Source organism: Kitasatospora sp. NPDC086791 (assembly GCF_040685975.1).
Classification (GTDB): domain Bacteria; phylum Actinomycetota; class Actinomycetes; order Streptomycetales; family Streptomycetaceae; genus Kitasatospora.
In genome coordinates this window covers 1-42,872 of record NZ_JBFBOC010000047.1, presented here as the reverse complement: position 1 = coordinate 42,872, position 42,872 = coordinate 1, and the positions used below count along the sequence as shown (strand labels likewise).

Here is a 42,872-nt window from a genome sequence, read left to right as displayed (position 1 = left end):
GCGGGCGCCCGGGGGGGGGGGGGGGGGGGGGGGGGGCCCCCCCCCCCCCCCGGGGGGCGGGGGGGGGGGGGGGGCCCGCCCCCCCCCCCCCCGCACCCGGGCCGGCTACTCCGCGAGGTAGCCCTTGTACTGCGCGGCCGTGAGCAGCTCGTTCAGCTCCGCAGGCCTGGTGAGCGTGAGCTCGATGATCCAGCCGTCCCCGTAGGGATCCGAGTTGACCAGTTCGGCTTCGCTGTCCAGCTCCTCGTTCACGGCGGTGACCGTCCCGGAGACCGGCACGTAGAGCTCGCTCACCGACTTGACCGACTCGACCGTGCCGAACGCCTTGCCCATCTCGAATGTCGCTCCCACCGAAGGGCGTTCGACGAAGACGATGTCGCCGAGCTGCTTCTGCGCGTAGTCGGTGATGCCGATGCGGGCCCGGTCCTTTCCGGTGGTCTCCACCCACTCGTGGTCCCTGGTGTACGTGAGGTTCGTCGGGATCGCGGACATGGCGGCCTCCAGCGGCTCGGCATCGGAACCGACTGATCGTCAGTCTTGCCGAGGGGCCTCCCGCGGCCCTCCGCTCCCCGCCGCGACGTTCACCCGCACGAGTGAATTTCAGACTCCGACGGGCCGGGATCACCCCGGATGTCAGTCGAGCGACAGGCGGTCGCCGACTCGGAGGCGGCCCGGGGCGGCGACTTCGGCGAGGGCGTCGAGGCGGCCGTCGTGGGCGTGGACGAGGGCCTTGAGGATCTCCGGGGCGTGCGGGAGTCCCGGCTGTGGGGCGCCGGTCATCGCGCAGCGTTCGCTGGAGGTGACGAAGGCCAGGCGGGCGCTGTCCGGGGCCTCGCCGCGGGCCCGGCGGCCGAACCAGGCGTCCTCGACGAACGGCGGGGTGCCGGGCGGGGTGCGCAGCACGATGTTCGGCCGGAACCGGCGCTCGTCGACCAGCGCGAAGGGGACGGTCTCGCGGACCCAGTCGAGGGTGGCGGTGGTGAGCAGGCTGACCGGCAGCCGGTCGAAGTGCGGGACGGCGTCCTCGCGGGCGAGTTCGACGTCCTCGCGCTGGAGGTAGGCGCGCAGGAAGGCGGTCGGCCGGTCGACCGGGCGGCCGAGCGGGTCGAGCAGCTCGGGGCCGTCGATCCGGTGGCCGAGGCGGGCGGAGAGGCGGAGCAGGCCGTCCATCCGGCGGAAGCGGCGGGTGTTCTTGCCGGAGCCGAGCTTCCCGGCCGCGTCGCGGACGGCGTAGAGGCGGTCGCCGGCCAGGCCGCGACCGTCCACCTCGACGGAGTCGAGCCGCTCGCCGCCGGTGGACTTCACGGGGTAGCGCCAGAGTCGCTCGATCACTCCGATGATCTCAGCCATGGGCGGACAGCGTACTGGCGCCACCGAGGATGGTCTAGACCAAGTGTCCGGATCAAGTGGCTTACCGGCGGCGGCGATCGGCGTGGGTTCAGCCCAGCCGGGCCACCGCCCGCACCGGGGCGCCGTCCGCCGCGACCAGCCGCAGCGGGAAGAGCGAGACCTCCACCGGCCGGCCGGCCTCCTGCGCCGCCAGCAGCGCCCGCAGGTCGGTCAGGTTCTCGGCGATCACCCCGCCGCCCGGCGCCCCCAGCAGCACCCGGTGCGCGGCGAGCGACGGCTCGGCGGCGGTGCCGTGGTCGTGCTCGTCGGTGAGGTCGGCGAGCAGCGCGGCCACCGCGGGGTCGCCCGGGCCCGGGTCGGGCGTCGGGTCGACGCTGAGCGCGTCCACCCCGACCGTCCGCACGCCGGAGGCCACGATCGCCTCGGCGGCGTCCGGGGTCAGGCTGGGGTGGGCGAGGTAGGTGTCGGTGCCCCAGTGCCGGGTCCAGCCGGTGGCCAGCAGCAGGACGGTGCCCTCGCCGGAGTCCGCGACCCGCGCCAGCGCGGGCGCCAGCGACTCCGGGGTGACGGCCGCCCGGGGCTCCAGCCCGCGCAGGTCGGCGAGCACGGCCGGCCCGGTGAACCGCTCCAGCGGCAGCCCGTCCAGGGTCGGCCAGGTGACGTCCACGTGGTACGGCGCGTCCACGTGCGTCCCGGACTGCGAGCCGAGGTGCAGGGCCAGCACGTTCACCCCGGCGGTCGCGGTGGTGAGCGCGGGCTCCAGCAGGACGGCCGGATCGCCGGGGTAGACCGGCATCGCGGTGGTCACCTGATGGGTGAGGTCGACGAGGGTCGCTGCCATGCGTCCATCCTTCCAGGGGCGACCGCCGATGGGGCTCCGCCCGGTGAAGCCGGATAGAAATGGCCCATGGGAAATGCGAAGCGTCAGCCGTGGGTGGTCGGGGTCTCGGGTGCGTCGGGGACGCCGTACGCGGCCTCGGTGATCCGGGGGCTGCTGGCGGCCGGTGAGGCGGTGGACCTGATCGTCAGCCGGGCCGCCCGGCTGACCATCCTGGACGAGACCGGCATCGCCTTCCGGGACGCCCACTGGCGCGCCGACCTGGCCGCCTGGCTGGGCGTGGAGGGCCCCGCGGACGGCCTGGACGACGTCCGCTACTGGCCCGCCGGGGACTTCGCGGCCGGCCCGTCCAGCGGCTCCTACCCCGCCAAGGGCATGCTGGTGGTGCCCGCGACCACCGGCGCGGTGGCCGGGATCGCGCTGGGCCTGAGCAAGGACCTGCTGCAGCGGGTCGCCAGTGTCACCCTGAAGGAGCGCCGCCCGCTGGTCGTGTGCGTGCGCGAGACGCCACTCAACGGGGTGACGTTGAAGCACCTGGTGGAACTCGACGCGCAGGGCGCGGTCGTCCTGCCCGCTTCGCCCGGTTTCTACGCCGGCGGCTCCACCGTGCGCGAACTCGTGGATTTCGTGGCCGGGCGGGTCCTCGACGCCGCAGGCGTACCGCATTCCCTGTACCTGCGCTGGGAAGGGGAGTTGGGAGCGGCCGCCCGCCGAGCCGACCGGAACGGCGGCGCTCCGGCTGAGGGGGAGTAAGGAGACCGAGGGCGGGAGAGTATCTTCTCTGCGATATCCGGGTCGGTTGGCGCACAGCGCCTTTGAATCCGGATAATGATCTGTGGGTCTGGAGAGGTTCGGAAGGACGCGGACGGTATATGGACACGGTGGACAGACAGCTCATCCAGGCGCTCCGGGAGAACGGCCGTGCGTCCTACGCCGAGCTGGGCCGGCTGGTCGGACTCTCCGGCCCGAGCGTCACGGACCGCATCAACCGCCTGGAGCAGGCCGGCGTGATCACGGGGTACCGCGCGACGGTCAACCCGGCCTCGCTCGGTTTCGGCGTCACGGCCCTGATCGGCCTCCAGCTCACGGACGCGGCGGACCACGAGGACGTCGCGTTCCGGCTCAAGGACCTCAACGAGGTCGAGGACTGCTGGTTCATCGCGGGTGACGACTCCTACATGCTCAAGGTCCGGGTGGCCGACGTGGCCGGCCTGGAGTCGGTGGTGAAACGGATCTCGGGCACCAAGGGCGTGGCCCGGACCCGCACCACCGTCGTACTCTCCACGAAGTGGGAGAACCGGGTGAGTGAGCTTCCTCCTGTAGGAGAGTGACGCATGGCGCTGGTCGGTCTGGAGGAGCTGCGCTCCGCTCGGCAGCGGATCGCGGGGGTCGCCGTGCGCACCCCGCTGGTTCCCGCCCCCTGGGCGGCCGAGGGGGAGCGCAGGCTCTGGCTGAAGCCCGAGAACCTCCAGCCGACCGGGGCCTTCAAGACCCGCGGCGCCTACAACCGGCTGGCCGCGCTCACCGCGGACGAGCGGGCGCGCGGCGTGGTCGCCCAGTCCAGCGGCAACCACGCGCAGGCGGTGGCGTACGCGGCCGGGCTGCTCGGCATCAAGGCCGTGATCGTGATGCCGGACACCTCGCCGGCGGTGAAGGTGGAGGCCACCCGGGCGTTCGGCGCCGAGGTGGTCCTGGTGCCGCCGGAGGAGCGGGACACCCTGCCGGGCGAGCTGGCCGAGCGGCACGGCTACGTCTGGGTGCCGCCGTACGACGACCCGTTCATCATCGCGGGCCAGGGCACGGTCGGCCTGGAGATCGCCGAGGACGCCCCGGCCGGGCTGGACACCGTCCTGGTGCCGGTCAGCGGCGGCGGCCTGATCGGCGGCACGGCGGCCGCGCTCAAGCTCACCCGCCCGGGCATCCGGGTGGTCGGCGTGGAGCCCGAGCTGGCCGCCGACGCGCGGGCCAGCCTGCGGGCCGGCCGCCGGCTCGCCTGGCCGGTCGCCGACACCTACCGCACCATCGCGGACGGTCTGCGCACCCCGTCGGTCGGCGTGCTGCCGTACGAGCACATCACCGCCTACGTGGACGACATCGTCACCGTCACCGAGGACGAGATCCGCGCCACCGTGGCCCTGCTGGCCCGCCGCGGCCGGCTGGTCGCCGAGCCGTCCGGGGCGGTCGCACCGGCCGCGTACTTCCACCGGGCCGCCGAGACCGGGGGCCAGTCGGTGGCGGCCGTGGTCAGCGGCGGGAACATCGAACCCGCACTGCTCGCCGAGCTGCTCTCGGCATAGGCGTACGCTCGTTCCGGCAACGAATCGAATGTCGGAGGAGGCGGGGCACCGCATGGACGCAGGGCTCAAGCGCGAGCTGGAGGCGAAGGTCTACGCGGGTGAGCGGCTGACCCGCGAGGACGGGATCGCGCTCTACGAGAGCGACGACCTGGCCTGGCTGGGCGGGCTGGCCCACCACGTGCGGACGAGGAAGAACGGCGACGTCGTCCACTTCAACGTCAACCGCCACCTCAACATGACCAACGTGTGCAGCGCCTCCTGCGCGTACTGCTCGTTCCAGCGCAAGCCGGGCGAGAAGGACGCCTACACGATGCGCATCGAGGAGGCCGTCCGGCTGGCCAAGGCGATGGAGGTCGAGTCCCTCACCGAGCTGCACATCGTCAACGGTCTGCACCCGACCCTGCCGTGGCGCTACTACCCGCGCTCGCTGCGGGAGCTGAAGGCGGCGCTGCCCAACGTCTCGCTGAAGGCCTTCACCGCCACCGAGATCCACTGGTTCGAGAAGATCAGCGGCCTGCCCGCCGACGAGATCCTGGACGAGCTGATCGACGCCGGCCTGGAGTCGCTGACCGGCGGCGGCGCGGAGATCTTCGACTGGGAGGTCCGCCAGCACATCGTCGACCACGACACCCACTGGGAGGACTGGTCGCGGATCCACCGCCTGGCGCACCGGAAGGGCCTCAAGACGCCGGCCACCATGCTGTACGGCCACATCGAGGAGCCCCGCCACCGGGTGGACCACGTGCTGCGGCTGCGCGAGCTGCAGGACGAGACCGGCGGCTTCCAGGTCTTCATCCCGCTGCGCTACCAGCACGACTTCCACGACTCCAAGGACGGCGTCGTGCGCAACAAGCTGATGGCCCGTACCGAGATGGCCACCGGCGCCGAGGCGCTGAAGACCTTCGCGGTCTCCCGGCTGCTCTTCGACAACGTCCCGCACGTCAAGGTCTTCTGGGTGATGCACGGCGTCGCCACCGCCCAGCTGGCGCTCAGCCACGGCGCGGACGACATGGACGGCTCGGTGGTCGAGTACAAGATCACCCACGACGCGGACAACTTCGGCACCCCGAACAAGCTCGGCCGCGACGACCTGCTCGGCCTGATCCGCGACGCCGGCTTCCGGCCGGTCGAGCGCAACACCCGCTACGAGGTCATCCGCGAGTACGAGGGCCCGGACCCGATGCGCCGTGAGTCCCCGCAGGCGATGCGCCTCTGACCTGCCCTCCGACCTGCGCACTTCCCCGCCGCCCGGGCCGCACCGCGGTCCGGGCGGCGGTGTCTTCACGGCCTCCGCACGCCACCCGGGTTTACCAACGGGTATGGCGTTTGGCAGGATCGACGGCATGTCCGGTTCTCATCGCGCCACCGAGTACCCGCCGTACGAGCCGACGCAGGAACCGGTGTACGGGGTGCCGCAGCAGCCGCACGAGGCGCCGTACGGCACGTACGAGCCGTACCGGGAGCCCGCCGGGCAGGAGTACGGCGACGGGGTGTACCAGCCGTACGAGCAGTCGTACGAACAGCCGTACGCCGAGCCGCAGGAGCAGCTGTACACCGGGCAGCCGTACGCCGAGCAGTCGTACACCGAGTCGTTCGAGCAGCCCTACGAGCAGCTTCCTGACGGCTACTCCGAGGCCTACGGCTACCAGCCCGCCGCCCACGAACCGGCCGCCCAGGACCAGGCCGGCTACGCGCCGGCCCCCGAGCCGTTCGCGCCGCTCGCCCCCGTCGTGCCCGCCGCTCCCGTCGAGGGCGGCCGGGCGGCTGCCCGGGGTCGGCGGCGCAAGGTGAAGCAGAAACGTCACGGCAAGGCCGTGATGGCCGGCACCGCCCTGCTGGTCGCGGCCACCGCCGGCTGGTACACCGTCGGCCAGGACGAGGCCAAGCCCGGCCTCACGGCTGCCGACGGCCCCGGCCCGGACGGCGTCAGCAAGCCCGACCAGCCCGCCCCGGCCCCCGCGGCCGTCCAGGCCGCCGCCGACCGGCAGGCCGCCGCCCCGGCCGCCGCCCGCGGCGAGGCCCGCCAGGACGCCTCGGTGGCCGCGATACCCGGCCTCGGTGCCTCCTTCACCGCGAAGATCCCCGCCGAGACCACCCAGGTCGTGGTCGCCTCCGGCGCGGACAAGAACACCGACAAGAACACCGTCGTGCTCTGGACCCGCACGCCCGAGGGCCGCTGGCTGGCCGGCGAGACCTGGCAGGGCCACAACGGCAAGAACGGCTGGACCGCCGACCACAACGAGGGCGACCTGCGCAGCCCGATCGGCGTCTTCGGCCTCACCGACGCGGGCGGCCGGCTGGCCGACCCGGGCAGCAAGCTCCCGTACGACAAGGACCCCAGCTTCGTGGTCTCCGGCACGGGCTTCTTCGGCGACCAGCTGGCCGGCTCCTTCGACTACGTGGTCGCGGTCAACTACAACCGCGTCGCCGGCAACTCCCCGCTCGACGCGCGCCGCCCGATGGGCGCCAAGAAGGGCGGCGGCATCTGGCTCCACGTGGACCACGACGGGCCCACCCACGGCTGCGTGTCGATCCCCGAGGACAAGATGGCCCTGCTGATCCGCACCCTGGACCCGGCCGCCCACCCGGTCATCGTGATGGGCGACACAGCCACGCTGGCCACCTGACCTCGGCATACACGCGACCCAGGCCCCCCAACGGCCGTTGTCGATCCCCTACAGATCATGAGGGCGGATCCTGTCACCGGTCATGCCCGGCTGACCAGTGGGTAACCCGGTTCCATGGCAGTATGAGCGGTTCGCGCATTGTGGCACTCGGGCACTACCAGCCCCCCAAGGTCCTCAGCAACGACGACCTGGCGGCGCTCGTCGACACCGACGACGAATGGATCCGCAGCCGGGTGGGCATCCGTACCCGGCACATCGCCGAGGGCGAGACCCTGGTCGACCTCGCCACCGAGGCCGCGCAGAAGGCGCTCGCCAACAGCGGCCGGACGGCGGAGGAGATCGACCTCGTCGTGGTCGCCACCTGCACCGCGATCGAGCGCAGCCCCAACACCGCCGCCGCGGTGGCCGCCCGGCTGGGCGTGCGCTCGCCCGCCGCGTACGACATCAACACGGTCTGCTCCGGCTTCTCGTACGCCCTGGCCACCGCCGACCACGCGATCCGGGCCGGCGCGGCCCGCCGTGCGCTGGTGATCGGCGCCGAGCGGATGTCCGACACCCTCGACTGGACCGACCGCTCCACCTGCGTGATCTTCGGCGACGGCGCGGGCGCCGCGGTGGTCGAGGCCCAGGAGGAGGGCGCCGAGCCCGGCATCGGGCCGGTGGTCTGGGGCTCCGAGCCGGAGAAGGGCGACGCCGTGGTGATCACCGGCTGGGACCCGGTGATCAGCCAGCAGGGCCAGTCGGTGTTCCGCTGGGCCACCACCCAGCTCGCCCCGCTCGCCCGGCAGGCCTGCGAGCGGGCCGGCATCGACCCGGCCGAGCTGAAGGGCTTCGTCCCGCACCAGGCCAACCTGCGGATCATCGACGCGATCGCCCGCAAGCTCGGCCTGGGCGACGCGGTGGTGGCCCGGGACGTGGTCGACTCCGGCAACACCTCGGCCGCCTCCATCCCGCTCGCCTTCTCCAAGCTGGTCGAGCGCGGCGAGCTCTCGCCCGGCGACCCGGTGCTGCTCTTCGGCTTCGGCGGCGGCCTGGCGTACGCCGGCCAGGTCGTGCGCTGCCCGTAGCCCAGCCCCGGCCCGGGCCCGGAAGGCTCCGCGAACGACGAATGCCGGTGGGCGGGCGCCCCTATGAGGGGTGCCCGCCCACCGGCATGTCTGGCGCGCTTGCGGTACGTCGGCGGACCTCCCCCGAGGACACGGCCGCCGTCCGTCGGTCCCCGGACAGGAGGCCGGGGCGGCGCGCGGAGCGGATGGTGGGATGGGGTCGGTCTACTTGGGCGGCTTCTTGCCGGTGACGCCCAGGTACACCAGGGGAGCGAGGTTGGGCTTGAGGTCCTTGACCTTGACGCCCCAGGAAGTGAAGGCCTTCTGGTGCTCGGCCGCCGAAGCGAGCAGCGAGACCAGGGCCCCGGCCACGGCGTTCGGGTCGAGCGACTTGTCGGCCTGACCCTTCGCCTGGAGTTCCTTGACGGCCTCCGCGAGTGGTTTGGCGACCGCGTTGAGGACCGTCATGCGGATCTTGAAGAACCGCTTGTCCCCTTCGGCGGCACCGAGCGTGACCACTCGGAGAATGGCGTCGTTCTTGCGCCAGAAGGCAAGGAATCCGTCGACCAGTTCTTCCGAAGTGGTCGGTCCGGACTTCCCTGCCCAGGACTTTCCGGCCACCAGCTCTTTGAGGGTGTCGGCGTCCTTGGCCATTTCCTCGGCGATTTCGAGGACTGCGCCCTCGACATCCGGGAAGTACTGGTAGAAGGTCGCGGGGGAGGTACCCGCCATACGGGCGACGTCGATGACCTTGACGTCCCGATAGGGCGACGTGCTGAGCATCTCGCGGAGGCAGTCGAGCAGCTTCTGCCGCGTCTCCTGTCCGCGTCGCCCGGCGACGCGACCGTCGACGGTGCGAACTTGTCCTGTCATGCCGTCAGCTTACCGTGGCACGATCTTGGCGCGATTCGGTGATGCGACTATTACTCCGCACGGGGGTTGGTATAGCGGCATCAACCGCTTCGGACGGATATTCACCCGGCCCCGAAGCCCCCTGTTGAAGCCCCCCCGTGTGCTTTTGACCTCACAGCGTGACGGCGAGTCCGCTGAGGGGTGATCGGGTGACAGAGCGTGACGACTTGCGGCGGGTTCGGAACCATCCCGAAGTGGACGGTTCGGGGGCGCGGGCGCAAGCCGGAGCCGGAGCCGACGTCAGAATCCGGCCGTTCCGTTCCCGCTGACCTGGGAGCGGTCCGGTGGTGGCCTCCGGGCGGCCCGCGGCGTTCTCCGGGCGGGGGAGGTTGGAGATGCGCCGGGCGGCATTGGAGAATCGGGTCCGGCACCACGCGGCGGGTGCGGACAACGGGGAGGTGGCAGCGGAGTGGACCAGCTGACGGCGCACGATCCGAGGCGGATCGGGCCCTTCGAGGTGCTGGGGCGGCTCGGCGCGGGTGGGATGGGGCTGGTCTACCTGGCGCGGTCCGCGTCCGGGCGACGGGTGGCCATCAAGACCGTCCGGGGGGAGCTGGCCGAGGACGAGCTGTTCCGGGTCCGCTTCGCGCGGGAGATCGCGGCCGCCAAGACGGTCGGCGGCTTCTACACGGCGGCGGTGGTGGACGCCGACGCGGACGCCCGGGTGCCCTGGCTGGCCACGGCGTACATCCCGGCGCCCTCGCTGGAGGACCTGGTCGAGGACTGCGGCCCGCTGCCGGTGGACGCCACCCGCTGGCTGGTCGCCGGCATTGCGGAGGCCCTGCAGTCGATCCACGCGGCCGGGCTGATCCACCGCGACCTCAAGCCCTCCAACGTCCTGGTGGTCGAGGACGGCCCGAAGGTGATCGACTTCGGCATCGCGGCCGGGGTGTCCAGCACCCGGCTCACCATGACCAACGTCGCGGTCGGCACCCCTGCCTACATGTCCCCCGAGCAGGCCCGGGACAGCCGGACCGTCCGGGGCGCCAGCGACGTCTTCTCGCTCGGCTCGCTGATGGTCTTCTGCGCCACGGGGCACCCGCCCTACCGCGGCTCCAACCCGGTCGAGACGGTGTTCCAGCTGCTGCGCGAGGAGCCGGACCTGACCGGCATGCCGCCCGAGCTGATGGACCTGGTCCGGGCCTGCATGCAGCAGGCGGCCGAACGCCGGCCCACCCCGGCGCAGATCCAGGCCGAGCTGGCCCCGCACCTGTTCTCCCGGGACGACGCCTCCGGCGAGGTCGGGGACTGGCTGCCGGCCAACGCGCTGGAGCTGATCGAGCGCAAGCGCGGCCGCCGCCAGCCGGCCCCGCCGCGCCCGCCCCAGGGCCCGGCCGCCCCGCCGCAGCAGCCCTCGTACCCGCCCCCGCCGCAGCCCCACGGGCCCGCCGACCCGCGCACCGACGCCGGTCGGCACGGGCAGCCGCCGGCCGGGCCGGTGCACGCCGTGCCGCCGCCCGGCCGGGCCTCCGAGGGCGAGATCCCGACCGCGAAGATCGCCTCCCCGAACAAGCACCGCGCGCCCACCGGCGGCGGCGCCGTCGAGGTGCAGCTGTCCGGCGCCTCGGTGCGGATAGGCCCGGGGCCGCGGGCCGAGCACGAGCAGCCCGGCCCGAGCACCGCCCCGGCCACGACCGACTGGGTCCGCCGGACGAACCCCACCCCGCTGCCGCAGCCGGCCCCGGCGGCCCGCTGGCGCCCCTGGCGGTTCCGGATGTCCAACGACGTCTGGGGCACCCCGGTGGTCGCCGACGGCACCCTCTTCATCTCCAGCTTCGAGGTGCACGCCCTGGACATCGGCTCCGGCGAGCGCCGCTACAAGACCCGGGACGTCGCCTGGGCGCTCGCGGTGGACGCCGGCCGGGTGCACGCCGCGGACGGCCCGCACCTGTACACCGTGGACGCCGCCGACGGCACCGAGCGCTGGCGCACCTCGCTGGACGGCTGGGTCTACTCGCTCTCCGCCGCCGACGGCGTGCTCTGCTCCGGCATCCGGGGCGGCGGCGTCCAGCTGCGCTCGGCAGCCAACGGCGCCGAGCTGTGGCGAGCCGACGACGCCCAGCAGGACTACGAGAACCCGCAGTCCGGCCCGGTCCTGGTGGGCGGCGCCGCCTACTACTACGGCGCCGGGCGGCTGCGCTGCGTGGATCCGCGCGGCGCGGGCCTGCGCTGGTCCTTCCCGGTCGGCGAGGACGTGCCCTCGCACCCGGTCGAGCGCGGCGGCGTGCTGTACGTCACGGCCGGCACCCGGGTGTACGCGCTGGACGCGGCCAGCGGGGTCGAGCGCTGGCGCTTCGAGGCCCCGGTGGTGCTGTTCACCCCGCCCGCCCTGGACGCCGACGCGGTCTACGTGGCCGACTACCTGGGCACGGTCTACGCACTGGACGCGGCCACCGGCCGGGACCGCTGGCGCGGGGTCACCGGCAGCCGCCAGGGCGCCGAGCCGGTGGTGGTCGCGGACGGCATGGTGCTGGTCGGCAGCGGCGAGGTGCTGTACGCCTTCGAGGCGGCGACCGGCCGGGAGCGCTGGCGCTACACGGCGCGCGGCGAGATCGTCGGCTCCCCGGCGGTGGCCGACGGGCTGGTGCACCTGGGCAGCCGGGACCACTCGCTGCACACCCTGGACCTGGCGAGCGGTCAGCTGCGCTGGGAACTCGGCACCAAGGGCGAGCTCACCGGCTCGCCGGTGGCGGTCGGCGGGCGGGTCTTCGTCGGCTCCAAGGACCGCTGCGTGTACGCGCTGGACGCCTTCTACGGCACCGCGGTGCCCGCCCGCTGAGCCGGGCCGGCGGCGGGGCCTGCGTCCCGCCGCCGCACCGGGCGGTCAGGCCTTGCGGGCGCCCGGGTGGCGGGCGCACCAGCCCTCCCACGCGGAGGCGACCATCTCGGTCACGCCGTGGCGCGCGCTCCAGTCCAGCTCGCGGTGGATCAGATCGGCGGATGCCACCACCCGGGCCGGGTCGCCGGGGCGGCGCGGCGTGACCTCGGCGGTGGTGTCGTAGCCGGTGACCTCGCCGATCACCTTCAGCATCTCCTGGACGCTGACGCCCTCGCCGCGGCCGATGTTGAGCACCAGCGCGGTGGCCCCGGCCGGGTCGGCGGCCAGCCGCGCGGCAGCGGCCACGTGCGCCGAGGCGATGTCGGAGACGTGGATGAAGTCGCGCACGCAGGTGCCGTCCGGCGTGGGGTAGTCGCCGCCGAAGATCCGCGGGGCCTGGCCGGCGGTGAGCCGCTCGAAGACCATCGGGACGAGGTTGAACACCCCGGCGTCGGAGAGCTCGGGGGAGGCGGCGCCGGCCACGTTGAAGTAGCGCAGGGCCACGGTGGACATGCCGTGGGCCTTCCCGGCCGCGGCGACCAGCCACTCGCCGGCCAGCTTGGTCTCGCCGTACGGGCTCATCGGGGCGCAGGGGGTGGACTCGGTGACCAGGTCGACGTCCGGCATGCCGTAGACGGCGGCGGAGGAGGAGAACAGGAAGCGCTTGACCCAGCCGTCGGCGGCGGCCTCCAGGACGGTCTGCAGGCCGATCATGTTCTCGCGGTAGTACCGGAACGGCTGCTCGACCGACTCACCGACCTGCTTCTTGGCGGCGAAGTGCAGGACACCCCGGACGTCGTGCTCGCGGATCGCGGCGTCCAGGACGGCGCGGTCCAGGGTCGAGCCCTCGACCAGGGGAACGCCGTCCGGGAGGCGGGCGGCGTCGCCGGTGCTCAGGTCGTCCAGGACGACGACCCGCTCACCGGCGTCGAGCAGCTGGCGGACGACGTGCCCGCCGATGTATCCGGCACCGCCGGTGATCAACCAAGTCATGCGCCGATCCTAGGTCGTCGGCTTCGGCCGGTGGTGCGGGCGAGTCCGGTCGGCGAACCGGACAAAACGGTGAAATGCTGACAAAGATTTCCGTGCTCTCATGCCCGCGCCCCCGCGGCGTGGTGACGAATCGGAGGCAGCCAGGTGAGCCGTCAGAAGGAACACACCCGCCCCCGGCCGACCGGGCCCGGGGCGGCGCTCCCGCGGCTGCTCGCGCCTGTCCCGCTGGCCGCCGCGCTGGCCCTGGCCGGCTCCGGGTGCAGCAGCGGCTCGTCCTCCTCCGCCTCCTCGCCGTCCGCGCACGCCTCCGGCACCTCCGCCGCCCGTTCCGGTACGTCCGCCGCCACCTCCAAGCCGGCCGCCTCGGCCCCGGGGCAGAGCGGGAACCAGCTCCAGGACGCGTACCAGAAGGTGATCGCCGACGTGCTGCCCTCGGTGGTGCAGATCATCACCGGCGACAGCCTCGGCTCCGGGATCGTCTACGACAACAAGGGCGACATCGTCACCAACGCCCACGTCGTCGGCACCGCGACCACGTTCACCGTCACCCTCGCCAACAGCACCAAGGCGCTGGACGCCAGCCTGGTCGGCAGCTACCCCGAATCCGACCTCGCGGTGATCAGGCTGAACAGCCCGCCGAGCGCCGTCAAGCCCGCGACCTTCGGCGACTCCGGCAAGGTCGAGCTCGGTCAGATCACCCTCGCCATGGGCAGCCCGCTCGGGCTCGCCGGCAGCGTCACCCAGGGCATCGTCTCGGCCACCGGGCGGACCGTCACCGAGCCCCAGGTCGCCGGCTCCCCGGGCGCCACCATCGGCAACATGGTGCAGACCTCGGCCGCGATCAACCCGGGCAACAGCGGCGGCGCGCTGGTCAACCTGGACAGCCAGGTGATCGGCATCAACACGCTCGCCGCCACCGAGCCGCAGGCCAACGGCGCGGCCGCCCCCGGCATCGGCTTCGCCATCCCGGCGTCCACCATCACCAGCATCGCCGACCAGCTGATCCAGCAGGGCAAGGTCACCAACTCCGGCCGGGCCGCGCTCGGCATCACCGCCCGGACCAGCTTCGACCAGCAGTTCCAGCCGGCCGGCGCGGTGATCGTGGAGGTCAGCCCGGGCGGCCCGGCCGCCACGGCGGGGCTGCAGCCCGGCGACGTCATCACCAAGATCGACGACACCCCGGTCGACTCGCTGAACGCGCTCACCACCGCGCTCGCCTCGCTCACCCCCGGCAGCAAGACCACCGTCACCTACACCCGGGACGGCAACACCCGGACCGCCGAGGTCACCCTCGGCACCCTGCAGTCCCCGTAGCCCCGGTACGGCGCCGCCGGGCCGCACGCCGTGCAAGGGTTCCGCGGACCGGACGCCGCACCGGACCGGCGCCCGGCCCCCGTCACTGCCTCGACGGGGGCCCGGCGCCTTCGTGCGCGTCCGGGGGTCAGCGGCGGGCGGCGCGGGTGCGCCAGGGCAGTTCGACGGTGACGGTGGTCGGGCCGCCCTCCGGGCTGTCGACCAGGAAGACCCCGTCCACCGCGCGGATCCGTTCCGCCAGCCCGGCCAGGCCGCTGCCCGGGTAGGGCGCCGCGCCGCCCTTGCCGTCGTCCTGGACCAGCACCATCAGCTGGTCGTCCGAGCGCCAGACGTCGACCGCGGCGGTGCGGGCGCCGGCGTGCTTGGAGACGTTGGTCAGCAGCTCGCTGACGGTGAAGTAGGCGATGCCCTCGACCGCCGAGTCCGGACGCTCGGGCTCGCCGTCCCGGCCGGCCAGGTCGACGTTCACCCTGACCCCGCCGGGGACGGTGCAGCGGGCCGCGACCGCGGACAGCGCGGCGTCCAGGCCGCGGTCGGTGAGCACCGCGGGGTGGATGCCGCGGGCCAGGTCGCGCAGCTCCTGCAGGGCCAGCTTCACCTCGCCGTGCGCGTTGTCGACCATCTTCGCGGCGGCCGCCATGTCCGCCTCGGTCTCCACCTCGCGCAGCCGCTCCTTCGCCATGCCGAGGTCCATCGCCAGCGCGACCAGCCGGGCCTGGGCGCCGTCGTGCAGGTCGCGCTCGATCCGGCGCAGGTCCGCGGCGGCGGTGTCGACCACGGTGCCGCGGTCGTCCTCCAGCTCGCGCACCCGCTCGGCCAGGGCGCCCGGGAAGAGCAGCGCCTCGACCAGGATCCGGTCGATCGCGGCCATCCCGCGGATCATCCACGGCAGCACCGGCCACAGCACCAGGACCGAGACCACGGTCAGGGTGAAGCTGAGGATGCCCCAGGGCAGCATCAGCACGTTGTAGAGCGTCGTGCGCCAGTTCAGCAGGTCGGTGAGGTGCGCGATGGTGTAGCCGACCACGCCCGGGCGGCGCGGGCGCACCGGCTCCGGCTCGTCGATCGTCGAGTCGTAGGCCGACCGCGCCCGGCGGCGGCCCTGGGTGCCCAGGGCGCGCTGGGCGGCCAGCCCGGCGGCCAGCAGCGGCAGGCCGACCACGGTGACGGACAGCCCCAGGCCGACCGAGAGCGTGACGACCGCGAGGACGAAACCGGCGATGCCGAGCGGCAGGTTCAGCAGCAGGTGCCCGGCCTGGCGCCACATCCGCGCGCCGTACAGCGGCGGGCGCCCGATCCGGGCGTCCTGCTCCTTGATGGCGTCCACGGCGCGGTGGTGCAGCGGCTTCATCCGGATCTACCGTCCCTCTTGATCGTGCGGCTGGACCAAGCTTCCCGAACCGGGGGCGGCGGGTGCCATGGGGGTGATACATCTTCCGGGCCGGGGGTTATCCCCACCCCGTCCCGGCCGCCGTCCCGGCCGCCGTCCCGCCCTCGTCCCGCCCGGCGTCCCGGCCGTCGGGCGTCCACCGGGGTGTCCACGGGGCGTCTTGCGGAGCGGGCAGGGTTCGGGGGGAGCGGAGCCGTCCCCTTAGACTCACGCATTGGCCATGGTTGCGACCATGGTTGTGACCATGCGAGGAAACGTCGTAGAACTGCCTTGAGGGGCGGGTTCACGGCCGAGGTGGAGGCGAAGGCATGGAGGGGCAGCACGCGGCTGCCGTCGCGGCCGACCCGGCGGTCGGCGGCGGCTACTTCGACGCGTACGCCGCGATGGGCCTGCTGGCCGTCGTCGGGGTGCTCTTCGTCACCGTGGCGTTCACCGCCAACCGACTGCTGCGGCCGGTGGTCCACTCGCCCGAGAAGCTCCTCGCCTACGAGTGCGGCGTGGACCCGGTGGGCGAGGACTGGGCGCACACCCAGGTCCGGTACTACGTGTACGCCTTCCTGTACGTGATCTTCGCGGTCGACGCGATCTACCTGTTCCCGTGGGCGACCGTCTTCGCCACCGCCGGGTACGGCGCCGGAACGCTGATCGAGATGTTCCTCTTCATCGGCTTCCTCGCGGTCGGGCTGCTCTACGCCTGGAAGAAGGGCGTTCTGGAATGGACGTGACGCACTCCCACTCGCACGGCGCCCAGGGCGGTCCCGTCCCGCTCGGCCTGCCGGACCCGGCCCGCCCCGGCGCCGTCGAACACCGCGGCATCGGGCCGCTGGCCCGGCTCGCGCCGGACCCGGTCAAGGTGGTGCTCAACTGGGGCCGCCGCTACAGCCTCTGGTGCTTCAACTTCGGCCTGGCCTGCTGCGCGATCGAGTTCATCGCCGCCTCCATGGCCAAACACGACTTCATCCGGATGGGCGTCATCCCGTTCGCCCCCGGTCCCCGTCAGGCGGACCTGATGATCGTCTCGGGGACGGTCACCGACAAGATGGCGCCCGCCGTCAAGCGCCTCTACGAGCAGATGCCCGAGCCGAAGTACGTCATCTCCTTCGGCGCCTGCTCCAACTCCGGCGGCCCCTACTGGGACTCGTACTCGGTCACCAAGGGCGTGGACCAGATCATCCCGGTCGACGTCTACGTGCCCGGCTGCCCGCCCCGGCCCGAGGCGCTGCTCCAGGGCATCCTCAAGCTGCAGGAGAAGATCGCCGAGGAGTCCCTGCCCGGCCGCTACACCGCGCCGGCGGCGGCGCTGCGCCGTCCGCTGGTGGCGGGGCCCCGGGCGGGTTCCGCAGCGGGGTCCGGGGCCGGTTCCGCGGCCGGGGCTTCGCGTGAGGGAGGGGTCTCGTGACCACGGCCGAGCAGTGCGCGGCGTCGGTCGGGGAGTGGGCGACCGGCGCCGAGGCTTACGGGCTGATCACCGTCGACGTCCCGGCCGAGAACTGGATCGAGGCGCTCACCAACGCCCGGGACGTCCTGGGCCTGGGCTTCTTCGACTGGCTGAGCGCCGTCGACGAGCTCGCCGACGGCTTCTCCGTGGTCGCCCACCTGGCCGCCGTCGAGGCGCCGGGCGTCCGGCACCTCGCGCTGCGCACCCGGGTGCCGCGCGACCAGGCGGCGCTGCCGACCGCCGTCTCCGTCTACGCCGGTGCCGCCTGGCACGAGCGCGAGACGCACGAGATGTTCGGCATCGACTTCCCCGGGCACCCCTACCTGGCCACCCTGCTGCTGCCGGACGGCTTCGAGGGGCACCCGCTGCGCAAGGAGTTCGTGCTCGCGGCCCGGGTCGCCAAGGACTGGCCGGGCGCCAAGGAGCCGGGCGAGTCGGACCACGGCGGCGGGCCGGCCCGGCGCAAGATGCAGCCGGCCGGTGTGCCGGACCCGAACGAGTGGGGGCCGCTCAAGGGCACCCTGCCGCCGGTCGCCGAGCGGCCCGCGCGTGGTGCGCGGGCGGCGGGCGCGGCTGCGCGCACGCCCCGGGCGGCCGCTGGTACCGGCGCTGCTGGTGCCGCCGGTGGTGCCGCCGCCGAGGGCGCGCCGGTGCGGGCCGACCGGCCGCGGCGGACCCGCTCGGTGTCGGAGGGCTCGGCGAGCCAGGCGGCTCCCGGCCCGGCTCCTGCCGAGGGTGCCCCCGTCGAGACTGCTCCCGTCGAGGCCGCTCCCGCTGCCGGGGGTGCTCCCGCCGTCGGGGAGGCGCCCGCGGTGCGGGCGGATCGGCCGCGGCGGACCAGGTCGGTCTCCGCAGGGTCGGTCAGCCAGACCGGCGACGAGCCCAAGCCGGAGCGTCCCGCTCCCGCCCGGCCCGCGTCCTCCGACGCGCCCTGGCACAACCCGGTGCCGGCCCACGACGAGAAGCCGGCCGACGACCGGCCCGCGGAGCCGGCGGGCGAGCCGGAGCAGAAGGACGACACGGCGGCTGCCCCGGCCGACCGGGACGGAGACGGCGCGTGAACCTGCTCGACACGGTGCTGCGCTGCGTCGCCACCCTCGTCGTCTTCCTGGTGTTCCCGCTGGTCATCGGGCAGACCGAGCACAAGGTCATGGCGCACATGCAGGGCCGGCTCGGCCCGATGTACGCGGGTGGCTTCCACGGCTGGGCGCAGCTCGTCGCGGACGGCGTGAAGTTCGCGCAGAAGGAGGACATCGTCCCGGCCGGGGCGGACCGCCGGATCTTCCAGCTGGCGCCCGCCGTCTCGCTGCTGCCGTACCTCTTCGTGCTGCTGGCGATCCCGGTCGGCCCGAACGGCTTCGTCGGCCAGGCGATCGACGCCGGGCTGTTCTTCGTGCTGGCCGTGCTGGGCGTCGGCGTGATCGGCAAGCTGATGGCCGGCTGGGCCTCGGCGAACAAGTTCTCGCTGCTCGGCGGTCTGCGCACGGCCGCGCAGCTGATGTCGTACGAGCTGCCGATGGTGCTCGCGGCGGCCTCGGTGGCGATGGCCGCCGGCACGCTCTCGCTGCCCGGGATCGTGGACTCCTGGCAGTGGTACTGGCTGCCCTGGCAGGTCATCGGCGCGTTCGTGTTCTTCACGGCCGGCCTGGCCGAGCTGCAGCGCCCGCCGTTCGACATGCCGGTCGCCGACTCGGAGATCATCTTCGGCGCGTACACCGAGTACACCGGTCTGCGGTTCGCGCTGTTCCTGCTGTCCGAGTACGTGGGCATCCTGGTGGTGTCCGCGCTGACCGCCGTGCTCTTCCTGGGCGGCTGGCACGGGCCGATGGCGGACCAGCTCGGCTGGCTCTGGATGATCCTCAAGACCTTCGCGCTGGCCTTCGTGGTCATCTGGTTGCGGGTCACCTACCCGCGGCTGCGCGAGGACCAGCTGATGCGCTTCGCGTGGACGGCGCTGATCCCGCTCGCCCTGGTCCAGCTGGCCCTCACCGGCATCATCAAGGTGGCGATCTCATGAGTTTTCTCGGTGCCGGCCTGGCCAAGGGCCTGGCCGTGACGCTGCGGACGATGACGAGGAAGACCGTCACCGCGCAGTACCCCGACGTGCAGCCGGTGCTGCCGCCGCGTTCGCGCGGCGTCATCGCGCTGCTGGAGGAGAACTGCACGGTGTGCATGCTCTGCGCGCGCGAGTGCCCGGACTGGTGCATCTACATCGACTCCCACAAGGAGACGCTGCCGGCCGCCGAGCCGAACGCCCGGGCCCGCACCCGCAACGTGCTGGACCGGTTCGCCATCGACTTCTCGCTCTGCATGTACTGCGGGATCTGCATCGAGGTCTGCCCCTTCGACGCGCTGTTCTGGTCGCCGGAGTTCGAGTACGCCGAGACGGACATCCACGAGCTGACCCACGAGCGGGACCGGCTCCGCGAGTGGATGTGGACCGTCCCGGCGCCGCCGGCGCTGGACCCGGCGGCCGAGGACCCCAAGGAGATCGCCACCGCGCGCAAGGCCGCGGACAAGCTGGCGGCGGCCGCGGAAGCCGCTGCTGCGGCGGAAGCCGCCGCCTCCGCCGCGGCCCCGGAAGGACCGGACGTTCCCGAAGGGAAGGGTGACGACGCATGAGTACCGCCGCCACGCTTCTCGCGGCGACCGGCTCGCTGGAGCCGGCCGCCCGTTCGTTCCTGTCCCCGACCGGCCAGGAGGTCGTCTTCCTGCTGGTCGGCATCGCCGTGTTCGGCTCGGCCCTGGTCTCCGTCACCACCAAGCAGCTGGTGCACGCCGCGCTCTGGCTGGTGGTCGCGCTCGGCGGGCTGGCGGTGGAGTTCCTGCTGCTGACGGCCGAGTTCATCGCCTGGGTGCAGGTGCTGATCTACCTCGGCTCGGTGGTCGTCCTCGTGCTGTTCGGGCTGATGCTCACCAAGGCGCCGATCGGGCGCTCGCCGGACGCCGACTCGAAGAACCGCTGGGTGGCCCTGGTCGTGGCGCTGGCCTCGGCCGGGACGCTGGTCACGCTGGTGGTCGACGCCTTCCGGACCTCCTGGATCGACCTCGGCGCGGGCGGCGGATCAGCCGCCGTCACCGGGGCGAGCCTGTTCCGGCACTGGGTGCTGCCCTTCGAGGCGCTGTCCGTCCTGCTGCTGGCGGCACTGGTCGGCGCGATCGTGCTGTCGCGCGGGGACAAGCGGCGGGTGCCGCCGCCCCGGGCGGCCAAGCTGCGCGCCGGTCGGCCGGTCGGCTCCAACGGGACCGTCGCCGCGACCGCGCCCCGCACGGCTCCGGACGCCGCGGCCTCGCCGGCAGCAGCCCCGGGCACGGCTGCCGCGGACGCCGCCGCTCCGGACGCCGCGACCGCGCCTTCCGCGTCGGAGGAGAGCTGATGCACCTCGCCTACCCCGTCGTCCTCGCCGCGCTGCTGTTCAGCGTCGGCGTGTACGGCGTCCTCGTCCGGCGCAACGCCGTCCTGGTGCTGATGTCGGTCGAGCTGATGCTCAACGCCGTCAACCTCGACCTGGTCGCCTTCGACGTCTGGCTGCGCGACTCGCTGCACGCCGGGCAGGCGCTCACCCTGTTCACCATCACCATCGCCGCCGCCGAGATCGGCTTGGGGCTCGCCATCGTCCTGCTGCTGTTCCGGGCCCGGGGCACCGCGGACATCGACCGGGCCACCGCGCTCGGCGACCCGGCCGAGTCGCTCGCCGTCGAGGAGGCGCCGACCGGAGCCGAGGCGCTGAAGGGCCAGACCGCCGCATGAACCTCGCCCTGCCCGCACTCGTCCCCGCGCTGCCCGCGCTCGGCGCGGCCGCGACCCTGGCCGCCGGGAAGAAGGCGCCCGGGCTGGCCCGGCCGCTGGCGATCGTCCCGGTCGCCGTCTCGGCCGTGCTCGCCCTGGTGGTCGCCCTCCAGCTCGGCACCGGACAGACCCTCGACGCGGCCACCCGGCTCACCCCGACCGGCGGCCCGGACATCGCGCTCTCCTTCTACCTGGACGGCTACAGCTCGCTGATCTCGGTGCTGGTCGGCGTGGTCGCCACCTGCGTCCAGGTCTACTCGACCGCGTACCTGAAGAAGGACCCGCGCTACCCCTCGTACGCGGCGCTGGTCTCGCTGTTCACCGCGGCGATGTTCCTGGTGGTCTACTCGGGCGACCTGATCGTGCTGCTGGTCGGCTGGGAGGTCATGGGCATCTGCTCGTACTTCCTGATCGGCCACCACTGGGAGAGCGCGGACGCCCGCTCGGCCTCGCTCAAGGCCTTCCTGGTCACCAAGCTCGGCGACGTGCCGTTCCTGTTCGGGATCTTCGTGCTGGGCGCGGACGCCGGCAGCTTCCGGATCCCCGACGTCCTGGCCGCCGCGACCGAGGGCAGGCTCGGCCACCCGACGCTGATCGCGCTGCTGCTGCTCGCCGGGGTCGCCGGCAAGAGCGCGCAGTTCCCGCTGCACACCTGGCTCCCGGACGCGATGGCCGGCCCGACGCCGGTCTCCGCGCTGATCCACGCCGCCACCATGGTCGCGGCCGGTATCTACCTGGTCGCCCGGCTGATGCCGGTGTTCCTCCTGTCCGGCGCGGCGCTGGTCGTGCTCGCGGTGATGGCCGCCGTGACGATGATCGGCTCGGCGCTGTGCGCCCTCGCCCAGGACGACCTCAAGCGGGTGCTCGCCTACTCCACCGTCGGCCAGCTCGGCTACATGGCCGGCGCGCTGGCCAGCGGTGACCGCGAGGCCTCCGTCTTCCACCTGGTCAGCCACGGCTTCTTCAAGGCCCTGCTGTTCCTCGCCGCCGGTGTGGTGATCCACGCCGCGCACACCAACTCGATCTCCGCGATGTCCCGGATCCCGGGGCTGCGCAAGCGCGTCCCGGACGCCTACTGGGCGACGGGCATCGGCCTGGCCGCCCTGATCGGGCTGCCGCCGCTGTCCGGCTTCTTCAGCAAGGAGGCGGTGCTGACCGCCGCCGAGCACGCCGCCAACGGCGACGCGCTCACCAACGGCCTCGGCCCCTCCTCGGCGGTGCCGGAGGCGGCCGGGTGGATCGTGCTGATCTCCGCCGCGCTCACCGCGCTGCTCACCGCCGCGTACGCGACCCGGCTCTTCCTGGTCGCCTTCCACAGCCCGACCGGTGCCGCCGCGGCCGCACCGCAGGTGCTGCTCTCCGCCGACCGGGCCACCGTGGTGGCCGACCACGAGGCGGACGCGCCGTACTCGCCCGAGCTGGACGAGGCCGACCCCGGCTCCGCCGAGCCGGGCGCGATGCGCTGGCCGCTCTGGGTGCTGGCCGTCCCGACCATGGCCTTCGGCGTCACCGGCCTGCGCTCGGACTGGCTGCCCGCGTTGCTGGACGGCGGCAGCCTGCGGCCCTCCGGGGTCACCGCCGTCACCGGCACCGGGCTCGCCGTGGTCGGCGTGCTCGCGGCGTACGGCGCCTGGCGCTCGTCGACCGCCCGCCTCGGCACCGGCCGACCGGTGCCGACCGCCGCGGGCCGGGTGCCCGAGCAGGCCGGCGCCCCGGCCGCCGAGGTGATCGTCGCCGACCCCGGGCGCACCCTGCTCGGCCCGCTGTTCGGCCCCGCCCGGCACGGCTTCGGCGTCGACCGGCTGTACCACGCGCTGTTCGTCCGGCCGGTGGCCGCCGCCGCCCGGCTGGTCCGCTTCCTCGACCGCGAGGTCATCGAGACCTACGTGCGCGGCAGCGGGGTGGGCGCCAACCTGCTCGGCCGGGCCGTCCGGCTCGCCCAGACCGGCAACGCGCAGACGTACCTCAGCGCGCTGCTGGCCGCCGTCGTCCTGCTGGCCGTCCTGGTGGCGGTGTAGCCGGTGCTGTCCTCCACCCCCGCCCCCTCGACCGCCGCACGTAGGAGCCCCCGATGAACGCAGTCCTCATCGCCCTCCTGGTGCTGCCGCTGCTCGGCGCCGCGCTCACCCTGGCCCCCGTGTTCGGGCCGGACCGGGCCGCCGCCGACCGGCGGGCACTGCGGCTGAACACCCTCGTCACCGGCGCTGTGCTGCTGCTCACCGTCGCCCTCGCGGCCGGCTTCGACCGCGACGAACCCGCCCGGATGCAGGCCACCACCGACGTGTCCTGGATCCCGGCCCTGCACGTGCGCCTCCACCTCGGCGTGGACGGCATCTCGCTGCCGCTGATCGCGCTGACCGCGCTGCTCACCTTCCTCTGCGCGCTGTACTCGGAGAAGCGGCTGCCGAACGGGGAGACCCGGGGCGGAGCCCCCGACGGGTCCCGTCCGTCCGCGCAGGCCTTCGTCGGGCTGTTCCTCCTCCTCGAAGTCGGCATGCTCGCCACCTTCGCGGTCCTGGACCTCCTGCTCTTCTTCCTGGCCTTCGAGATCGTGCTGATCCCGATGTACTTCCTGATCGCCCGCTGGGGGAGCGGCGCGAAGGTCCCGGCCGCCAACCGCTTCATCCTCTACACCCTGCTCGGCTCGGCCGTGATGCTGCTCGGCTTCCTGCTGATCGGCAGCAAGGCCGGCACCTTCGACATGCAGGCCCTGGCCGCCGCGCACGGCAGCGGACTGAGCCACACCACCCAGCTGATCGCCGCGCTGGCGATCCTGGTCGGGCTCGCGGTCAAGGCCCCCGCCTGGCCGCTGCACAGCTGGCTCCCCGACGCGCACACCGCCGCCCCGACGGTGGGCTCGGTGCTGCTCGCCGGTGTGCTGCTGAAGATGGGTACGTACGGTCTGGTCCGCGTCCTCCTCCCGGTCGTGCCGGACGGCACCACCACGCTCGCCCCCTACCTGGGCGCCTTCGCGGCCGTCGGCATCGTCTACGGATCACTGGCCTGCCTGGCGCTGGCCCTCCCGTCGCCCGCCACCACCTTCCTCGCGAAGCACTCCGTGTCCGCGGGCTCCGGCGCCAAGGGCGACCTCAAGCGCCTGATCGCGTACTCCTCCGTCGGCCACATGGGCTTCGTGCTGCTCGGCATCGCCTCCCTCACCCCGGTGGGCGTCAACGGCGCGCTGTTCGCCAACATCGCCCACGGCCTGATCACCGGCCTGCTGTTCTTCCTCGTCGGCGCGCTCAAGGACCGCTACGGGACGGCCGACCTCGACACCCTCTCCGGCGCCACCGGAGCCGCCCTGTACGGCCGGGCGCCGCGACTCGGCGCGCTGCTCGCCTTCGCCGCCGTCGCCAGCCTCGGCCTGCCCGGCCTGGCCGGCTTCTGGGGCGAGGTGCTCGCGATGTTCGGCGCGTTCGACCCGGCCGACGGCCTGTCGCGCCCCGCCTTCGTCACCTACATGGTCCTGGCCGGCCTCGGCACCCTCCTCACCGCCGCGTACCTGCTGATCGTGGTCAAGCGCGTCTGCATGGGCGACCCCGAGCAGCCCGCGCCGGTGGCCGAGGTCGCCGACGTGCGCCCGTACGAAGCCGTCAGCTGGGCGCCGCTGGCCGCGCTCACCCTGCTCGCCGGCCTCTGGCCCGCGCTGCTGCTCGGCCTCTCGAACCCCGCCGTCCAGCACCTCCTCGGGGGTGGCTGACCGTGCTCGCAGCCCAGACCGCCGCACTCGGACCTCACTCCACGGGGCAGCACACTGTGACCTCCCTCGCCGTAGCCAACCCGGGCAGCCTGATCCAGTCCGTGGACTGGGTGGCGATCGCGCCCCCGCTGATCGCCGCCGTCGCCGCCCTCGCCGTGCTGGTCACGGACCTGTTCCTGCCCGAGCGGCACAAGAAGTGGCTCGGCCGTCTCACCGCGGCCGGACTCGCCCTCGCCCTCATCGCACTCCTCCCCCTCACCGGTGGGTCACCCCGAGCGACCTTCTGCGTGCAGAACGTAGCAGGGGCCACTGACATTCCGTCGATCGCCGGTTCCGGCGCGGGCGGCTGCTCCTACGTGGCCGACCACTTCGCCCTGGTGTTCCAGCTGCTCGCCCTCGGCGGCGCGCTGATCGCGGCGCTGCTGTCGGCCCACACCGTCGACGACGAGAAGCTCCCGCGCGGCGAGTACTGGTTCCTGCTGCTCTCCAGCGCCACCGGCGCCGCCCTGCTGCCCGCCTCCCGCGACCTCGCCACGCTGGTGATCGCCCTGGAGGTCGCCTCGCTGCCCGCCTTCGCCCTGGTCGCGCTGCGCCGGGACGGCCGGGGCGCGGAGGCCGCGCTCAAGTTCTTCGTCTCCTCGGTGACCGCGACCGCCGTGATGCTGCTCGGCATCGCCTTCGTCTACGCGGCGAGCGGCAGCCTGCACCTCGGCGCCGTCGCCCAGGGCCTGGAGCACGCCCCCGGACAGCTCAAGCCGCTGGCCGAGGTGGGCGCGGTGCTGACCCTGGTCGGCTTCGCGTTCAAGGTCGCCGCCGTCCCGTTCCACTTCTGGGTGCCCGACACCTACACCGGCGCGCCGCTGCCGGTGGCCGGTTACCTCTCGGTCGTCGGCAAGGCGGCCGGCCTCTCCGGGCTGGCGCTCGTCACCACCATCGCCTTCCGGCCGTACGCGCACACCTGGGGCCTGGTGCTCGCGGTCCTGGCCGCCGTCACCATGACCGTCGGCAACGTCGGCGCGCTGCGGCAGCGCTTCGACACCCGGTACAGCGCGGTACGGCTGCTCGCCTGGTCCTCGGTCGGCCAGGCCGGGTACCTGCTGGTGCCGCTCGCCGCCGCCGGCTACGCGCCCACCGGGGCCGACCCGCTCGGCGCCACCGCCGCGTACGCGCTGATCTACGGCGTGGTGAACCTCGGCGCCTTCGGGGTGGTCGCGGCCGTCGGCCGCCGGGCCGGGGCCAGTGTCGACGACTTCCGCGGCCTGTTCGGCCGCCGCCGCTGGACGGCGCTGGCACTCGCCTTCTTCCTGCTCTGCCTGGCCGGGCTGCCGCCGGGCGTCATCGGCCTGTTCGGCAAGGTCGTGGTGTTCCGGGCCGCCGTCGACGCCGGGCTGGGCTGGCTGGCCGTGGTGATGGCCGTCAACGTGGTCGTCGCCCTGTACTACTACCTGCTGTGGACGGCGCGGCTGTTCGCCCCGGCGGCGGACGTCCCCGCGCCCTCCGCGGTGGGCCGGGCGGCCGGTGCCGATGCCGGTGCCGAGGGCCGGCTGCCGGTGAGTCTGACCGCGACGCTCGGGCTCACCGCCTCGGTGGCGGTGGTCCTGTCGGTCGCGCCGCAGCTGGTCCTGCAGGTCGTGGGCGGTTCGCTGTTCTGAGCGGACCGGGCCGGCCGGTGCGCTCGGGCGGGCCGGTGCGGTGAGCCGGTGCGGTGGGTCGGCGTGGCGGTGTCGCGTCGGTCACAAGGGAACAAGGTCCCCGGCCCCACCCGTTGAGCGGGCAAGAGGGACGAGGCAGAAAGGGCTTCCCCACCGCACCACTGGAGGGCCTGACGTGCACCGCCGGCACAACGGACTGAGGACCGCCGTCCTGCTCGGCGGCCTCTCGGCGCTGATCCTGGTGATCGGAAGCTTCTTCGGTCGCACCGGCTTCGTGATCGCCCTGCTGATCGCCCTCGGCACCAACGCCTACGCGTACTGGAACAGCGACAAGCTCGCGCTGCGGGCCATGCGGGCCCGGCCGGTCAGCGAGTTCGAGGCGCCCCAGCTGTACCGGATCGTGCGCGAGCTCTCCACCGCGGCCCGCCAGCCGATGCCCCGCCTCTACATCTCCCCGACCCCGGCCCCGAACGCCTTCGCCACCGGCCGCAACCCGCGCAACGCGGCGGTCTGCTGCACGGAGGGCATCCTGCGGATCCTGGACGAACGCGAGCTGCGGGGCGTGCTCGGGCACGAGCTGAGCCACGTCTACAACCGGGACATCCTGATCTCCTCGGTCGCCGGGGCGCTCGCCTCGGTGGTGATGTTCCTGGTGAACTTCGCCTGGCTGATCCCGTTCGGCCGCGACGAGGACGACGACGGGCCGGGGCTGTTCGGGATGCTCGCGATCATGATCCTCGGACCGCTCGCGGCCGGACTGATCCAGCTGGCGGTCAGCCGCTCCCGCGAGTACCAGGCCGACGCCGACGGCGCCCGGATCACCGGGGACCCGCTCGCCCTCGCCGGTGCCCTCCGCAAGCTCGACGCCGGCACCCGCCGGCTCCCCCTCCCGCCCGAGCCGCAGCTCCAGACGGCGAGCCACCTGATGATCGCCAGCCCCTTCCGCCCGGGCGAGGCCGGCGCCAGGCTCTTCTCCACCCACCCCCCGATGGCCGAGCGGATCGCCCGTCTGGAGCGGATGGCGGGGTACGGGCGGTAGGGCGGGCACGGGCGGACGCCGAGGCGACCGGGTTGCCGCTGCCCGCTCAGCCCGCGGTCTCCTGGTACGCCAGCCGGAGGCGGTGGATGCCCTCGGCCACCTGGGCCGGGCTCTCGGCGGCGGCGTAGCTGAGGCGCAGGTGCGGGGCCGGGGGCTCGGCGGCGTGGTAGGGGCGGCCGGGGGTGATCTGGACGCCGGCACGCAGGGCGGCGGCGGCGAGGGCGCCGTCGGCCGAGCCGTCCGGGAGGCGCAGCCACAGGTGGTAGCCGCCGGGGCGGTGGATGGTGAGGAGGCCGGGCAGCTCGCGGTGCAGCGCGGCGACGGCGGCGGTGCGGCGGTCGCGCAGTTCGGCGCCGAGGGTGCGCAGGTGGCGGGCCCAGGCCGGGTCGGCGACCAGTTCCAGCGTCGCCTCCTGGAGCGGCCGGGGCACGAAGAAGCTGTCGACCACCTGGGTGGCCCGCAGCCGGGCCAGGGCCGGGCCGCGGGCGGTGAGCGCGCCGACCCGCAGGCTGGGGGAGGCGGCCTTGGTCAGCGAGCGCAGGTGCACCACGACCCCGTCCCGGTCGTCGGCGGCCAGCGGGCGCGGCAGCGCGGGGGCGTCGGAGTGGACCAGCAGCCGGGCGAAGTCGTCCTCGATCACGAACGCCCCGGCCGCGCGGGCGATCCGCAGGACCTCCGACCGCCGCTGGGGTGAGAGCACCGCGCCGGTGGGGTTCTGGAACAGCGGCTGGCAGACGAAGACCCGGGCCCGGGTGGCCGCGAACGCGTCGGCGAGCAGGTCGGTGCGGACGCCGTCGGCGTCCACCGGGACGGGGACGGGCCGCAGCCCGGCGGCCCGGACGACCGCCAGGATGCCCGGGTAGGTCGGTGACTCCACCAGGACCGGCGAGCCGGGCGCGGCCAGCGCGCGCATGGCGACGGTGAGCCCGCTCTGCCCGCCGGCGGTGATCAGCACGTCCCCGGCGCCGATCGGCCCGCCCTGGCCGCCGATGGCGCGGGCGAACCAGCCGCGCAGCTCGGTGAGGCCGTCGACGGGCGGGCGGTCCCAGGCGCCGGGGCGCCGGCCGGCCCGGGCGAGGGCGGCGGCGAGCAGGCGTTCGGGCAGCAGCGAGGCGTGCGGGTAGCCGCTGTTGAGGTCGATGACGTCGGGCGACGGTACCCGGAGGGTGGCGAACACCGGGGCGGCGAGCAGGTCGCGCGGGCCGGATTCGGCGCTGAGCGCGATCTCCTGCCAGGAGAGGTCGCCGGTGCGGCCGGGCGGTGCGGCGGGGGCGGTCGGGGCGGCGGCGAAGGCCGCGGCCCGGAAGACCCCGGCGCCGGGCCGGGAGACCACCAGTCCCTCGGCGACGAGCACCGCGATGGCCCGGGAGACCGTCACCGGGCTGACCTGGTGGCGCTCCGTCAGCACCCGGCTGGCGGGCAGTTTCCGTCCCTCCGGGTAGCGCTCGACCTCCAGTCGGAGGATGTCGGCGAGTTCGGCGACACTGCTACGCTCGTTCATGACGGCACAAGATAGCGCTACCCTGCCCCGGGCGATAGCACCGAAGCACCGCACGGCCTCCGGCACCGCCCTCGCCGCCCTCGGGGTGGCCTCCTTCTCACTGAGCTTCCCGGCCACCGCGTGGTCCCTGACCGGCTTCGGCCCGTGGTCCTCGACCGGGCTGCGCGGCGTCCTGGCCGGAGTGCTGGCCGCGTTCTACCTGCTGGCCGTCGGCGCCCGGCTGCCGGAGCGGCGGCACCGGCCCGCGCTGCTGGTGGTCTCCGCCGGCTGCGTCCTCGGCTTCCCGCTGCTGACCACGCTCGCCCTGCGGACCTCCTCGACCGCCCACTCGGCGGTGGTGATCGGCGTCCTGCCGCTGGCCACCGCGGTGGTCGCGGCGCTGCGCACCGGCCGCCGGCCGTCCCGGGCGTTCTGGGCGGCGGCGCTGGCGGGGGCGGCGGCCGTCCTGGCCTTCACCCTGCTGCAGAGCCACGGCCGGCCGACCGCCGCCGACCTCTACCTGTTCGTCGGCCTGCTGGTCTGCGCGGCAGGCTACGCGGAGGGCGGGCGGCTCTCCCGGGACCTCCCGGGTGCCCGGGTGATCGCCTGGGCGGTGCTGGCCGCGCTGCCCGTGATGCTGCTGACCTCGGCCTTCGGGCTGGCCACCGAGCCGGTGCGGGTCGGGCCGAAGGCGCTGGTCGGGCTGGCGTACGTCGCGGCGGTGTCGCAGTTCGGCGGGTTCGTGCTCTGGTACCGGGGGATGGCCGCGATCGGCGTGCCGAGGGCCAGTCAGCTGCAGCTGGGGCAGCCGCTGCTGACGCTGGTCTGGTCGGTGCTGCTGCTCGGGGAGGAGCTGCCGACCGCCGCGCCGGTCACGGCGGCGGTGGTGCTGGTCTGCATCGCGGTGACCCAGCGGGCCCGGGCCTGAGCGGGCCCGGGCGCGGGGCGGGTCGGGCCTCAGCGGGGTCGGGCGCGCGGGGCGGCGTCGGGCACGCCGGACGGGGCCCGGCGCCGCCGCCCGTACGGTCCCGGGGCCCCGCGCTGACCGGTCCGGAGCCGGCCCCCGCTCGTTAGGATGATGCCGCGCCCGTCGGTCCGGGCGCGGCATCCGGAGGGAGTGGGCCGTCATGGCAGACGAGAGGCACGCCCCGGCGGCCGGGGACGCACCGGCCCGGCGACGCGGCCAGGGCGAGCTGGAGGCGCAGGTGCTGGCGGTGCTCCAGCAGGCGCCCGGCCCGGCCACCGCGGGGTGGGTCCAGGAACGCCTGGAGGGCGACCTGGCGTACACCACGGTGATGACCATCCTGTCCCGGCTGCACGCCAAGAACGCCGTATCCCGCTCCCGCTCCGGCCGCTCCTACCTGTGGCAGGCCTCCTCCGACGCGGCCGGGCTGGCGGCGCTGCGGATGCGCCGGATGCTCGACGGCGAGGCGGACCGGGACGCGGTCCTGGCCAGTTTCGTCACCGCGCTGCTGCCGCACGACGAGGAACTGCTGCGGGCGCTGCTCGACGCCGCGTCCGCCGATCCGGCGGCGACCGACCGTGAGAGCTGACCCGTGGGCTTCTTCGTCTTCCTCCCGCTCATCCTGCCGCTCACCGCGGTGCCGATCGCGCGCCTGACCGAGCAGCACCTGCACCCGCGCGGGGCGGCCCGGCTGATGACCGTGATCAGCGCGGTGATGGCGGTCTGCAGCGTGCTCTGCCTCGGGCTGATCGGCGTGGTGGGCACCGCGCAGATCCCCGGCAACCCGCTGCCGGACAGCTGGTCCGACCCGGAGGTGCGGGCCGCGCTGCCGTACCACGAGACGGTCGGGACGGCCGCGATGTGGCTGCTGGCGCTGGTCGGATTCGCCTGCGCGCGCACGGTCGTGCGGCACCTGCGGGTGCGCGCCCGGGCCCGGCGGGCGCTGTCCGGGCTGCCCGCGGGCCCCGGACCGGCCGGTGACCTCGCGGTGCTGCCGGACCGCAGCCCGTACGCCTACGCGCTGCCGGGCTCGCCCGGCCGGGTGGTGGTCTCCACCGGGATGCTCGACGGCCTGGCGGCGGACGAGCGGGAGGCGCTGCTCGCGCACGAGCGGGCGCACCTGCGCCACCGGCACCACCGGTACCTGCTGACCACCCAGCTCGCCGCCTGCGTCAACCCCTTCCTGCGGCCGCTGCAGTACGCGGTGGCGTACAGCGCGGAGCGGTGGGCGGACGAGGACTCGGCGCAGGCCGTGGGGGACCGCCGGATCACCGCGCGGGCGGTGGCCCGGGCGGCCCTGGTCTCGCACGCCGCCCCGGCGCCCGGCTTCGCGGCCTTCACCGCGCCGACCGCGGCGGCCGGTCCGGTGCCGCGCCGGGTCGCCGCGCTGCTCGGCCCGGTGCCGACCTCCCGCAACTGGCCGCCGGCCAAGACCCCGGCGGGCCTGGCGGCGATGGTCGCCGCGGCCGGCACGGCGGCCTCGGCGCTGTGCGCGCTCAACGCGGCCGTGGCGCTGCTGGTGGTGCTGAAGGCCGTCACCCCGCTGTAGCGGCTGTAGCGGCTGCGGTGGCGTGTCAACGGCCGGCGGTACGGCCCGCAGGACCGGGCGCGACTCAGAGCACGGCGGCCAGTCCGTCGACGGCGGCCCCGGCCGCCGCCCTCGACCGGACGGCTCAGTCGGCGATCCGGACCAGCATCTTGCCGGTGTTGGCCCCGCGCAGCATGCCGAGGAAGGCGTCCACCACGCGGTCGAAGCCGTCCACGACCGTCTCGTCGGGCACGACGACGCCCGACCGCAGGTGCGGGACGAGGAAGTCGTACAGCTCGGGCCGGGCGTCGAGGTGGTCGCGGACCAGGAAGCCCTCCAGCCGCAGGCTCTTGCCGACCACGTCGAAGAGGTTGCGGGGCGCGGGCGGCGGGTCCTGCAGGTGGTTGTACTGGGCGACGGCGCCGCACCAGGCGATCCGGCCGTGGTCGCGCAGGGCGGTGATGGCGGCTTCCAGGTGGTCGCCGCCGACGTTGTCCAGGTAGACGTGCAGCCCGTCGGGGGCGGCCTCGCGCAGGCGCTCCGCGATCGGGGCGTCGTGGTAGTCGAAGGCGGCGTCGAAGCCGAGCCGCTCGGTGAGGTGGGCGGCCTTGGCGGCGGTGCCGGTGCTGCCGACGATCCGTCCGGCGCCGAGCAGCCGGGCGAGCTGTCCGGCGGCGGTGCCGACGCCGCCGGCGGCCGCCGAGACGAAGACCGTCTCGCCGGGCTGGAGCCGGGCGATCCTGGTCAGGCCGACCCACGCGGACAGGCCGGTGCCGCCGAGCACCGACAGGTGGGCGCTGAGCGGGACCCCGGCGAAGTCGGGCAGCAGGCTCGCCCCTTCGGCGGTGACCACCGAGTGGGTGCGCCAGGCCTGGCGGTGGTGGACGAGCGACCCGACGGGCAGGGCGTCGGCCCTGGACTCCACCACCCGGCCGAGGGTGCGGCCCTCCAGCGGGGCGTGCAGCTCCCAGCCGCCCTCCTCCATCTCCTCGCGCATGTACGGGTCGACGGACTGGTAGAGGTTCTCGATCAGGGCCTCGCCCGCCGCGAGCGCCGGGACGGCCTCCTCGACGAAGGCGAAGTTCTCGGCGGTCGGCGCGCCGTCGGGGCGGGAGACCAGGTGGACGGCACGGGCGGTGGGGCGGGACATCGGGGTGCTCCGGGTGGGTGAGGACGGGCGGGACGTGATCACCGTAGGAAGCGGGGGAGCGGCCGGGCAGGGCCCGCGGTCGATGGAACGGCGGCTTCCATGAGTGTGATCGATGGATCCCGGGGTTCGGGGATCTGGTGACCAGCCCTCGATCCGGAGGCCCGGAGTCAGGCCCTAGATTCGGGGGCATGACCGATCTCGCCCCGCACGAGCTGCGGATCCTGGTCGCCGTCGAGGAGGAGCGGAGCTTCACGGCGGCCGCCACCCGCCTGGGCACCACCCAGTCCGCCGTCTCGCACGCCGTGCGCGCCTGCGAGCGGAAGCTCGGAGCGGTGCTCTTCGACCGCGGGCGCCACGGCGCACGCCCCACCGACGCCGGCGCTCGCGCGGTGGCGTACGCCCGCCGGGTCCTGCGGCTGCTGGAGGCGATGGGCCCGGAGGTGCGCGGCACGGGGGCGGACGGGCCGCTGACCGGCACACTGCGGATCGCCGCCTTCCGCAGTGCCGCCGCCCACCTGCTGCCGCTCGTCCTGGCCCGGCTGGCCGAGCGCCACCCCGGGCTCGGCACGCACGTCCGGATCGTCCGGGAGGTCGGCCGGGGCGCCGCGGGAGAGGTCGCCGACGGCCGCGCCGACCTCGGGCTGGCCACCCTGGACGCCACCGCACCGCCACCCGTCCCGGGCCTGGTCGCGGTGCGCCTGTACGAGGAGACGTACGCGCTCGCGCACCCGCAGGGCCATCCGGCGCCGCGCGAGCTCCCGCTGGTCGACTGGGACGAGAACTGCGGCTCGTACACCCGGGACTGGTGGCGGCAACAGGACTGGATCCCGCCCGCGACCGTGGACGTGGAGGACGACACCGTGGCCCTGTCGCTGGTCGCCCAGGGCCTCGGCATGGCGATCATGCCCCGGACGGCGCTGCTCGGCGCCCCGGCCGGCCTCGCCGTCACCGAACTCGGGGCGTGCCCGCCCAGCCGTTCCGTCGGGTACGTCACCACGCCCGAGCTGGCCGGGACGGCCGCCGTCCGGGCGCTGATCCGCGAGCTGCGCGAGGTCCGGCTGCCGGGTGGCGTGACGGTGGCCCGGCCCTCGACGGTGGCCCGGCCCGCCGCTGCGGCGGCTCAGCCCGAGTCGGCAGCCCGGCCCGCCGTCATGCCGGCTCAGCCCTGGACCGCCTCCCGCAGCGCGCGGAACTCCCCGGCCAGCGCGTCCAGGGTGTAATGGGCGTTGAGGCCGCTCGGGTTGGGCAACACCCACACCTCGGTGTCACCGATGCGCTCCGGCTGGCGCCCGATCGCGGCCCGCCGCTGCCCGAAGGCCGTCCGGTAGGCGCCGATGCCGAGCACGGCCAGGACCCGCGGGCGCAGCCGCAGCACCCGGTCGCGGAGCGCGGCGCCGCCCTCGCGCAGTTCCTCGGCGGTCAGTTCGTCCGCCTTGGCGGTGGTGCGCTGGGCGACGTTGGTGATGCCCAGGCCCAGCGCGAGCAGTTGCTCCTGTTCGTCCGGGCGGTACTGGCGCTCGGTGAAGCCGGAGCGGTGCAGGGCGGGCCAGAAGCGGTTGCCGGGCCGGGCGAAGTGGTGGCCGGTGGCGCCGGACCACAGGCCCGGGTTGATGCCGCAGAACAGCACCCGCAGCCCGGGCCCGGCGACGTCCGGGATGGTGCTGTCCTTGGCGGCCGCCAGCTGTTCGGCGGTGGGCTTCATCGGCGCGGGCGGCGCCAGCGGCTCCGGCAGCTCCAGCGGCGTGGACGGCTCCACCGGTGTGCGTGGCTTCACCCGTGCGGGCGGTTTCGTCGGCGTGTGCGGCTTCACCCGGCCAAGTCTGCCGTGCCCGCCGCGACCGCCGTACGGCGCCCGCGCAGCCACCGCAGGCCGAACACCACGACGGCCGCGTACGCCCAGCCGACGAAGACGTCGATGATGAAGTGCTCCGCGCCGTAGACCAGGGTGAACGTCATCGCGAGCGGATAGGCGACCAGCACCGCCCGCAGCCAGGGCCGGGCGGTCGGCCAGAAGAAGAACAGCAGCATCGCCGGGTAGGCGGAGTGCAGCGAGGGCATCGCGGCGACGTCGTTGGCGAACTGGCTGCCGTTCTCCAGCAGCGAGTCGGCCTGCGGCAGCCCGCTCACCGAGATCACCTCCCAGACCACCCGGGACAGGTGCGGCAGGTTGCCCTCCTGGGCGACCAGCCACGGCGGGTCGGCCGGGTAGAGCAGGTAGGTGGCGAAGCCCGCGAAGGTGAGTGTCAGGTAGCAGGCGAGCAGTTGCCGGAACCGGTGGTGCGCGCGGCGCCAGAGCACGGCGAGCAGCAGGAAGACCACGAAGAAGTGCGAGAGGTAGACGCCCACCGCCGCGTAGTCGTACCAGTGCGGCGAGCCCGGGGTGTACAGGGCGTGCTGCAGCCGGACGGTCCAGGTCTCCCCGAAGCCGAGCACCTCGTCGAAGCGCAGCTGCGGCAGCCAGTGCGGGGCCCACGGGGTGTGCGCGCCGTAGCCGCGCAGCAGCGAGTACGCCCACACCACGGCCATCACCGGCACCCAGTCGCGCAGCACCAGGAGGAAGCCACGGCGGCCGTGACCGCTGTGCGCGGCGGCGGTGAGCAGGGCGCCGATCAGCCAGAGGAACAGCACGTCGTTGGCGGACGGGATGCCCTCCGCGCTCAGGAACCAGACGAGGCCGGTCAGGTAGAGCGGCCACGCCAGGAAGCGGAGTCTCGACCAGCCCGCCACGCGGGGGCTGGGTGGAGGCACCGGGCGCGGTTGTCCGGCCCGCACGGGGGGCGGGGCCGGACGGAGGGTCTTGGTCATGCGCACCGAAACTAGCAACCCAAACTTGGAGGACTCTGGGTGGAGTATGACCGGATCGTAAGAACATCAGATCCGGTCGGCGTCGTTCCGGGCATCCGGCTCGGCATCCTGCTCGGCCGCCCGTTCGACATCGCGTTCGACACCGTGCCCGGCGTTCCGCTCGGCACCGTGCCCGGCGTTCCGCTCGGCACCGTGCCCGGCGTTCCGCTCGGCACCGCGCCCGGCATCGCGTTCGGCGTTCCGCTCCACATCGCGTTCACGCCACGATGCCCAGCTCGTGCGGGGTGTTGTTGAAGCGGCGGCCGCCCGTCGCGGTGACGGTGACGATGTCCTCGATCCGCACCCCGAACCGGCCGGGCAGGTAGATCCCGGGCTCGATCGAGAAGCACATCCCGGGCACCAGCGGCCGCTCCTCGCCCTCCACCAGGTACGGCGGTTCGTGCGTGGTGGTGCCGATGCCGTGGCCGGTGCGGTGGATGAAGTACTCGCCGTAGCCGCCCTCGGTGATCACCCGGCGGGCGATCCGGTCGATCTCCTGGCAGCCCGCTCCGGGACGGACCGCCTCGAAGGCGGTCTGCTGGGCGAGCCGGACCAGGCCGTGCACCGTCCGCACCTCGGCCGGGACGTCCGGGCCGACGTGCACCGTCCGGGTGGTGTCGGAGCCGTAGCCGTCCTTGAGGCCGCCGAAGTCCAGCACCACGGTGTCACCCGTTCGGATGACCCGGTCACCGGCCTCGTGGTGCGGGTTCGCGCCGTTGGCGCCGGAGCCGACCACCGTGAAGTCGACCTGGCTGTGCCCGTACTGGATGAGCAGCGCGCCGAGGTCGGCGGCCACGTCGGTCTCCCGGCGGCCGGCGAAGGGCACCTCCAGGATCCTGCGGTAGGCGGCGTCCGCGGCGCCGCCGGCCGCGGCCAGGCGGTCCAGTTCCTCGGTGTCCTTGACCGCTCGCAGCATCGGCAGGGTCTCGGTGAGGGAGATGAACGAGGCGCCGGGCAGCGCGGCCTGGAAGCCGAGCAGGTGCATCGCCCAGGCGTTGTCGGAGACGCCGTAGCGTCCGGCCGGGTCGAGCAGCGGGCCGGCGGTGGCGAACGGGTTCTCGCCGTCGGACCAGTCGAGCAGCCGGACGGCCTCGGCGCCGACCGCCTCCGCGGCGTCCGGACGCTCCAATGTGGGTACCACCAGGGCGGGTTCCCGTCCGGCGACGAGCACGAGGGCGGTCAGCCGCTCGGTGATCGCGGTGGGCCTGTAGCCGCACAGGTAGGCCAGGTCGGGGCCGGGGGCGATGACCAGGCCGGCCAGCCCGGCGGCGATCGCCTCGGCGGTGGCCCGGGCCATCCGGGCGGTGTAGTCCTCGACGGTGAAGGGTCGGGGCACGGCGCTTCCTCCTCTGGGGCGGGGTTCCTCCGGGGGTGGGGCTCCTCCGGGGCGGGCGGCTCCGCCGGAACTCATGCTCCTCGGATTCCCTCAGGGCCTCCCCGGGTCGGCGAAGTGCCGCAGGAACAGCGCCTCGACGTGGGCCATGTGCGCGATCTCGTCCGGGTCGACGCTCTCGTTCGGCGCGTGGATCAGGCAGCGCGGCTCCTCGACGCCGATCAGGATGATCTCCGCGTCGGGGTAGGTCGCGGCGAGGACGTTGCAGAGCGGGATCGAGCCGCCCTGGCCGAGGAAGGACACCGACGTGCCGTAGACCTCCCGCACCGCCCGGTCGAGCGCGGCGTACGCGGGCCCGTCGGTGCCGGCCCGGAACGGCTCGCCGGTGCCCTCCCGTTCGACGTCCACCCGCACGCCCCAGGGCGCGGCGGCCGTCAGGTGCGCGATCAGCGCGTCCTGGGCGGCGCGGGCGTCGGTGCCGGGCGGCACCCGCAGGCTGACCCGGGCCCGGGCGGTGGCCGGGACGGCGGCGGCGGAGCCGACCACCGGCGGGCAGTCGATGCCGAGCACGGTGACGGCGGGACGGGCCCACAGTCGGTCGGCCACCGTGCCGGAGCCGGTCAGCCGGACGCCGTCCAGGACGCCGGCGTCGGTGCGGAACTGCTGCTCGTCGTAGCCGAGGCCCGGCCAACTGCCGCCGCCGTCCAGGCCGTTGATCCGGGTGCCGCCGTCCGCGTCGCGCAGCGAGTCGAGCATCCGGATCAGCGCGGCCAGGGCGTCCGGTGCGGGGCCGCCGAACATGCCGGAGTGCAGGTCGCCGGCGAGCGCCCGGACGGTGACCACCACGTCGGTGACCCCGCGCAGCGAGACGGTGGCGGTCGGGACGCCGACGGCGGCGTTGCCGGTGTCGCAGATCAGCAGCGCGTCCGCGTGCAACTCCCCGGCGTGCGGCGGCAGGTACTGCTCCAGGCCGCCGGTGCCCTGCTCCTCGGAGCCCTCGACGACCAGCTTGAGGCCGACCGGAACGTCCTCGCCGAGCGCGCGCAGGGCGGTGAGGTGCATGACGAGGTTGCCCTTGCAGTCGGCGGCGCCGCGCCCGTACCAGCGGCCGTCGCGCTCGGTGAGCTCGAACGGCGGTGTCCGCCAGGCCTGCTCGTCCAGCGGGGGCTGCACGTCGTAGTGGCCGTAGAGCAGCACGGTCGGGGCGCCGGGCGGCGGCGGGCGGTGGCCGAGCACGGCGTGGCTGCCGTCCGGGGTCTCCTCCAGGTGGACGTCGCGCAGGCCGGCCTCGGTGAAGGCGGCGGCGACCCACTCGGCGGCCTCCCGGCACTTCTGCGGCGGGTACTGCCGGGGGTCGGCGACGGATGGGATGGCCACCAGCTCGGCCAGGTCGGCCTTGGCCCGGGGCATCAACCCGGCTATTCGGTCGGCGAGTTCGCCGGGCGCGTCGTGGTTCGTCCCGGGGTTCGTGCCGTGGTGCGTGCCGTGGTTCGTTCCGTCGGTCATGCGGAGGCTCCCTGGCTCGGCCGCGGACGGTGCCGCCGACTGCGCCGGGCCCCCGCGGGCGCGCGCCGTTCTCCGTCCGTCCGCCGGCTCTCCGTCCGTCCGTCGTGCGGCCGCCCCGGTGCCCGTGTCCGCGCCGGTGAACGGTCCGACGCGGGCGGTCCGGCCGGGCCACCGCGATGCCCGGCGAGAGTCGGCCGACGTGGCAGGACCGACAGAAGGAGCCGAAGGCCGGCACCGCGCCCGCCGTCGGGCCCCCGCCCCGGACGCCGTCCCAGCCGGGTGCCGGCTCGGCGGGGAGCCGGGACGGTCGGCAGCAGGGGCGCGACCGCCGGTACGAACTGGAGGGCGAGGACGCAGGCCAGTCCGCAGACCGCCGAGGTCGGGGCGGAGCGCGGGGCGGCCGCCGAGCCGGTCGCCATCCGGACGAACAACGCCCAGGACATCCGTGCGGCCCCGGCCGACGGGCGGGTGGCCGGTCGGCAAACAGCCGGTCGTGGGGGCGCGTTCGTGGAACTCATCCGGTCCTCCTCCGGTACGGCCCCGGTGCGGGCCGTACCCGGCCAGTCCATCCGGGGTCCGGGGCCGCCGCATGCGGCACACGCCCGAGTGGGTGACCGGTCGCGGGCACCGGGCGTTCGCGGCCACGGGCCGCCGTTTGACGGTGCTCAGCCTGCTCTACGGTCTCCGACCGGGCACGGAATCATAAATTCCGGGCCTACTGTCGGTGCAGTGGGACACCATGTCCGGCATGTCCTACGAACTCCAAGCGCTGATAGGAACATTGGAGCTGCTGCGGGTGGCGGCGGCGGAGGTTCCGGCGGCCCGGGTGGTGCCGTTGGCGCAGGGGCTGGCGCTGATCCCGGTCACCTCCGGCGTCCTTGCCGCGCTCCAGGGCGACGGCAGCGTGCGGAAGCCCGGCGGCGGATCCGGATTCAGCTGGTACTCGGACGGCTTCGAACTCCGGCTGGCGGCCTGGTCGAAGGCCGGCCCGATCGCCTGCGTCGAGGCCGACTACTCCGGCGGCAGCGGCACCCAGCGCGCCGCGGTCTGGGAGGGCGGCCGGGTCGTCCTCGGCCCGCTCGCCATCGGCGAATTCTCCCCCGTACCGCCCGAGGGCGCCCCGATCTCCCAAGCCCTGCGCCGGATCGGAGCACGCGCCGAGGAGGGCCGGCTGGACGAGTTCGACTCGGTCGGCCTGGGCGCGCACCCCAGCACCGGCAGCTGGGCCGGCACCGACCGGGCCGGTGTCGACTGACCCGACCACCGAACCGCCGAAGCCCGGCGCCCTGCCCACCCCCACGACAACGCGGCCCCACCTCCGAACCCGGGAGCGGGGCCGTACCGTTGCCCCCGCCGACCTCCGGCCGACGGGAGCCCGCGGTCAGTAGCGGTCCGCGATCAGCGGTAGTTCACGAACTGGATCGCGAAGTCCAGGTCCTTGCCCTTGAGCAGGGCCTGGATGGCCTGGAGGTCGTCGCGGCTCTTCGAGCTGACGCGCAGCTCGTCGCCCTGGACCTGGGCCTTGACGCCCTTCGGGCCCTCGTCACGGATGATCTTCGCGACCTTCTTCGCGTCCTCCGTGGTGATGCCCTCCTTGATGGTGGCGAAGATCTTGTACTCCTTGCCGGAGAGCTGGGGCTCGGCGGCGTCCAGAGCCTTCAGCGACAGGCCGCGCTTGACGAACTTCGTCTGCAGCACGTCGAGGATGGCGCGCACGCGCTCCTCGCCGTTGGCCTTCATCTCGATCTTTTCGCCGGAGCGGCTGATCTCGCCGCCCACGCCCTTGAAGTCGAAGCGCGTCGCGATCTCACGGGAGGTCTGGTTGATCGCGTTGTCGACCTCCTGCCACTCGACCTTCGAGACGATGTCGAAACTGGAGTCGGCCATGGGTGTTGGTCTCCTTGATGCTCTGGCTTCACTGGCACGGCCCGCCCCACCGGGCGTCCGCCGCCCCAGCCTATCCAGCGCCGCCCCGCCCTCGCCTGCGGCGACCGCGTGCCGCTCCTTGATCATCGCGTGACTTATCGAGTGGCGGAGCACCCCCGGGGATCGGGTATGGTTTACCAAGTCGAACGGGGCGAACACCCCGGAAGACGAAGATCCTGGCTGGTTGCCCGAGCGGCCAAAGGGAGCAGACTGTAAATCTGTCGCGCAAGCTACGCAGGTTCGAACCCTGCACCAGCCACAGGATAGAAAACAGCCCCTGATCTGCGGAAACGCAGGTCAGGGGCTGTGTTGTTTTCCCGCGCCGCCCTCGTGCGGGCTTGCGGGCCCCGGGGTCGGCGGGTGGACTTATTGCGAATTGCTTGCAATTACTTGCCAAAGGCAGCAGAGTAGGGGGTCGGGGGTGGGAGTCCTTCGACTGAGCTGATCGTCTTCCCAACCGGCGCCCGCCGGGACAACGGCTCGCCCACCCCCGCCAACCCCCCTCCACGTCGCACGGCGGACGCGTCAAGGGTGCGTCAAGGCCGCTCGTCGCCGCGTCAGGAACGCGTAGGGGGCAGCGGAGGGCCGGGCGGGTGGACCGCAGGATCGGAGCAACTGCCGATCGCGGAGGTTCCGTCCGATGTCCAGCGCCATCACCACCCCGGCCGTCACGGCCGAACCCGAGCCGCCTGATACCGGCGCGGGCGACGAGCGGCACCGGCTCAGCGTGCTCGGCGGGCTGGCGGCGCTCTCGCTGGACGCCATGGCCTCGGTCGCGTACGGGCCGGAGGCGGTCGTGCTGGTGCTGGCCGCCGCCGGGGGGTACGGGCTGGGCTTCACGCTGCCGGTCACCGCGGCGATCGCCGTGCTGCTGGCGGTGCTGGTGGCCTCCTACCGGCAGGTGATCGCGGCGTTCCCGGACGGTGGCGGGGCCTACGCGGTCGCCAAGGCGCACCTGGGCCGCCGGGCGGCGCTGACCGCGGCCGCCTCGCTGGTGATCGACTACATCCTGAACGTCGCGGTCTCGGTCACGGCCGGCGTGGCCGCGCTGACCTCCGCCGTACCGGGCCTGTACGACCAGCGGGTCTGGCTCTGCCTGGGCGTGCTCGCCCTGGTCACCGCGGTGAACCTGCGCGGGATCGCCGAGTCGGCGCGCTGGTTCCTGGCGCCGACCGCCGTCTTCGTCCTCTCCGTCCTGGCCATCATCGTGATCGGCCTGTTCCGGGACGGCCCGGCCGACACCGCGGCCGCCGCCGGCCACGCCTCGGCGCTCGCCGGGAACGCCACCACCGTCGGCGCGCTGCTGCTGCTCAAGGCCTTCGCGGCCGGCTGCTCCGCGCTGACCGGTGTGGAGGCGGTGGCCAACGCCGTCCCCTCCTTCCGCACCCCGCGGGTCAAGCGCGCGCAGCACACCGAGGTCGCGCTCGGCGCCCTGCTCGGCGTGATGCTGATCGGGCTGGCCGTGCTGATCGGGCGCTTCCACCTCCAGCCGGTCGAGGGCGTCACCGTGCTCGCCCAGCTCGCGGACGCTTCGCTCGGCCACGGCGCCGGCTTCTACGTCGTCCAGTTCGCCACCGTGGTCCTGCTCGGGCTGGCCGCCAACACCTCCTTCGGCGGGCTGCCGGTGCTGCTCGACCTGCTCGCCCGGGACAACCACCTCCCGCACCTGTTCGCGCTGCGCGCCGACCGCCAGGTGTACCGGTACGGCGTGCTGTTCCTCACCGTGGTGTCGGCGGCGCTGCTGGTCGGCTCCGGCGGGGACGTCAACAGCCTGGTGCCGCTGTTCTCGATCGGCGTGTTCGTCGGCTTCACCATCTGCCAGGTCGGCATGGTCCGGCACTGGTCCCGGGAACGGCCGGACGGCTGGCGGCGCAAGGCCGCGCTGAACGGCTTCGGCGCGCTGCTCACCGGCGTCGCCGCACTGGTCGTCACCGGCACCAAGTTCACCGAGGGCGCCTGGGGCATCGCGGTGGCCCTGCCGCTGCTGGTGGTGCTGTTCGAGGCGATCCACCGCAGCTACGGCCGGATCGGCGAGCGGCTGGAGCTGGGCCGGGTGCCCGGCCCGGTGACCCGGCAGCGCAGCCTGGTCGTCGTCCCGGTGACGGCGATCACCCGCCTCACCCGGGACGGCCTGTCGGCGGCGCTCTCGCTCGGCGACGAGGTCCTGGCGGTGACCGTGGTGCACGAGCCGACCGCGGCCGAGGCGCTGCGCCGGGACTGGGAGCTGTGGCAGCCGGGCGTGCCGCTGGTGGAGATCCCGGACGATCACCGCCGGCTGGGGCGGCCGATCGCCGCCTTCGTCAACGAGCTCGGGGCGGAGCACGCCTACGACCGGCTGACCGTGCTGATCCCCGAGGTGGAGCCCGCCCACTGGTGGCAGCGGGCGCTGCAGAACCGGCGCGGCGCCGTGATCGACCGCGCCCTGCGCCGGCACACCGACGCGGTGGTCTGCCGGCTGCGGATGCGGATGTGACGTGACCGGGGAACGCACGGGCGGGCGACCCCGAGCGAACCCGAGCGACTCCAGTCGGCCCCGGGCGACCCCCGACGGCCCCGACGGCCCCCGGGCGACCCGGGCGGCCACGGACGGTCCCAGAGCCCTGAACGCCCCCGGACACCCCCGGACGCCCCTGAACGGCCCCGGACGGCAAGCGCCGTCCGGGGCCGTCCGTCGTCCCATCACCCTTCCGCGTCAAGGTCGCGTCAACGAGGCGCTATCACCCGTATGGAGGGCGTCAGGGCCCGATAGCGCGCCCCTGACGGCTGGTTTGCTGCAGGTGCCGGTCGTCCGCCGGCGCCGCGCGAGCCCTTCGGCCCAGGTCGCGGCATCTCCCGAACCACGCTGGTGGAGCCCATGTCCGATCTCATCTACGTCGGTGTCACGGTCGCCGTGTTCGCCGTCATCGCCCTGATCGCGCGGGGGGTGGAGAAGCTGTG

General features: G+C 74.0%; 39 protein-coding genes and 1 tRNA gene. 27 read left to right on the top strand and 13 right to left on the bottom strand.

Annotated features, from left to right (window positions below; translation table 11 throughout):
• Nucleotides 1-105: 105 nt before the first annotated feature.
• The 3 genes from gcvH to AB0Q99_RS32705 form a co-directional block, all read right to left on the bottom strand.
• Complete coding sequence (gcvH, locus tag AB0Q99_RS32715) at nucleotides 106-492, bottom strand: glycine cleavage system protein GcvH (RefSeq protein ID WP_363577612.1); 387 nt, start codon at nucleotides 490-492, stop codon at nucleotides 106-108.
• A 141-nt stretch (nucleotides 493-633) separates the two neighbouring features.
• On the bottom strand, nucleotides 634-1,350 hold the full coding sequence (locus AB0Q99_RS32710; protein WP_363577610.1) for an MOSC N-terminal beta barrel domain-containing protein: 717 nt from the start codon (nucleotides 1,348-1,350) through the stop codon (nucleotides 634-636).
• An 88-nt stretch (nucleotides 1,351-1,438) separates the two neighbouring features.
• Nucleotides 1,439-2,191: a cyclase family protein gene (locus tag AB0Q99_RS32705; protein WP_363577608.1), complete on the bottom strand. Its 753-nt coding sequence runs from the start codon at nucleotides 2,189-2,191 to the stop codon at nucleotides 1,439-1,441.
• Between the two features lie 66 nt (nucleotides 2,192-2,257).
• On the opposite strand from AB0Q99_RS32705, the gene AB0Q99_RS32700 reads away from it, so the two are divergent.
• The 6 genes from AB0Q99_RS32700 (at nucleotide 2,258) to AB0Q99_RS32675 (ending at nucleotide 8,179) form a co-directional block, all read left to right on the top strand.
• Nucleotides 2,258-2,941 (top strand): UbiX family flavin prenyltransferase, encoded by a 684-nt coding sequence (locus AB0Q99_RS32700; protein WP_363577606.1) that lies wholly within the window; start codon nucleotides 2,258-2,260, stop codon nucleotides 2,939-2,941.
• Nucleotides 2,942-3,060: 119 nt separating this feature from the next.
• Entirely contained in the window at nucleotides 3,061-3,519 is a 459-nt protein-coding gene (locus AB0Q99_RS32695; RefSeq protein ID WP_030055719.1) for an Lrp/AsnC family transcriptional regulator, read from the top strand.
• A 3-nt stretch (nucleotides 3,520-3,522) separates the two neighbouring features.
• Entirely contained in the window at nucleotides 3,523-4,485 is a 963-nt protein-coding gene (locus AB0Q99_RS32690; RefSeq protein ID WP_363577604.1) for a threonine/serine dehydratase, read from the top strand.
• Between the two features lie 52 nt (nucleotides 4,486-4,537).
• Complete coding sequence (gene mqnE / locus AB0Q99_RS32685; protein ID WP_363577602.1) at nucleotides 4,538-5,701, top strand: aminofutalosine synthase MqnE; 1,164 nt, start codon at nucleotides 4,538-4,540, stop codon at nucleotides 5,699-5,701.
• Between the two features lie 127 nt (nucleotides 5,702-5,828).
• Nucleotides 5,829-7,112: a hypothetical protein gene (locus tag AB0Q99_RS32680; RefSeq protein WP_363577600.1), complete on the top strand. Its 1,284-nt coding sequence runs from the start codon at nucleotides 5,829-5,831 to the stop codon at nucleotides 7,110-7,112.
• A gap of 122 nt (nucleotides 7,113-7,234) precedes the next feature.
• Complete coding sequence (locus AB0Q99_RS32675; protein ID WP_363577599.1) at nucleotides 7,235-8,179, top strand: beta-ketoacyl-ACP synthase III; 945 nt, start codon at nucleotides 7,235-7,237, stop codon at nucleotides 8,177-8,179.
• Nucleotides 8,180-8,383: 204 nt separating this feature from the next.
• Here AB0Q99_RS32675 and AB0Q99_RS32670 read toward each other — a convergent pair whose 3' ends face one another.
• The gene (locus tag AB0Q99_RS32670) at nucleotides 8,384-9,031 is read right to left on the bottom strand and encodes a TetR family transcriptional regulator (RefSeq protein WP_030055725.1); all 648 of its coding nucleotides are present in this window, start codon (nucleotides 9,029-9,031) and stop codon (nucleotides 8,384-8,386) included.
• A gap of 448 nt (nucleotides 9,032-9,479) precedes the next feature.
• On the opposite strand from AB0Q99_RS32670, the gene AB0Q99_RS32665 reads away from it, so the two are divergent.
• Nucleotides 9,480-11,849, top strand: a complete 2,370-nt coding sequence (locus AB0Q99_RS32665; RefSeq protein WP_363577597.1) for a PQQ-binding-like beta-propeller repeat protein — start codon at nucleotides 9,480-9,482, stop codon at nucleotides 11,847-11,849.
• A 45-nt stretch (nucleotides 11,850-11,894) separates the two neighbouring features.
• On the opposite strand, the gene galE is transcribed toward AB0Q99_RS32665, so the two are convergent.
• Nucleotides 11,895-12,881 (bottom strand): UDP-glucose 4-epimerase GalE, encoded by a 987-nt coding sequence (gene galE / locus AB0Q99_RS32660; protein WP_363577595.1) that lies wholly within the window; start codon nucleotides 12,879-12,881, stop codon nucleotides 11,895-11,897.
• 144 nt (nucleotides 12,882-13,025) lie between these two features.
• Between galE and AB0Q99_RS32655 the strand changes: the two genes are divergently transcribed.
• Nucleotides 13,026-14,195, top strand: coding sequence for a trypsin-like peptidase domain-containing protein (locus tag AB0Q99_RS32655; protein ID WP_363577593.1), 1,170 nt, complete (start codon nucleotides 13,026-13,028; stop codon nucleotides 14,193-14,195).
• Between the two features lie 127 nt (nucleotides 14,196-14,322).
• Here AB0Q99_RS32655 and AB0Q99_RS32650 read toward each other — a convergent pair whose 3' ends face one another.
• Nucleotides 14,323-15,462 carry a sensor domain-containing protein gene (locus AB0Q99_RS32650; RefSeq protein WP_363577619.1) on the bottom strand — a complete coding sequence of 380 codons (1,140 nt, stop codon included), beginning with the start codon at nucleotides 15,460-15,462 and terminating at the stop codon, nucleotides 14,323-14,325.
• Between the two features lie 431 nt (nucleotides 15,463-15,893).
• Here AB0Q99_RS32650 and AB0Q99_RS32645 point away from each other — a divergent pair, with 431 nt between their 5' ends.
• The 11 genes from AB0Q99_RS32645 (at nucleotide 15,894) to htpX (ending at nucleotide 27,204) form a co-directional block, all read left to right on the top strand.
• Nucleotides 15,894-16,310, top strand: a complete 417-nt coding sequence (locus AB0Q99_RS32645) for an NADH-quinone oxidoreductase subunit A (RefSeq protein WP_363577591.1) — start codon at nucleotides 15,894-15,896, stop codon at nucleotides 16,308-16,310.
• Entirely contained in the window at nucleotides 16,301-16,984 is a 684-nt protein-coding gene (locus tag AB0Q99_RS32640; RefSeq protein ID WP_363577589.1) for an NADH-quinone oxidoreductase subunit B family protein, read from the top strand. Before AB0Q99_RS32645 ends, AB0Q99_RS32640 begins: the two co-directional genes overlap by 10 nt.
• Nucleotides 16,981-18,084, top strand: coding sequence for an NADH-quinone oxidoreductase subunit C (locus tag AB0Q99_RS32635; RefSeq protein ID WP_363577587.1), 1,104 nt, complete (start codon nucleotides 16,981-16,983; stop codon nucleotides 18,082-18,084). Before AB0Q99_RS32640 ends, AB0Q99_RS32635 begins: the two co-directional genes overlap by 4 nt.
• A gap of 2 nt (nucleotides 18,085-18,086) precedes the next feature.
• A complete protein-coding gene (nuoH, locus tag AB0Q99_RS32630) occupies nucleotides 18,087-19,040 on the top strand; it encodes an NADH-quinone oxidoreductase subunit NuoH (protein ID WP_363577618.1) in 954 nt (317 codons plus the stop codon).
• Nucleotides 19,037-19,645, top strand: a complete 609-nt coding sequence (locus AB0Q99_RS32625; RefSeq protein ID WP_363577586.1) for an NADH-quinone oxidoreductase subunit I — start codon at nucleotides 19,037-19,039, stop codon at nucleotides 19,643-19,645. The genes nuoH and AB0Q99_RS32625 overlap by 4 nt, the downstream gene beginning before the upstream one ends.
• The gene (locus AB0Q99_RS32620) at nucleotides 19,642-20,400 is read left to right on the top strand and encodes an NADH-quinone oxidoreductase subunit J (RefSeq protein ID WP_363577584.1); all 759 of its coding nucleotides are present in this window, start codon (nucleotides 19,642-19,644) and stop codon (nucleotides 20,398-20,400) included. The genes AB0Q99_RS32625 and AB0Q99_RS32620 overlap by 4 nt, the downstream gene beginning before the upstream one ends.
• Nucleotides 20,400-20,774, top strand: a complete 375-nt coding sequence (nuoK, locus tag AB0Q99_RS32615) for an NADH-quinone oxidoreductase subunit NuoK (RefSeq protein WP_363577582.1) — start codon at nucleotides 20,400-20,402, stop codon at nucleotides 20,772-20,774. Before AB0Q99_RS32620 ends, nuoK begins: the two co-directional genes overlap by 1 nt.
• Complete coding sequence (locus AB0Q99_RS32610) at nucleotides 20,771-22,831, top strand: NADH-quinone oxidoreductase subunit L (protein ID WP_363577581.1); 2,061 nt, start codon at nucleotides 20,771-20,773, stop codon at nucleotides 22,829-22,831. Before nuoK ends, AB0Q99_RS32610 begins: the two co-directional genes overlap by 4 nt.
• A gap of 53 nt (nucleotides 22,832-22,884) precedes the next feature.
• Nucleotides 22,885-24,513 carry an NADH-quinone oxidoreductase subunit M gene (locus AB0Q99_RS32605; RefSeq protein ID WP_363577579.1) on the top strand — a complete coding sequence of 543 codons (1,629 nt, stop codon included), beginning with the start codon at nucleotides 22,885-22,887 and terminating at the stop codon, nucleotides 24,511-24,513.
• A 56-nt stretch (nucleotides 24,514-24,569) separates the two neighbouring features.
• Nucleotides 24,570-26,165 (top strand): NADH-quinone oxidoreductase subunit N, encoded by a 1,596-nt coding sequence (locus tag AB0Q99_RS32600; RefSeq protein WP_363577577.1) that lies wholly within the window; start codon nucleotides 24,570-24,572, stop codon nucleotides 26,163-26,165.
• Between the two features lie 175 nt (nucleotides 26,166-26,340).
• Entirely contained in the window at nucleotides 26,341-27,204 is an 864-nt protein-coding gene (htpX, locus tag AB0Q99_RS32595) for a zinc metalloprotease HtpX (RefSeq protein ID WP_363577575.1), read from the top strand.
• A 46-nt stretch (nucleotides 27,205-27,250) separates the two neighbouring features.
• Here the strand turns inward: htpX and AB0Q99_RS32590 are convergent, their stop codons facing one another.
• The gene (locus AB0Q99_RS32590) at nucleotides 27,251-28,705 is read right to left on the bottom strand and encodes a PLP-dependent aminotransferase family protein (protein ID WP_363577573.1); all 1,455 of its coding nucleotides are present in this window, start codon (nucleotides 28,703-28,705) and stop codon (nucleotides 27,251-27,253) included.
• Between AB0Q99_RS32590 and AB0Q99_RS32585 the strand changes: the two genes are divergently transcribed.
• The 3 genes from AB0Q99_RS32585 (at nucleotide 28,704) to AB0Q99_RS32575 (ending at nucleotide 31,197) form a co-directional block, all read left to right on the top strand.
• Nucleotides 28,704-29,612 carry a DMT family transporter gene (locus AB0Q99_RS32585; protein WP_363577571.1) on the top strand — a complete coding sequence of 303 codons (909 nt, stop codon included), beginning with the start codon at nucleotides 28,704-28,706 and terminating at the stop codon, nucleotides 29,610-29,612. The two genes, AB0Q99_RS32590 and AB0Q99_RS32585, sit on opposite strands and share 2 nt — an antisense overlap.
• A gap of 199 nt (nucleotides 29,613-29,811) precedes the next feature.
• Complete coding sequence (locus tag AB0Q99_RS32580; protein ID WP_363577569.1) at nucleotides 29,812-30,237, top strand: BlaI/MecI/CopY family transcriptional regulator; 426 nt, start codon at nucleotides 29,812-29,814, stop codon at nucleotides 30,235-30,237.
• Between the two features lie 3 nt (nucleotides 30,238-30,240).
• A complete protein-coding gene (locus AB0Q99_RS32575) occupies nucleotides 30,241-31,197 on the top strand; it encodes a M48 family metalloprotease (protein ID WP_363577567.1) in 957 nt (318 codons plus the stop codon).
• A 124-nt stretch (nucleotides 31,198-31,321) separates the two neighbouring features.
• On the opposite strand, the gene AB0Q99_RS32570 is transcribed toward AB0Q99_RS32575, so the two are convergent.
• Nucleotides 31,322-32,326 carry an NADP-dependent oxidoreductase gene (locus AB0Q99_RS32570; protein ID WP_363577565.1) on the bottom strand — a complete coding sequence of 335 codons (1,005 nt, stop codon included), beginning with the start codon at nucleotides 32,324-32,326 and terminating at the stop codon, nucleotides 31,322-31,324.
• Between the two features lie 188 nt (nucleotides 32,327-32,514).
• Between AB0Q99_RS32570 and AB0Q99_RS32565 the strand changes: the two genes are divergently transcribed.
• Nucleotides 32,515-33,546 (top strand): LysR family transcriptional regulator, encoded by a 1,032-nt coding sequence (locus tag AB0Q99_RS32565; protein WP_363577564.1) that lies wholly within the window; start codon nucleotides 32,515-32,517, stop codon nucleotides 33,544-33,546.
• Here the strand turns inward: AB0Q99_RS32565 and mug are convergent.
• Complete coding sequence (mug, locus tag AB0Q99_RS32560) at nucleotides 33,486-34,028, bottom strand: G/U mismatch-specific DNA glycosylase (RefSeq protein WP_363577616.1); 543 nt, start codon at nucleotides 34,026-34,028, stop codon at nucleotides 33,486-33,488. The two genes, AB0Q99_RS32565 and mug, sit on opposite strands and share 61 nt — an antisense overlap.
• A 104-nt stretch (nucleotides 34,029-34,132) precedes the next feature.
• Nucleotides 34,133-35,053 carry a phosphatase PAP2 family protein gene (locus AB0Q99_RS32555; RefSeq protein ID WP_363577562.1) on the bottom strand — a complete coding sequence of 307 codons (921 nt, stop codon included), beginning with the start codon at nucleotides 35,051-35,053 and terminating at the stop codon, nucleotides 34,133-34,135.
• Between the two features lie 117 nt (nucleotides 35,054-35,170).
• On the opposite strand from AB0Q99_RS32555, the gene AB0Q99_RS32550 reads away from it, so the two are divergent.
• Entirely contained in the window at nucleotides 35,171-35,425 is a 255-nt protein-coding gene (locus AB0Q99_RS32550; RefSeq protein WP_363577560.1) for a hypothetical protein, read from the top strand.
• On the opposite strand, the gene AB0Q99_RS32545 is transcribed toward AB0Q99_RS32550, so the two are convergent.
• Both AB0Q99_RS32545 and AB0Q99_RS32540 read right to left on the bottom strand, forming a co-directional pair.
• A complete protein-coding gene (locus tag AB0Q99_RS32545) occupies nucleotides 35,388-36,467 on the bottom strand; it encodes an aminopeptidase P family protein (protein WP_363577614.1) in 1,080 nt (359 codons plus the stop codon). The two genes, AB0Q99_RS32550 and AB0Q99_RS32545, sit on opposite strands and share 38 nt — an antisense overlap.
• Before the next feature lie 129 nt (nucleotides 36,468-36,596).
• Nucleotides 36,597-38,009: a dipeptidase gene (locus AB0Q99_RS32540; RefSeq protein WP_363577558.1), complete on the bottom strand. Its 1,413-nt coding sequence runs from the start codon at nucleotides 38,007-38,009 to the stop codon at nucleotides 36,597-36,599.
• 748 nt (nucleotides 38,010-38,757) lie between these two features.
• Here AB0Q99_RS32540 and AB0Q99_RS32535 point away from each other — a divergent pair.
• Nucleotides 38,758-39,264, top strand: coding sequence for a hypothetical protein (locus AB0Q99_RS32535; RefSeq protein WP_363577557.1), 507 nt, complete (start codon nucleotides 38,758-38,760; stop codon nucleotides 39,262-39,264).
• 143 nt (nucleotides 39,265-39,407) lie between these two features.
• Here AB0Q99_RS32535 and AB0Q99_RS32530 read toward each other — a convergent pair whose 3' ends face one another.
• Complete coding sequence (locus AB0Q99_RS32530; protein WP_363577555.1) at nucleotides 39,408-39,896, bottom strand: YajQ family cyclic di-GMP-binding protein; 489 nt, start codon at nucleotides 39,894-39,896, stop codon at nucleotides 39,408-39,410.
• Between the two features lie 217 nt (nucleotides 39,897-40,113).
• Here AB0Q99_RS32530 and AB0Q99_RS32525 point away from each other — a divergent pair.
• A tRNA-Tyr gene (locus AB0Q99_RS32525) sits at nucleotides 40,114-40,194 on the top strand.
• Between the two features lie 381 nt (nucleotides 40,195-40,575).
• Nucleotides 40,576-42,408, top strand: a complete 1,833-nt coding sequence (locus AB0Q99_RS32520) for an APC family permease (RefSeq protein WP_363577553.1) — start codon at nucleotides 40,576-40,578, stop codon at nucleotides 42,406-42,408.
• The last annotated feature ends 464 nt before the right edge of the window (nucleotides 42,409-42,872 follow it).

Coding starts and splice junctions, on each gene's coding strand:
- gcvH (WP_363577612.1), bottom strand. CDS start 492: ATGTCCGCGATCCCGACGAACCTCACGTACACCAGGGACCACGAGTGG.
- AB0Q99_RS32710 (WP_363577610.1), bottom strand. CDS start 1,350: ATGGCTGAGATCATCGGAGTGATCGAGCGACTCTGGCGCTACCCCGTG.
- AB0Q99_RS32705 (WP_363577608.1), bottom strand. CDS start 2,191: ATGGCAGCGACCCTCGTCGACCTCACCCATCAGGTGACCACCGCGATG.
- AB0Q99_RS32700 (WP_363577606.1), top strand. CDS start 2,258: ATGGGAAATGCGAAGCGTCAGCCGTGGGTGGTCGGGGTCTCGGGTGCG.
- AB0Q99_RS32695 (WP_030055719.1), top strand. CDS start 3,061: ATGGACACGGTGGACAGACAGCTCATCCAGGCGCTCCGGGAGAACGGC.
- AB0Q99_RS32690 (WP_363577604.1), top strand. CDS start 3,523: ATGGCGCTGGTCGGTCTGGAGGAGCTGCGCTCCGCTCGGCAGCGGATC.
- mqnE (WP_363577602.1), top strand. CDS start 4,538: ATGGACGCAGGGCTCAAGCGCGAGCTGGAGGCGAAGGTCTACGCGGGT.
- AB0Q99_RS32680 (WP_363577600.1), top strand. CDS start 5,829: ATGTCCGGTTCTCATCGCGCCACCGAGTACCCGCCGTACGAGCCGACG.
- AB0Q99_RS32675 (WP_363577599.1), top strand. CDS start 7,235: ATGAGCGGTTCGCGCATTGTGGCACTCGGGCACTACCAGCCCCCCAAG.
- AB0Q99_RS32670 (WP_030055725.1), bottom strand. CDS start 9,031: ATGACAGGACAAGTTCGCACCGTCGACGGTCGCGTCGCCGGGCGACGC.
- galE (WP_363577595.1), bottom strand. CDS start 12,881: ATGACTTGGTTGATCACCGGCGGTGCCGGATACATCGGCGGGCACGTC.
- AB0Q99_RS32650 (WP_363577619.1), bottom strand. CDS start 15,462: ATGTGGCGCCAGGCCGGGCACCTGCTGCTGAACCTGCCGCTCGGCATC.
- AB0Q99_RS32645 (WP_363577591.1), top strand. CDS start 15,894: ATGGAGGGGCAGCACGCGGCTGCCGTCGCGGCCGACCCGGCGGTCGGC.
- AB0Q99_RS32640 (WP_363577589.1), top strand. CDS start 16,301: ATGGACGTGACGCACTCCCACTCGCACGGCGCCCAGGGCGGTCCCGTC.
- AB0Q99_RS32625 (WP_363577586.1), top strand. CDS start 19,037: ATGAGTTTTCTCGGTGCCGGCCTGGCCAAGGGCCTGGCCGTGACGCTG.
- AB0Q99_RS32620 (WP_363577584.1), top strand. CDS start 19,642: ATGAGTACCGCCGCCACGCTTCTCGCGGCGACCGGCTCGCTGGAGCCG.
- nuoK (WP_363577582.1), top strand. CDS start 20,400: ATGCACCTCGCCTACCCCGTCGTCCTCGCCGCGCTGCTGTTCAGCGTC.
- AB0Q99_RS32610 (WP_363577581.1), top strand. CDS start 20,771: ATGAACCTCGCCCTGCCCGCACTCGTCCCCGCGCTGCCCGCGCTCGGC.
- AB0Q99_RS32605 (WP_363577579.1), top strand. CDS start 22,885: ATGAACGCAGTCCTCATCGCCCTCCTGGTGCTGCCGCTGCTCGGCGCC.
- AB0Q99_RS32585 (WP_363577571.1), top strand. CDS start 28,704: ATGACGGCACAAGATAGCGCTACCCTGCCCCGGGCGATAGCACCGAAG.
- AB0Q99_RS32590 (WP_363577573.1), bottom strand. CDS start 28,705: ATGAACGAGCGTAGCAGTGTCGCCGAACTCGCCGACATCCTCCGACTG.
- AB0Q99_RS32580 (WP_363577569.1), top strand. CDS start 29,812: ATGGCAGACGAGAGGCACGCCCCGGCGGCCGGGGACGCACCGGCCCGG.
- AB0Q99_RS32570 (WP_363577565.1), bottom strand. CDS start 32,326: ATGTCCCGCCCCACCGCCCGTGCCGTCCACCTGGTCTCCCGCCCCGAC.
- AB0Q99_RS32565 (WP_363577564.1), top strand. CDS start 32,515: ATGACCGATCTCGCCCCGCACGAGCTGCGGATCCTGGTCGCCGTCGAG.
- mug (WP_363577616.1), bottom strand. CDS start 34,028: ATGAAGCCCACCGCCGAACAGCTGGCGGCCGCCAAGGACAGCACCATC.
- AB0Q99_RS32545 (WP_363577614.1), bottom strand. CDS start 36,467: ATGGCCCGGGCCACCGCCGAGGCGATCGCCGCCGGGCTGGCCGGCCTG.
- AB0Q99_RS32540 (WP_363577558.1), bottom strand. CDS start 38,009: ATGACCGACGGAACGAACCACGGCACGCACCACGGCACGAACCCCGGG.
- AB0Q99_RS32535 (WP_363577557.1), top strand. CDS start 38,758: ATGTCCTACGAACTCCAAGCGCTGATAGGAACATTGGAGCTGCTGCGG.
- AB0Q99_RS32530 (WP_363577555.1), bottom strand. CDS start 39,896: ATGGCCGACTCCAGTTTCGACATCGTCTCGAAGGTCGAGTGGCAGGAG.
- AB0Q99_RS32520 (WP_363577553.1), top strand. CDS start 40,576: ATGTCCAGCGCCATCACCACCCCGGCCGTCACGGCCGAACCCGAGCCG.